This window comes from Pseudomonas ulcerans (assembly GCF_036324125.1).
Taxonomy (GTDB): domain Bacteria; phylum Pseudomonadota; class Gammaproteobacteria; order Pseudomonadales; family Pseudomonadaceae; genus Aquipseudomonas; species Aquipseudomonas ulcerans.
In genome coordinates this window covers 1-57,401 of sequence record NZ_JAZDQN010000012.1, presented here as the reverse complement: position 1 = coordinate 57,401, position 57,401 = coordinate 1, and the positions used below count along the sequence as shown (strand labels likewise).

Here is a 57,401-nt window from a genome sequence, read left to right as displayed (position 1 = left end):
AGCGTACCGCCAGCTGCACCTCATTAGCATCGGGACTCATCCCTCCTCAACACCTCAGAGGCACACCATGAAACTCAGACCCGCTTTCATAATCACCACCCTTGGCTTGCTGCTCAGTGCTGCCAATGCGCTGGCCAGCCCGGGCCACAAGAAAGACAGTATTGGGCAACCGGGAGACGGTCAGGCAGTAGATCGCACCATCGAAGTCCGGATGGGGGACATCTTCTTCGAACCCAAAGCAATGGAGATCAAAGCAGGCGAGACAGTTCGCTTCGTCCTGAAAAATGACGGTGCACTGCTACACGAATTCAATCTTGGCAAAGCGGCATCCCATGCCGCGCACCAGAAAGAGATGGCCGCGATGTTTCAGAACGGCACGCTGTCCCCTACAGGTGCACATGACATGAGCAATATGGGCCATGCCATGGGCGGCATGAAGATGGTCGGTATGGAACACGATGACCCCAACAGTGTTCTTGTCGAACCTGGAGCACGCGAAGAGTTGATCTGGACCTTCTCCGCCGCCACCGAACTGGAGTTCGCCTGCAATATTCCAGGACATTATCAGTCGGGAATGGTCGGTAAGGTGACCGTACGCTGACGTTTATTGATACTCGCCAACTCCGTCCAGTCTGAGACACCTATACTGATCCGGCCGCCATTGAAACGAGGCTATTGTCGTGGACCATACCCATCACACCAGTACCACTGAGCCGCCTTTTTGGAAGAGCAAGATTGGCATTGCGCTGATCATGCTGGCCGTAATCGGCATCTTCTATGTAGCGCGTGAGCATTACGGTCATCTTTCGCAGGCCCTGCCGTACCTCATCCTGCTGCTATGCCCGCTGATGCATCTGTTTGGCCACAATCACGGCGGGCACTCCCACTCCAGCAGCACCGCTGTTTCCAAGGACGAAGAAAGGACATAGATCGCATGCAAAAGACCTCCTGCCATCATGACCAGGATCATTCACATAACTCGCACGCCCACTCCGAGAGCCAGCGCGACCCGGTGTGTGGCATGGAGGTCAAACCTGATGGCCCTTATCGCGAGAGCTTTGAAGGGAAGGCCTATCATTTCTGCAGTGCGAAGTGCCTAGAGAAATTCCAAGCAGATCCTCATCAGTACATGAGCCATCAGTCTCATGGGGAGCATCACCAGCACGCGACTCCAGCACCCACATCGACACCTGTAGGTGCTGAATACACCTGCCCGATGCATCCAGAAATCCGTCAACCGGCTCCCGGAAACTGCCCGATCTGCGGGATGACGCTGGAACCTGTCATCCCGGAGCTGGAAGAGGAGGAAAATCCAGAGCTGAAGGACTTCTCGCTGCGGTTCTGGTGGACCCTACCGTTGACCGTCATCGTGACCGTATTGGCGATGGCCGGCCATTCCTTGCAACTGTTTCATGGCACGACCCAGAACTGGGTCGAGCTGGCTCTGGCGACGCCCGTGACGCTATGGGGTGGCTGGGTATTCTTCACCCGCGGCATTGACTCCATCCGCCACCGCAGCCCCAACATGTGGACCCTGATCGGTTTGGGAACGGCCGCTGCCTACCTCTACAGCGTGGCCGCTACCTTGGTTCCGCAGTGGTTTCCGGCGGCTTTTGCCCAGGACGGACGTATCGGCGTCTATTTTGAAGCAGCCGCGGTGATTATCTCACTCACGCTGTTGGGCCAAATGCTCGAACTCAAGGCCCGCTCGCAGACTTCGGCAGCCATCAAGTCACTGCTGAGGCTGGCACCAAAGACTGCGCGTCGCATCAAGCCCGATGGCCAGGAAGAAGATATTCCGCTGACACATGTCCATCAGGGCGACCACCTACGTGTCCGGCCGGGAGAGAAAGTCCCGGTGGACGGTACGGTTCTAGAGGGGGAGAGCGCCGTCGACGAGTCGATGCTTACCGGAGAACCGTTACCCGTGACCAAGCGGGTAGGGGATGCCCTTATCGGTGCCACCCTGAACACCCACGGCAGCCTGGTGATGGAGGCGCAGAAGGTCGGTGCCGAGACCATGCTGTCGCAGATCGTTCAGATGGTGGCCAGAGCCCAACGTTCCAAGGCCCCCATGCAGCGTATGGCTGATGCGGTGGCAGGGTATTTCGTGGTCGGGGTGATCCTGATCGCGATTCTGACCTTCTTCGGCTGGGGGCTATTAGGGCCGGAATCAGGCTGGGTATTTGGCCTGATCAATGCGGTGGCGGTGCTAATCATTGCGTGTCCCTGCGCTCTGGGTCTGGCAACCCCGATGTCCGTCATGGTTGCGACTGGCAAGGCCGCTAGCAGCGGTGTGTTGTTCCGCGATGCCAGCGCCATCGAAAATCTATGCAAGATCGACACGCTCATCGTCGACAAGACTGGAACCCTGACTGAGGGGCGTCCCGTATTTCATAGTGCGGAAGGGACAGGCGGTTACGACTCCAATGAAGTGCTGCGCCTGGCTGCTAGTCTCGACCAGGGTAGTGAGCACCCGCTGGCTCATGCCATCGTCGATCATGCGCGCGGTCAGTGCATTGCACTGGTCAAACCGGACACTTTCGAATCTGGCTCGGGTATTGGTGTGCGCGGCCAGGTCGATGACCATCAGCTGCAGCTCGGCAACACCGCACTGATGGACGAGGCGGGCGTCGATATTACCCCGCTGCGCAATCGCGCCGAGCAACTGCGTCTGGAAGGCATCAGCATCATCTATTTGGCCGTTGATGGTCGCCTGGCGGGACTCCTGGCCGTTTCCGATCCGATCAAGCCTACTTCTCAACAGGCTGTCTCCAAGCTTCAAAGCGAAGACGTAAAGGTCATCATGGCCACTGGTGATGGCCTCACCACAGCAAGAGCCGTGGCGAAGCAGCTCGGAATCGAGGAAGTGCATGGTGAGGTCAAACCGCAGGATAAGGAGAAACTGGTCGCCGATTTGCAGGGCTATGGCCGTCGTGTCGCCATGGCGGGTGACGGCATCAACGATGCGCCCGCCCTGGCCAGGTCTGACGTAGGTATCGCCATGGGCACCGGTACCGATGTGGCGATGAACAGCGCCCAAGTGACGCTGGTCAAGGGAGATCTGATGGGCATCCTGCGAGCGCGCACCCTGTCAGTGGCAACCGTGAAAAACATGAGGCAGAACCTCGCCTTTGCGTTCCTCTACAACGCGATGGGAATCCCGCTAGCAGCGGGGCTGCTGTACCCGCTGACGGGGCATCTTCTGTCGCCCTTGATTGCTGCGCTGGCGATGAGTGTCAGCTCGGCGTCGGTGGTCTTCAATGCTCTGAGGTTGAAATCAACGGACATCGGATAGGCTTCCATACCACCGACCAGGTGATTATTCAGAAGCGCATCTGACCGGAAAATGCCGTACGGTAGTTTCCGGTCCGACCTATCTGTCGCAACACATAGTGACGAGGTGACGTTCGATGGACTGTTGCCGCTGCGGGTAGGAGACTGGTCGTCGTTAACCCATGAGGACTCTCCGTGGCCCGCATTCGCAGACTGATTATCAGCAACTTCCGATCTATCCAGGCGCTCGACTGGGTGCCGGCCCCAGGAATTAACTGCCTCATAGGTCCTGGCGATAGTGGAAAGTCCAGCATTCTAGATGCGATTGACCTTTGCGTCGGCGCCCGCCGAGGCGGCACGTTCGGCGACATGGACTTCTTCGCATTAAACGTCGATGTACCCATCACCATCAGCGTGGCGCTTGGCGATCTGCCGTTATCGCTGATGGATATTGATGTCTACGGCGAGTTCTTGCGTGGATTCCATCCCGGTACGGGGGAAGTCGAAGACGAACCGCGAGCGGGGCTGGAGACCGTCATCACCTTGCGTCTGCAAGTTGGTGCCGATTTGGAGCCTGTTTGGACACTTTTCTCCGAGCGCGCGGAGCAGCAGCAACTTGAACGCACTCTTCCCTGGAAAGAACGAGCGGCACTAGCGCCCGCCCGTATCGGCAGCTTTGCGAGCTCGAACCTGTCGTGGAGTCGTGGCTCAGTGCTCAATCGACTTACCGATGAGCGCGCCGAGCTTGGTGCTGAACTGGCGCGCGCCGCTAGGCAAGCAAGAGCGAACTTTGGCAATCAAGCAGCCGAACATCTGACCCAGACGCTTGAGGTCGTGCAACGCACAGCACAGCATCTTGGCGTTTCGGTCGGGGCTATGCCTCAGGCGCTCCTTGACGCACATTCTGTGTCGATTGGCGAGGGGGCGATCGCGCTGCACAGTGAAACAGGTATTCCGCTGCGCTCCCTTGGCACGGGCTCGTCACGCTTGCTAGTGGCAGGGCTTCAAAGGGCTGCGGCCAGCGCCGCGCCAATTGCCCTGGTTGATGAGGTGGAATACGGGCTTGAACCTCATCGGCTCATGCGATTCCTGGACTCGCTGGGTGCAAAGGACGCTGCCGCTCCGTTGCAAGTGTTCATGACGACGCACTCGCCGGTCGCGCTGCGCGAGCTGTCCGGCAGCCAGTTATTCGTTGTTCGGTCAGCACCTCAGCGCCACAGTGTTATGCCAGCTGGGGAAGCCAACGAGGTACAAAGTACCCTTCGGAAGGACCCCGAAGCATTCCTCGCCAAATCCATCATCGTTTGCGAGGGGGCCAGCGAGGTTGGCTTCGCGCGTGGCCTTGACCAATGGTGGGTCAGTCTTGGCGCTACCTCATTCCTGGCCCATGGCGGCGCGTATGTGGACGCCGGCGGGGGAAGCCCCGATAACAGTCTTATCCGGGGAACAGCACTTCTGAACTTGGGTTACCGCGTGATGGTTTTTGTAGATGCCGACAAGCCTTCGACCGCGGGGCTCGCTGAAGCATTCTTGGCCGCCGGCGGGCAAATTCTTACATGGCGACCAGGCCTCACGTTGGAGGACGAGATCTTCCGCCATCTCAGTGAGCAAGCACTCGATGCACTTCTGGCGAAAGCCGAAACAATAGTGGGTGCAGAGCTGATGAACGCACACATTCAGACGAAGTCCCAAGGCCGCGTGACGCTGAACGATATCCGAGCCAAGCGACTCGTGGATGGGTACTCACCTGAGAGACGAGAGCTGCTGGGAACCGCATCCCGTATCCGCAACAGCGGCTGGTTCAAGTCGCTGACAACCTATCAGGAGGTTGCAAGGGACATCGTCGGTCCGTCTTTACAGAACGCCGAACCGGGCTTCATGGCAGTCACGAATCAGCTCTGGACGTTTACAAGTGCCCCCTGAGATTGATCTTTTCGCTATCGAGCGTGGCTCCATAACGGCCCCCGCAGGTTGTGGAAAAACGCAATTGATTGCCGAGACGCTCATCGCGCATACGCAGAGCAAACCCATCCTCGTCTTGACACATACGAACGCCGGCGTTGCGGCCTTACGGGCGCGCCTGAGACGAGCCGGTGTTCCTAACTCCGCATATCGAGTCTCCACCATTGACGGATTCTCGATGCGCCTGATCGCTAAGTTCCCAGCGCGAAGCGGCCATAACCCGCAGATCCTACAGCTGCATCAACCCAATACTGACTACCCGGCAATTCGGGAGGCCGCCATGCAGTTGTTGCAGGCCGGTCACCTCGCTCAGCCCCTTCGCGCCACCTATGCACGGTTGCTTGTCGACGAGTACCAAGACTGCAACGTCGTCCAGCACGCCATCGTGTCTGGTTTGGCCCAGGTGCTTCCGACCTGCGTGCTCGGTGACCCGATGCAAGCCATATTCAGCTTCCGTGGCAATCGACTGGTGCATTGGGCGAATGAGGTGCAACCCCTGTTTCCCGCAGCGGGAGAGTTGAGGATACCGTGGCGCTGGCGGCTGGCTGGAGCTGAGAACCTCGGGCAGTGGCTGCTCGCCATAAGGCAACAACTTCAAGCTGGTCAGCCGGTGGATCTGCGCACGGCTCCAGCAGAAGTGCGTTGGGTGCAGCTAAACGCCGGAACCGAAGTTCAGCAGCGACTGGTGGCCGCGAGAACCGAAGCTCCCAACGCTCAGGGTAGCGTCCTCATCATCGGGGACTCCATCAACGTGCAAGGTCGCCATCAGCTCACGAGCCAGACACCCGGTGCCATGGCCGTAGAAGCCGTCGACCTGAGAGATCTCGTCAACTTCGCCAGGAACTTTGACTTGCAGGGTGCCAATGCTCTGGCACAACTTGTGGAGTTTGCTTCCAGCGTAATGACGGGGGTAGGTGCAGCAAACCTGCGAACGCGCGTGGAGTCGCTGCGTGCAGGAAGGGCCCGAACGCCTCCGACCGCGGCCGAGGCTGCGGCGATCGATTTCGTAGCAGCGCCAACATTGGGGCAAGCGCTCCGTGTGATCGATACGCTCGCTGAGCAGCACGGGGCACGTGTATACCGACCGGAGGTTCTGTACTGCTGCCGGTCTGCAATGCAAGCGGTGGTGGGAGGTGCTGCCGACTTTCTGAGTGCAGCCATTCAAGCGCGAGAGCGCAATAGACACCTTGCCCGACCGATCGCAAGACGCTCTGTAGGCAGCACATTACTTCTCAAGGGGCTGGAGGCGGATGTCTCGGTTGTCCTGCATCCTGAGCTTATGACCCCCCAGAATCTATACGTCGCACTGACGAGGGGCGCAAGGCATGTCGTGGTGTGTTCACCAACCCCCATCCTTACGCCCGTGGTAAACGGCTGATCCTTTTGTAGCGCTTACGGGCTTGACCTTGCCATCGTGTCAAGGTCGATGCTGTCCGTGCGGTAACTTGAGCCGCGGACGAAATGAGGTGAAAGACATGTTTAGTCTGAGTGTTGCGGGGATGGGCTGTGGCAGTTGCGTGAGCAAAATCACGAAGGCCATTCAAGCTCTGGATCAGGATGCACGAGTAGAAGTGGATCGAGCGGCCGGCAAGGTCACCGTTGAGAGCACAGAAAGTGCCGAATCGATCCGCGAACTCATCCAGGAGCTTGGCTATTCGGCCCAGGTCAGCGCTTGAGCGCTGACCTGCTATCCCACTAAATCTCCAGTTCTGAGAGCTCTTTTAGCCCTGGGATACTGGTGACCTCGTTGGTCATACCTTCTGAACCATCTCGGCCGCGAAGCCAGTTTGAGTGATCGCCTGGCTCGCGCATTTCCAGCGTGTCATAGGAGTACCGCTTGCGCTTGAACAGGCTTTTCAATGCAGCGAACTCGTGGCTTTTTTCGTCTTCTATGCCGACGACTTCTCCTGCAAGCCGCTCCCAGTGACCAACGCCGTCGGCCAGCATTGCCTGATAGGTCTCCGGGTCAAGCAAGGCTTGCTGTTTGAAATGAATGATGCGGTGAGTCATAGAAGCGCTCGGAGTGGCCAAAGAGAGAGCGCTAGCCTAAAGGTTCAATAGCTGGCCGCGCTTTAGCAAACCGTCGTTGACCCACAACTTCAACCAGGTCGCGGCTTGCAAGGGAGCTTGCTCGCCATGCGTGGCGCTCAACGACTCGCAGAGTTCAGCGAACGATCCGCCCTCGATGAGAAACTGCAATGCCGAAGCCTCCGCTGGCTCCAGGCTCCGGTACTGGCAGACGAGTTCATGACGCCAAACAAGACAGGCTAGGTTCGTTGGCAGGCGGGTAATATCAGGCAGCAAGCTGCCGGACTTGGCGGCTTTCCACAACTCCAGCGTGTTGTACTGCAGCTGCAACCACCGGGCAGATGCAGTCAGGGAAACCCTGAGTGAAATCCAGTCTTCAGCCGAAAAATCACTCATGGTCTCCAGCGAAAGCGCTTCGACATCCTGAGCGTCGAAGGCCAGTGTAAAGGCCCATTCCAGTTCCGCGAGTTCGCGCATCGGCGATAGTTGGGGTTCTTCGACGTAGCTGCTAATGAACTCGGGCAGCTTCTCGCCCAGCCAGCGAATGCTGAAATGTCGTGGTGGCCAGGCGGCCAAGTAGGCCAGTGCGAGCTGCTCGAATGATTCGTTGCCGATCCAGTGAAGCAGGGCAGGGAAGTCTTCTCGCAAGACCGCAAGCAGGCGCGAACGGTAAGCGTTGTGGTAGATCTGCAGGCCTTCGAGAGCACTCAGCGCTGTGCTACCTCGGATCTGCTCCAAAAGCTCGTTGGAGGGCAGGGCACTGTCACCTGTCAGGTAAGTTTCAAATGCAGTCTGTAGGGCGATCAGGCTCAAGGGGTGGCCCCCGATATCACAGATTTGGCGATAGCACGGGCATGTGCTAATTCGGACAACAGCTCTTCCAGCGGCGGAAACTGGTCATCCCGCTCGATCAAGGTCGATGTCGGGCCCAAGTAGCTCAAAGTCTTGCTGTAGAGAGACCAAACCGGATCAGCGATGGGCTGGTCATGGGTGTCGATGAGGTACTGCCCGTAATCGCTGTGCCCGGCCAGGTGAATTTGCCGAATCCGCTCGTGCGGCAATTCCATGATGAACTGCCAAGGGTCGAAACCCTGGTTGCGCGAACTGACGTAGACGTTGTTCACGTCGAGAAGCAGCTCGCACCCGGTCAGGTAACTGAGCTCCGAGAGGAACTGAGACTCGCTCATGCTGGATGTTGTCCACTGCACGTAGGAGGAAACGTTCTCCAGCACGATGGGACGTTCCAAAACATCCTGCACCAAGCGCACCCGGGCCGCGACATGCAGCAGGCTCTCCTGGGTAAACGGCAGCGGTAGCAGATCGTGAAGTTGATGGGCGTTGCCTCGACTCCAGCACAGGTGATCAGACACCCACTGAGGCTGCACCCGATCCGCCAGCTGCTTGAGCTGTCGTAGGTAGTCTATGTCCAAGGCATGTGAGCCGCCAATCGAAAGAGATACTCCGTGCATCACCAGGGGGTAGTGCTCGCCGATCGCATCAAGGAAGTAGAGAGCCTTGCCGCCCTCCACCAGGTAATTCTCGGAAATGATCTCGAACCAGTCGACCGCAGGCCGTTCCTCCAGGATCTGCCGGTAATACTCGTTACGAAGGCCAAGACCGAAACCCAGAGTTTTGCGCTTACTCATTCGAGACTCCAGCAGGGGAGTGGCATGCACTCCCCTGAACCGCCTTATTCGCTGGTTTTGCCACCGGCTTCGTCACATTTGGTCTGGGTCATCAACTTGAACCCTTGGCCTTTGCATTCGCCTTGGCCTTTGCAGTCGTTTTTCGCGGTCATGCAGTCGTTCTGCCCTTTGCAACCATTGATCCCGAAGCACTTCACTTCTGCTGCTTTGGTTTCCTGAGCAGCCTGGACGGGCAGGGTGGAGAACAGGCTGGCGGCCACCAGAGCCAAGGCGGCACCGGTAGCTACGTTGGATTTGTTCGACATAGTGGCTATCTCTCTTGATTGTTTGATGGTCGCGATCCGTCGGTGCGAATGAACGAGTTAGCTCAGGCATTGCTACCGATCAGGCCCATGGAATCCGCAAGGCTGCGCGGGCAGGAAGACAGTACCGAGCCTTCAGGAGGGCCTACAAGAAAGAAATAGCAAACTGACAGAACTGTAATGTTCGGATCAGGTTGCTGACAGGGCGTCGTGGTTAACGTAGCAGCGAGCTTAACGCTCGTCCCCACTAGTTACAGGGGCTTCTAAACTTCTGAGGATTAACGAAATGAAATCGATCAAAACCCTGTTTGTAGTTGCTGCCCTGAGTGTTTCCAGCCTGGCGATGGCCGAAGGCGGTGCTGATCGCACGTTTGCACGCATGGAACAAGCCCGCCAGGTCTCGCTGGAAGCCTATCAGTTGGCCAAGCAGCAGAACGATGAAGCTCCTGTCGCCGGCAGCCAAGCCAAACAGGCGGAACACGCCAGCTGCTGAGCCCCCTCAACCTTACAGAAATGTAATCACCCGGATGGTTGAGATATGGCAGTTTCATACTGCTTGGTGTCAGGGGGAACTTGCGCAGCACGCAAGGCTTGAAGATCAAATCTCCCGACACTGGAGCAGTCAATGAACCCGAGACCGGATGCATATCACCGGCTCATCTGACGGATTGGACATAACGGCATGCAAAGCAAAACCACAAGACGTACTTTCGTCAAAGGCCTCGCCGCCGCCGGTATTCTCGGCGGCATGGGCATGTGGCGCACGCCGGTCTGGGCGGTGAACAGCCCCGGCCAGCCCAACGTACTGACTGGTAACGAATTCGACCTATTCATCGGTGAAACCCCGGTGAACATCACCGGCGCAGCGCGCACGGCCATGACCATCAACGGCTCGCTCCCTGGGCCGATTCTTCGTTGGCGCGAAGGCGATACCGTCACATTGCGCGTGCGCAACCGCCTCAAGGAGGACACCTCCATCCATTGGCACGGCATCATCCTGCCGGCGAACATGGATGGTGTTCCTGGCCTGAGCTTCCATGGCATCGCCCCTGACGGCATGTATGAGTACAAGTTCAAGGTCAACCAGAACGGTACCTACTGGTATCACAGTCACTCGGGGCTGCAGGAGCAGGTCGGCGTATACGGCGCGCTGGTCATCGATGCCAAGGAGCCCGAGCCCTTCAGTTACGACCGTGATTACGTCGTGTTGCTGAGCGACTGGACGGATGAAAATCCAACGCGGGTACTGGCCAAGCTCAAGAAACAGTCGGACTACTACAACCAGCACAAACGCACCGTTGGTGACTTCATCGATGACGTAAGCGAGATGGGTTGGTCCGCCGCCGTAGCCGATCGCAAGATGTGGGCCGAGATGAAGATGAGCCCGACGGATCTCGCTGACGTCAGTGGCTACACCTACACCTACCTGATGAATGGCCAGGCACCTGATGGCAACTGGACCGGCATATTCAAACCAGGCGAAAAGATCCGCCTGCGGTTCATTAATGCCTCGGCTATGACCTATTTCGATGTGCGCATCCCAGGCCTGAAGATGACTGTGGTTGCGGCCGATGGTCTGCACGTCAAACCGGTCAGCGTCGAAGAGTTCCGTATCGCCGTGGCCGAGACCTACGACGTGATCATCGAACCAGACAGCGAACAGGCCTATACCGTGTTTGCCCAATCCATGGACCGCACTGGCTATGCGCGCGGCACCCTTGCTGTACAGGAGGGGTTGAGTGCACCAGTACCCAGCCCCGACCCGCGTCCGCTGATTGCCATGGGCGACATGGGTATGGATCACGGCAGCATGGGCGGTATGGATCACGGGAACATGGCCGGAATGGACCACGGCAGTATGGCGGGCATGGATCATGGGAGCATGCAGGGTGGCATGGCCGGCATGGATCACAGCCAGATGGCTGGAATGGATCATTCGGGCATGGCTGGCATGGCTGGCATGGCTGGCATGGCTGGCAACATGCAGGCACACCCGGCCTCAGAGACCAACAATCCTTTGGTCGACATGCAGACCATGACGCCGACGCACAAGCTGGACGACCCAGGTATCGGCCTGCGTGATAACGGCCGGCGCGTCCTGACTTACTCTGACCTGCGCAGCACCTTCCCTGATCCGGACGGGCGTGAGCCAAGTCGCACCATCGAGCTGCACCTCACCGGGCATATGGAGAAATTCTCCTGGTCCTTCGATGGAATCAAGTTCTCTGACGCCGAGCCTCTGCGCCTCAAGTACGGCGAGCGTGTTCGCATCACGCTGGTCAACGACACCATGATGACTCACCCGATCCATCTTCATGGCATGTGGAGTGATCTGGAGGATGCGAACGGCAATTTCCTGGTGCGTAAACACACCATCGACATGCCGCCAGGTTCCAAGCGCAGCTATCGGGTGACCGCCGATGCGTTGGGACGTTGGGCCTATCACTGCCACCTGTTGCTCCACATGGAAATGGGCATGTTCCGTGAAGTCCGTGTGGATGAGTAAAGGAGATTTCTGATGAGTACTTTTATGAAGCGTAATGCCCTGTTTGGCAGCGCAGCGATGTTCAGTCTTTTGGCTGTTCTGCACGCGCCGACGTCATTGGCAGGTGAGGGGCACAGCGAGCACGAACAACATGCTGCCGAGTCGGCTGCGCCCGACGCCAGTGACAAGCCTGCAGATCAATCGAAAGACAAGGCCGCTGGCCAGCAGATGGATCATGGCGCCATGGATCACGGAGACATGAAGCATGACGGCATGAATCACGAAAACATGATGGATAAGCATGGCGGCACCGAAGCCGAAGCAGGTTCGAACCATGACCACTAGGTTTTCACGTCCATCTCTCTTGGCGCTGGCTGTGTCGCTGAGTGCGTTCAGCGGCGGCGTTACTTTGGCTGCGGAAGAAATGGATCATTCGGCAATGGGGCACGGCACCATGTCGATGGACCATAGCCAGATGAGCCACGGCGCTACCAAAGCGCCGATGGAGGGCATGGATCACAGCAAGATGGACCATGGTGCCATGCAGGGTGCTTCGGGCAGCATGGATCATAGCCAGATGGGCCACGGCCAGAGCCAAGAGAAGGCCCAGGCTATGGATCACAGCAAGATGGGGCATGGCGCCATGCAAGGACAGATGGAGGGCATGGATCATTCAAAGATGAACCATGGCTCCGCTGAAGCCCCGAGAACCACCAGCCGTACGCCGATTCCCGTTCTGACGGATGCTGATCGCCAAGCGGCTTTCCCGCCATTACCTGGCCACAAGGTTCACGACAGCGCCATCAACAGTTTTTTCCTGCTCGATCAGCTCGAATACCAGGACGCAGATGAGGGCAGCACCCTGGCCTGGGATGCGTCGGGCTGGGTAGGCGGTGATATCAACCGGGTCTGGTTCCGCTCCGAAGGCGAGCGTACCAACGGCGTGACCGAGGATGCTGAATTACAGCTGCTGTACGGCCGCTCGATCGGCCCTTGGTGGGATGTCGTCGCGGGCGTTCGCCAGGACTTCAAACCGGAGTCGCCGCAGACTTGGGCCGCCTTCGGTATCCAGGGCATGGCGCTTTACGCCTTTGAGGCCGAAGCCACGGCCTTCGTCGGCGAGAATGGCCAAACTGCTGCCCGACTGGAGGGCGAGTACGACATTCTGCTGACCAACCGGCTGATTCTCCAGCCAACTGCCGAAATGAACTTCTACGGCAAGAACGATCCTGAGCGAGGTGTGGGGTCTGGGTTGGCAAATACCGAGCTCGGCTTGCGTCTGCGTTACGAGATTGTCAGGCAGTTTGCCCCCTATATCGGGGTTTCCTGGAGCCGCTCCTATGGCAACACGGCAGACATGGTGCGCGACGAGGGCGGTGATGTAGACGAGGCGCGTTTTGTCGCCGGTATCCGGATGTGGTTTTGAGAACCTGACATGAAAAGAACAATTAAAACTTTGGTGGCGGCCGGCGTGGTCGGTAGCACAGCTGTCCTGGCCGGCGCCTACTTTGGCGTGGTCAACGTGGGGGCCGACGATCCCCATTTTCCTGCAGTGCATGCGTTTCTCACGATGGCCCGTGACCGCTCTATCGAAGTCCGTTCGCGGGACATCGAGGTTCCCAACCTGGATGATCAAGCTCTTATTCGCGCCGGTGCGGGCAACTACAACTCCATGTGTATCGGCTGTCATTTGGCGCCAGGTGTGGCGGAGACCGAGCTAAGCCAATCGCTTTACCCTGCGCCTCCCAACCTCGCCAAGATCGGTGTCGATGGCAATCCGTCAGCAGCGTTCTGGGTGATCAAGCATGGCATCAAGGCAACGGGTATGCCTGCGTGGGGCAAGAGCATGGGCGATGAGTACATCTGGGGCATGGTTGCCTTCATTGACCAATTGCCGACGATGGATGCCAAGCAATACCAAGCACTCGTCGCATCCAGTGGCGGCCATCAGCATGGTGGTGGGGAAACGCAAATGCACAATCATGAAGGTCAGCACGGCGACAACAAGCCTGGCCATCATGGCAATAGCGGCGGTGGCGAAGACCATCATGGAACAGGTGATGCCGGAGAGCCTGGCCATCACGATGCCGCGGCTACTGATAGCGAGGGTGGCTCCGCACCTGAGGCAGGTCACCATTCGGACATGAGTGGCGATGATCACCATGCCGGGGATGAGGCCGCCCCAAGCGGCGGAGACCATCATTCCGAGCAAACTCCGAATGCCTCGCCCAAGACCCACACCCACGCCGATGGCAAAGAGCACGTGCATGAAAGCTAAATATCTGGCCTTGCTGGCCGCTCTCTCCGTCACAACTGGAGTTCAAGCCGCTGATGCCCTGACGATTGATGTCCATCGTGATGCTAATTGCGGATGTTGCAAGAAGTGGATCTCACACCTCGAAGCGAATGGCTTCAAAGTCGTCGACCATGTCGAAAGCAACATGTCGGCAGTGAAGCAAAGTCTGGGCGTTGCGCCGCGGTTGGCGTCTTGTCACACCGCGGTGATTGACGGCAAGTTCGTCGAAGGTCATGTGCCGGCGGCTCAGGTCATCGAGCTCACCAAGCGCGATGATCTCGTGGGCATCGCTGTTCCCGGGATGCCGGCGGGCTCCCCCGGTATGGAAGTCGATGGCGTACAGCATGCCTACCAGGTCATTGGCTTGACCAAGGCGGGGTCTGATCAGGTCGTTGCAGAATATCCCGCTCAGTAGTACTGCCTGCCAGCACGGCCGCTTGTGTGTAGTGGCCGACTCTTTTTCATACGCCCTTTAACCTAAGTAAAAAAGGCGCCCGAGGGCGCCAAGGGCTGTCTCCAAACCAAAGGAGCACTACGAGGGGACAGCAGGACCAAGGCGCGAGCGGGCAATCAACCCGCCCGCTTGCCAGGGTTAGAGAACTTCCAGCGGGTACTCGACAATCAGGCGGACTTCATCCAGATCCGACTCGTAATCGGTCGCGCGAGTGGTCATTTGGCGAACACGGAAAGACATATCCTTCAGTGATCCAGTCTGCACAACGTACTTGGCCTCGATGTCCCGCTCCCAGCGCTTCTGGTTGGTCAACGGATCGCCGTTGTCATCACGGCGCATATAGACTTCGTTGGCCTTGCTGTAGTCGGCATCCCAGCCCTGGGCATATCGAGTCATGAAGCTCAACCCAGGCACACCGAAAGACTCCATATCCAGGTCGTAGCGCACTTGCCATGACTTCTCCTTCGGCGAGTTGAAGTCGCTGTACTGGATGGAGTTGTCGAGGTAGATGGAGTCCGATTGGCGCAAGTAATCGAAGTCATCATCGCCATTGTTGCGCTGGAGACCCACCAGTACTGTGTGAGCGCCGAATTGGATGCCGACCTTGCCGCTCCAGATGTTGTTATCGAAGCTCCCGAGGAGCTGCTTCCCTTCATCGACCGCCTTGTAGTAGTTCAGCCCGCCGATCAAGGCGACATCGTCCGCAAGCGGGTAGCTCAGCGTGGTGCCCGCGTAATATTGATTCCAGGCATCCTTGAGGCGGCTGGTGTAGAGACTAAAGCCGACGTTGTCATTAAGCGTGTAATCACCACCGAAATAGGCGATCCATGGCGAGTCCACTTCGCCTGCGTAGAAGGTAGCGAAGCCGTCGCGCATGCTGCTGGTATTGGGTTGGCTCATCGAGTGGAGGCGACCGCCTTGAAGCGACAGTCCTTCCACGCTGCTGTTGAGCACGGTGATACCTCGGAAACTCTCCGGTAAAAGCCGCGCATCACCGTATTGGACGACAGGGCTGACAGGAAAGACGTCGCCTACCTTGATCTCGGTATCCATGAACCGAGTTTTCACCGCGCCCCCCAGTTTTGAGTAGTTGTCCTCAGCCTGCCCGAGGCTGTTGTAAGGCATCACGTCGACTGAGCCGCCTGCTCCAGAACGGCCGTCGCCGGTGTCAAGCTTGAGCCCTAGCATGGCAAAGGCATCGACACCAAAGCCTATGGTGCCCTCGGTGAAACCAGACTCGAATCTGCCTATCACGCCATGCGCCCACTCTTCCGAATAGCCATTACCCGAGCTGCTGGACTGGCCTTTACGGAAATCGCGGTTGAAGTAGAGATTTCGATTGAGAATGGTCAGGCTGCTGCCTTCGATAAATCCCTAGCCTTTCTCGCCGGCGGCCATCGCAGCTTGCCCGGTACTGACGCTCAGAGTGAGCAGAGAAAGTCCTAACAGGGTTCTGTTATTCATAAATGCTCCTGATGTTATTGGCAGTTGTCATTGTGTGGTCGCATATATGTGCCAAGCGCGCCGGGCATAGCCAGGCACGCCTTGGTCATATTTCCACATGCCAAATAACGTCAGGGTGACTTGGAAATTACATTTCAGTCAGCGCGATGTCATTTATCTAGTTTTGATTACGGCAACCTGTCCCGGCTGCCCGGTATTCAAGAATATTCAGATCGCCATTGGAGTCCTCGTAGGTCATCTGGGCCGGCATCACACCGCAGCTAGAGTCCGTCGGGGTAGTGGCCACGACCCTGGCGATATCGAGTTTCATGCCGTAGCGGTAATGAATAACTTCAGGCGGATTCTTTCCGTTAGCGGCAGCATACTCTTGCATGGCCTGCTCATTGGCCTGAATCATCCGACCATAAACACGATCAGCGCCGCCTTCTGCCAGAGTGGCAGAGGAAACAACCATAGCGGCAAGGGCTGCAATAACTTTGAGGCTTTTCATGTTTAATCACTCCTTCAAAGTGGTGATTAAAATATATCCGCTCAACCTGTCATAAAAATGAAGTCAAAGTTACATCGCCGTAATGCTTCCTGCCGCGTTACCCGGGCGAGTCAGCTTGGCGCGTGGCTTGCCCGGGTTTGTAAAGCTATAGCTCCTGCGGTGCGCGAACCTTCTGTGTACGCTGCCTTCGCATCAGCCAGTACGCGGCCGGCAAAACCAACATGGACATCAGCGGCGCGGTAATCATGCCGCCGACCATGGGCGCGGCGATGCGCTTCATCACTTCAGATCCGGCACCTCCGCCCCAGAGGATTGGCAACAGGCCGGCGATGATCACGGCCACCGTCATCACCTTGGGCCGCACGCGCAGCACTGCGCCTTCACGAATTGCCTCCAGTAGTGCCGGGTCACCGCTGCGCCCGGCATCCATACGTGCATGCCAGGCATTCTTCAGGTACAGCAGCATGATCACCCCAAATTCCGCCGAGACGCCGGCCAAGGCGATAAAGCCGACCCCAGTGGCAACCGACAGGTTGAAGCCGAACCAGTAGAGCAGCCAGATGCCGCCCGATAGGGCGAAGGGCAGGGTTGCCATGATCAGTAGGGCCTCACCGAAGCGGCTGAAGGTCAGGTAAAGCAGCACGAAGATGATCAACAAGGTCGCCGGTACCACCCAGGCCAGCCGTGCATTGGCGCGCTCCAGGAACTCGAACTGACCGGAGTAGGAGACGGTCATGCCAGCATCGAGTTGTACCTGCTCAGCTACGCGTTGCTGCAACTCGCGCACGGTCGATGCCAGGTCGCGCCCACGGACATCGACATAGACCCAACCGGACAGACGCCCGTTCTCGCTGCGCAGCATTGGCGGCCCTTCGGTCAGACTAACCTGGGCGACGGTGCCCAAGGTGATCTGCTGGCCGGCTTGCGTGAGGATCGGCATACGCCGTAGTGCCTGCGGACTGTCTCGCCACTCCTTGGGATAGCGCAGGTTGATCGGGAAGCGGGCCAGTCCTTCAACCGTCTCACCAATATTGCTGCCGCCGATGGCGCCCGATACCACCGCCTGCACATCGGCGATGCTCAGGCCATAGCGCGCCGCGGCCAGTCGATCGATCTGGATGTCCACGTAACGGCCGCCAGTAAGGCGTTCTGCCAAGGCCGAACTCACCCCAGGCACCTCTTTGGCCACGGCCTCGATATCGCGCGTTATGCGCTCGATGTCGACCAAGGAGGTTCCGGACACTTTCACCCCAATGGGGCTCTTGATCCCCGTCGCCAGCATGTCGATGCGGTTGCGGATGGGCGGCACCCAGATATTGGACAGCCCCGGAACTTTTACCGCGCGATCCAGTTCCTCGATCAGCTTTTCGGGTGTCATCCCCGCGCGCCATTGATCGCGTGGTTTGAACTGCACCGTGGTCTCGAACATTTCCAGCGGTGCTGGATCGGTGGCGGTCTCTGCTCGCCCGGCCTTGCCGAATACCCGTGCCACTTCGGGCACCGTGAGGATCATCCGGTTGGTTTGCTGCAGCAGCTGGGTGGCCTTGCTGGCCGGCAAGCCGGGCAGGGCTGATGGCATGTACAACAGGTCGCCCTCGTCCATCGGCGGTAGAAACTCTCCTCCGAGTCTGCTGAGGGGCCAGAGACTGGACAAAAACACTAGCAAGGCCAGCGCTAGGGTCACCTTAGGCCAAGCCAGCACCCACTCCAGCACCGGCCGGTATGCACCGATCAGCCAACGATTCAAGGGGTTCTGTTGTTCGCTGGGGATATGCCCACGAATCCAATAGCCCATCAGCACCGGTACCAAGGTGATCGAGAGGCCAGCAGCGGCAGCCATGGCATAGGTCTTGGTGAATGCCAGCGGGCCAAACAGGCGACCCTCCTGGGCCTCCAGGGTGAAGACCGGGAGGAAAGACAGGGTGATGATCAAAAGGCTGAAGAACAGCGCCGGCCCGACCTCGGCCGCAGCTTCGCCGATCACCCGCCAGTGCGCCTCGCCCTGAAGCGGTTCACCGGGGTGTCGAGCCTTCCAGGCCTCGATGTGCTTGTGCGCGTTCTCGATCATCACCACGGCGGCATCGACCATGGCGCCGATGGCGATTGCGATCCCGCCGAGCGACATGATGTTGGCATTGACGCCCTGGTAGCGCATGACGATGAAGGCCATCAGGATGCCCAGGGGCAGGGTGATGATCGCGACCAGCGACGAGCGCAGGTGCCAGAGGAAGATCAGGCAAACCAGGGCAACCACCGCGAACTCTTCCAGCAGCTTGTAGCTGAGGTTATCGATGGCGCGGTCGATCAATTGCGAACGGTCATAGGTGGTGACCACCTCGACGCCGGCCGGCAAGCTGCCCTTCAGGCTGTCCAGCTTGGTCTTCACCGCGGCGATGGTATCGCGGGCATTCTTTCCGGAGCGCAAGATGACCACGCCACCTACAACTTCACCCTGGCCATCCAGCTCGGCAATGCCACGACGCATCTCTGGCCCCAACTGAATGGTGGCCACCTGACCCAGCAGCACCGGAACTCCGCTGGCCGAAGCCCGCAGCGGCACATTGCGGAAATCCGCCAGGCTCTCTAGATAGCCTGAAGCCCGGACCATGTACTCGCGCTCTGCCAGCTCCAGGATGGCGCCGCCGGTTTCCTGATTGGCGCTCTTCAGCGCCGCTTCGACCTCCTGCTGAGTTACCCCATAAGCCACCAGCTTCTGGGGATCGAGCAGCACTTGGTATTGCTTGACCATGCCGCCGAGGGTGGCCACTTCGGCTACGTTGGGCAGGCCCTTGAGTTCGTACTTAAGGAACCAGTCCTGCAGTGCCCGCAGCTGGGCAAGATCATGCTGGCCGCTGCGGTCGACCAAGGCGTACTGGTAGATCCAGCCCACGCCGGTGGCATCCGGCCCAAGGGTGGTGGTAACACCCTCGGGCAGGCGTTCCTGCGCCTGGTTGAGGTACTCCAGCACCCGCGAGCGTGCCCAGTAGAGGTCGGTATCGTCCTCGAACAGCACATAAACGAAGGAGTCGCCGAAGAACGAGTAGCCGCGCACTGTCTTCGCCCCCGGCACCGAGAGCATGGTGGTGGCCAGCGGGTAGGTCACCTGGTTCTCGACAATCTGCGGTGCCTGCCCGGGGAAGCTTGTGCGGATGATGACCTGGGTGTCGGACAGATCCGGCAGTGCATCCAACGGCGTGTTGCGCAGCGACCAGATGCCCAGGGCGGTGATGAACAGGGTCGCCAGCAGCACCAGAAAGCGATTGCCGATAGACCAGTGGATCAGGCGTGCGATCATGGCTGGTCTCCTTCCTTGCTGAGCTGCTCGATCATCAGGCCGGAGTTTTTCTGGCGGGCGCCGATACGTACGTGATCTCCTGGCTTAAGTCCCACAGCTACTTCTGAGCTGACCAATGGAAAAGCCATGGTCATACCTGGCATATTCAGGCTCTCGAAGGGCCCGTGCTCCAGGGTGACTGACTCCGCGTCCAGAGCACGAATCACACCATGGGCCTCATGTAGTTCCTTCTTATTGTCCTGCTCGGCATGGCTGGCCATGACACCCTGTAGGCTGGCCTCCGAATCGATGAGGAACTGGCCGGAGGTAACGACCGCCTGACCCTCCTCAAGACCGGACAACACCTCCAGACGCCCATCAGCCTCGCGGCCCAAGGTTATTTCCAGGGGGCGGTAGCGCCCATCGCCTTCTACCAGCATCACCAACGCACGCTTCCCGGTGCGAATCACGGCTTCACTCGGCACAAGAAGCGTGGATTGTTCGACGGCACTGTTCAGGCGTACGGCGGCGAACATGCCGGGGCGCAACTTACCGGCAGGGTTGGGTAGCTCGCTGCGTACCGTGAGCGTGCGTGTTTGCGGATCGGCACTCGGCAGCAAGGCTATGACGCGGCCCAGCAGCGGTCGATCAGGAAAGGCCGTCAGGTTGGCGCGGATCTCGTCCCCGACCTGGATACTTCCGGCCATGGCCTCGGGTATCGCCGCATCGAGCCAGACACTGGATAGCCCGTTAATCAACGCCAGATCCTGCCCGGCTTCGACGGTCATCCCGGCGCGTACCTGCAAGGCTTGGAGCTCGCCGCTGATAGGTGTGGTGAGGGTTTGCACCGCCCGTGGTCTGCCGCTGCGGCGGACCTGCTCGATCAACGTTTGAGGCATGCCAAGCAGGCGCAGGCGCTCTTGGGCCGCACTTATCAAGCGAGTGTCAGCGGTACGCAGTACCGCCAGGAACTCCAACTGCGCGGCGGACCATTCGGGAATCAGCAGGTCGACCAGGGGGGCTCCGGCAGGCAGCACATCGCCCGGGGCGCGACCGTAAACCCGCTCGACGAATCCGCCGGCGCGGGCCTGGAGGTTCGCCACTTCTCGCTGGTTATAGGCCAGGGAACCCACCGCCTCGATATCCGAGGGCAGTACACCTCGGATCACCATCGAGGTTCGCATTCCGAGGTTCTGCACGGCTTGAGCGGGGATGCTCAGGACAGACGGATCCTGCTCGGATCCTGCGTATTTAGGGACAAGTTCCATATCCATGAAAGGTGACTTGCCCGGCTTATCGAAGCGCTGCTCAGGCTGCATCGGGTCGTACCAATAGAGCACCTTGCGCTCGTCCGTCGGTGCGGAGCTAGGCAGGATCTCGTGTTTGGCTTGCCGCTGGGCCAGCCAGTAGCCACCGCCCGCCGCGCCAATGCCCACGGCCAGCAAGGCGACCGCAAAACCAAATGCCGATATCTTCATTTCAGTCCCTCCACATAGGCGTAGTACAGGCTTGCGGAGAGCTGGCTCAGCTTGCGCTGCTGTTCAATCTGCCGTAGCTGAGCCTCGATCAGGTCGCGCTGGGCGGTGAGGACGGATGTCAGCTGGCTGTTGCCGGCCTGGTAAGCGGCAAGTTCGAGATCGGCACGTTTGCTTGCAAGCGGGATCAAGGTTTTTTCGGTGCGTGACAAGGTCCTGCGCAGTTGCTCAAGCTCGGCAATACCGCCTTCCAGCTCAGCCTGATGGGCGCGCAGTAATGCTTCCTGCTCGGCTTCCATCTGCGACACGCTTTGTTGTCTGGCGTTGATCTTGGGCCCCTGACGTGTGCCTACGAACAACGGCAGGTCGAAGGTAAATTGCACCATCACCATATCGCCGAACTGGTTGTCGCGATTGTTGTAGGCAAACTCAACACCCCAGTCGGGGGTCTTCTCGGCGATGGCCTCGTTCAGCTCGGCGCTAGCCTCGCCGACTCGGGCGGAGGCAGCGCGCAACTCAGGGTGTGAGGCAATGCGTTGCTGCAGGTGCGGTGCCACCAGGTTCAGACTGGGAACACCTCCTTGCAAAGGCTGGTCAGCCTCGTTGCCTATCCAGCGGCGCAGCTTGGCACGAGCTACTGCCACATCGCGATTCAGTTCATCTCGCCGATCTTGTAACGCCAAAGCTTCCTGGTCGGCCTGCAACAGCTCGCCAGGCTGAGCACTACCGCCGGCAATCAGCGATTGCACGGTCGAGCGGAGCATCTCGATCTGACGGTCCAGTTGATCGAAGAGGCCAACACTGCGTTCGGCGTAGTACACATCCAGCCAGCTCACTGCCGTCTGGCGCTTGATTTCCAACTGCATGGCACGCTGTTCGGCCTCGGCCCGCGTCATGGAGGCTTCGGCCAGTTGGCGACGGGCCAGACGCTTGTCGCCGTTTGGTACCTCCTGCATGAGTCCAATGCGGCGCATGGTCATGGAGTCACGATTAAGTGTGTAACGGTCAGGGCCTTCGATCGGCAGGTTGTCGATGCCTATAATCAGCTTGGGATCGGGCAAGGCGTCTGCGGGCCCTACAGCCTGCTGTGCCGATGCCACCTGCGCCTGGCGCGCGAGGTTCTCAGGGGCACTCTGTTCGGCCAGAGCTTGGGCTCGTTCGAAGGTTAGGGGCTGTGCCTGCGCGGCAAGCCAGGGAGCTGCCCAGAATGCGGCAGCCAACACGCCGAGATAGCCACGGCGTGGAAAAAGGAAAGCGGACATGCTTTCGCCTCCAATGCGATTGATCGAGGTCGCAGCTACGAAACGTGGTCGCGACGATGCGCCTGACTGTAAGGCGCGGGATGATCACGGCATTAGACGAAACGAGGAGGGCGCCAGAGTCCTGCGGGCTCTCGCTTAATCACCGACTGGGTCAGCAATATCTCGGGGCGTGAGGGGAGAGGGGATATGCTCTTGATCACGGTGGTCTGGAGAAGTCCTCCGGTCTTGCATTCCTGGCCGGATTTGCAGGGGGACTTATTGGCCACCCCATCAGACGTGTCCATTTGCTCGCAGCACGGAGCATCGACCATTGCATGGCCCTGATGATCGGCGCTCTGCATCGGGCAAGGTTGTGCCGGCATGCTGAAAGCCACACCGCCGAAGGTCGGCAGCACGAGGCTAGCAATCATTAGCAGGATCAATCCAATCCGACGCACAGCAATTCACCAGGCGGGGCAATAGGCCGACGATAGCAGATTGCCCCCGAGCCATGAATGCTCCTTTTGACGATAACAGCACTTCGTTGATTTGGATCAAATAGAGTGTCTAGTCTCACAGGGCGAGCTGATTTTGTAGCGGGTGAGATTTCAATCGAGCAAGCGATAGAGTTCAGGCCAAAGAGGATTCTATAATCACTCTATAATTAGCTATAAAGCTCATTAGTGCACAAAATGCAGCGGGATGTGGAACCCTGAGGTGCCGCTGAATGAACGCAACGCAGGGTATCGGCTGGCATGGCAGAGCCTGGATTTCACCCGGGCTGGGCATTTTTCTGGGGCAGGCGGGTAGCCAAGATTGGCATAGCCACATGGCGCATCAAATTACCGTCAGCTTGAACGGCAGCTTGACTGTGAAGTGTACATCCTCGTCGGTGACGGCAAGGGCCATCTGCATCAGGGCAGGGGTGGCCCATCAGATCGAAGCTGACGAAGTGTTGTCGATCTACCTCGACGCGCTGTCCGATGAGGCGCGAGCACTTCCCGATAACATCGGGGAGGGCATCACTCCGATTCAGATGGGCGATACAGCATCGCTGCGAAAATTGCTGAGCAGCTCCGATCCGTCAGCCCAGCAAATTCGGGAAATGGTGCGCCTTGTTCTCAACCTTACGACTCCGCCGGCCTCCGATCCGCGACTGCAGTCGGTCCTCGCTGCGTTAAAAGAGCCGATTAATGGCAGGCAGGCGTTGGCCAAGCGCGTTCATCTGTCGCCTACCCGATTCTCACATTGGTTCGTCGAACAGACCGGTCTGCCGCTGCGCAGCTACCGGAAATGGAATCGCCTGGTCATAGCGCTCCAGCATATCGCCAGCGGCGCCAACCTGACTGCGGCCGCCCACGCTGCCGGCTTCGCTGACGCTGCCCACTTTTCCCGCACCTTCCGCGACCTGTTTGGCCTCGACCCCTCATCTGCCTTGGGTCATGTCAGTCTGAAAGGCTGAATTCAGCTTTTCTGTTCAAGCGCCATCACAGGTGATTGGCACAAAGTGGAGTCATCTCAGGGAGGGCTTCACGATGGGCAATTCACTCAGGTTCATGATCCGCTGGCTCAGCTACCCAACAATCTTTGGCGGGGCCGCAGCTTGGATGATCTGGTTGCTCTACACGGGTATTCCGTATTGGCCCAGCACGCCGATCATTGCCGCCCTAGGGATTCTGCTGGTGGCGCTGCTGGAACGCGTGCAGCCGTTCCGTGACGACTGGTTGGAGGACCACCAGGATACCCTTACTGATATCATCCATATGGTCGTGAACCTGTCCGTGATCCAGATTACGGCGACCGTGCTGGCCCGGCTGGGCGATTGGGTGCCCGCAGAGTTCCGTGTCTTCCCAACAGAGTTACCGCTGTGGGCTCAGCTAGTCATTGTCGCCGCCGTGCTGGACCTTAGCTTGTACGCCATGCACCGCTTCAGCCATCAGGTTCCATGGCTGTGGCGCTTGCATGAGCCACATCATAGCGCTGAGCGGCTCTACTGGATGAACGGCGAGCGCCGGCACCCGTTGCATGCCGCCATCATGGCAGGGCCTGGGCTGCTCGTGCTCTTTGCGATGGGCACTCCTTCTGCACTCGTGGCCACCTGGTTCGGCATCCTGACGGTACATTTGGCCTTTCAACACTCAAATCTGGACTACTCGTTGGGCTGGCTACGGCGCGTCATCGGTGTTGCAGAAACACACCGCTGGCATCACAAACGCGACTTCGAGGATGCTCAGGTCAATTTCGGTGAGTTCTTGCTGGTGTGGGATCAGTTGCTTGGAACCTTCTATGACAGCGCAAGCAAGCCCGGCAGCGCCGAAGTAGGACTGCGTGACCGGAACTATCCGACAGGCTATGTGGGTCAACTTGTTGAGCCGTTCAGAAGCCAGTAGCTTGCTCGGTGTTGCTGGCGACTAGTTGGTTAATGAGGATCGGCCGGCATGAGTTCAATCAAAGGCCTCAGTTGAGCTCTGACGCTGGCCAGCCAATTGCCCAGTTCCACCAGATCCTCATCAAGCGACTCGGCTTCCTCCCAGATACTGCCGCCTTCCGTCACAGACACCGATAGTGCCGCACCATCGAGCACCGTTTTCGCCATGGCATGTACCCGCAGGAGGCCATCCCTGAGGCCGCCGATGTTGTTCATATCCTTAAGCAGCAGATCCAGCCCATCGACTAGACACAGCAACTGGGTGGTGTCGTAGACGTCATGCAAACGCTCCAGCGCCTCGGCATCTACCTCGCCGTAGGGCGTGACGCGAAATGACGCAGGAGGAATGTTCATCAGGTCATCTCCTCGGTTTCCGCAGTACCGAGCTTGCCAGTGCGGATGGACCCGGCTGCCTGCTGGAACACCGAGTCTTTGATCCAGGGCTCCGGCGGCCGGTTGAGCTTGAGGTTGAACTCGCCGAAACGCTTGACGTTGCTGGTCAGGTAGGGGCTGAGGAAGGACACATCCTCATCGGAGAACTGCCAGCCCTCGCGAGCCAATTTCTGCAGGATCCGCATCATGTCCACAGTGTTCTGCAGGATCACCGACGAGGCCACCATGTCGTTGTAGCGCAGTCGCTTCTGTTGCTCGTCCGGATCGTTCTCGGCGATCACGTCGCCGCCGAAGGACAACCACTTGGAGAATCCGTTGTAGGACTCGATCTTGTTGGTGTTCGCGGTAACCTCCTGGCGCAACTCGCGACTGCCGATCCAGGTGAGCAGGAAGATCGTACGGATCACGCTGCCCAGTGCCTGTGCCGCGTGGTAGAGCTTGTTACGCCGGCTGTAGGAACCGAGTTTTCGCAGCAACATAGGCGAGGAGATTTTGCCCGCCTGGATCGATAGCGCGACCTGCATCAAATCCTGCCAATGGGTTTCAATCAGGTGCCAGTCGGCGGTGTCGGTGAACAGGCGGTTGATATGCTTATACGCAGCGCCGCGATCCGGCCGGCACATCACCAGGTCGCGCCAATTGCGGATGCGTGGCATCAGGTTGATACCAAGCAGATGAGTGAAGGCGAACACCGTGGCCGACTGGCCCTGGGTATCGGAATACACCGTATCAGCTTCGACGCTGAGATCGGCCTTGAGCAGCCCCTCGATTACATAAATTGCCTCCCAGATGCCCGGGGGGATGAAGTGCTGGAATACAGCGATGTAGTTGTTGGCCACATGCCGATAGGCAACGGCTCCCATCTTGCGGTAGCGGAAGTGGTAGCCGGCCAGCAGGTTGTCGTCATAGAAGTCGAACTGGGTGCCGTCCGCAGCCACCGCCTTGCCATCGCCCCAGAGTTTGGGCAGATCGAGCTGCAGGTAGAGCTCCACCAGCTCGCGGTTAGCCTTGTCCAGTTTCTCCAGCGAGAGGTGACGGCGATTGGTATAGGAAAGCATGTGGGGGGTGACATTACCGGCCAGATGCCGCGCGGCCTGGCTGGGGCCGAGGTTGCAACCCATGGCGAAGATCGTCATCAGGTAGCGCTCGGCAGGTTCTTTGAGCTTTGGCTCGTTGCCGGACATCGGCCCGAAATGTCGAGTGAACTGAATCCAGTGCTCGATGTTGGCCATGATGTCGAGTACGTGCCTGGCCGGCATGCGTTGCATGAGGGCCGTCTGTAGCGAGATGGCCGATGGCGGGATGTCGCGCGCCGTCACTCGGCGCAATACCGGTTCGCCGGCTTCGTTGATCGATACGTCCCCTCGGCAAGAGGGGAATTTGTCATCCAGTTGCTGCGCGGTTTCCTCCAACTGGGTCTTGAGGGAGGTAACAAATTCCTTCGCCGTGCCAGGCAGTTCCATCTTTTCGCAGTAGGCTGGTAGTCGCTGGAGACATTCGTCCCAGGGTAGCAACTGCTTGCGATAGTCGGCGAAGGATTCCGACCCTTGTACGCACATGTCACCGGATCGCAGTTCGTTGGCCAGGTAGGAGAATACGCAAACTTCCAGATAGCGCCGGTTGGTCGGTGGCCCCTCACTGGCAGGACGACGAACGACCTTGACCCAGCGCTCCGACGCAAACGACAAGTCGACGTGCTCGTCGATCCACTCGCGGTGCAAATTCTCGCTGTCCTGTATCAGTTGAAGTGCCTGAACCAGCGACCGATCCTGAGTCGTGGGCTCCAGTTGGAGAAGGTGGCTGAGACGGAACAACAGCGAGCGATGGGACCTGAAATGCTTCCAGATCAACGGCAGGTAGTTATTACCGCCGGTAGCCTGGACTTCGGCACAGGTTTCGCGTAACCGTTCCAGGTTGCCGTCGGGGGAGAGGTATTCCCGAATCAGGCTACCTGCCTCTTGGTCATCCGGTTCCTGAACCAAAATCTGCACCACACCGTCCAGGGTGGCCGCCAGCTGCTCCAGCTTCTGACGTTGCCGTGCTTGGATTTGCTCTAGTTCTTCCTTGGCACGTTTGTGAATCGTAGAGATTCGCCGGATGAACATCTCGGCTAGGTGATCCCGAGTCCGCACGCGCATCCGATAGATCAAGGCAAGCATCAGCGTGTAACGCTTCGGCAGCGAACAGTCCTTAAGCTCGGCGACGTCCGACGCCGCAGCTTGGGCAGCGAAGTGGCGGATTTTGGTATCGACGATTCCATCAAAAATGGCATCTAGATTCCCAAAGCTCTCGAGCCAAGCCATGTGATCTATCAGCACTTCCAAGTGTTTGCGGGATGGCTTCTTGGGTGCCTGCTTGAGGGCGTTGAAGTCACTTTGGCGTCGCCCGAAATCCGTTTCGAGCAGTTCTTTCAGTTTGTAGACCACCTCAATTGGCGCCCTGGTCACAACGAGATTGAATAGCCGCTCCTGCATTGCAACTAAGGCATCCTCAGCAGCGTCATTGAGGGTGGAATAGGCTGGGAGTTCGTAGCTGCGCTGCAGCAACTCGCCGATCAGCACATTGATGATATCCGCCCGCTGGTCGAGTACCTCGGCAGATTCGTGCGCAAGGTGGAGAGCTATGGTGAGCGCTTCACTACCATAGAAAGCCTTGATCTGGAGGTACTCACGAATGGCCGCCTGATGCCTATAAAAAGTACGCGAGTTGGTATAGCGGGAAGTGATACGAGGGCCAAAACCGAGTGTATTCCTGATGTGGTCAGTGATTTCTGGAGGTATCTCGTCTAGGGGAGGAAAGTAATGGAGCTCTTGGAATACCTTGAGCTGGACTGCCAGCCCAAGGGAAAGGGCTGGGCTACGAGCTGTCCTGGAAATCCAGTCAAGCTCTCCTGAGGAAAGCGAATAGTTGCGGTGTAAGTCCTTCGCACTGAGGGTAGTTGCTAGTCGTGGATATGCCGTTCTCTCCAAAGCCGCCATCGCTCAGCCCCTATGCATGCAAATAGATCAGCATAGACGCTTCCGGGCATGAGGCAGGCGGGACAAACAGGCCAAGTGAAATTCTATTTATATCAATAGGATAGAACCACTATGTCCTAATTTTCCTTTATCTCGGCATGACCCCCACACTGCGCGGGCGGCGTGCCTCGATGGCGGCGAGCATGGCGCGGTCGGTGACCAGGCGACGACTCTCGATCCTTGCCTCGCGTACGGCAGCGATCCAGGGCTCGGCATTGGTCTGCCAGCTGGACAGGATCAGCTTTTCGCAATCGTCGTCGGTCATCGCAGGCACTCCCTGGATCAGGCCAGCAGGTCTTCGTAGAACGCCCCGTACGGCTTGCTCGGGTGGGCGATCTGGATTTCCAGGATCCACAGGCCCTTGCCCGGCTGCTCGGCGAAATCACCGAGGTCGCCGGCGCGGTAGATGGCGTGGGGGAAGTCGCTGACGCGGTGGCCCTTGATGTCCAGGTTGAGCTTCCAGCCCATGGCCTGGGCCTGTTCATTGGCGAAGTCATACAGCTCGACGCCGCTGCAGCCGGTTTCCCGCCAATGGCTTTCGACGCTCTGGTACAGGGTTTTCGCGGCGGCGGCGCAGGCGATCATCTCCGCGTCGTCGCCGACCGCGAAGGTGGCGCCGGCATCGCCTTCATGGCCTTTCCAGACGATGCCCATGTCGATGAAGAAGATGTCGTTCTCGCCCAGCACCGGGTCGCCGTCGGAGCGCTGGTTGAAGCCCTTGAGGGTGTTGGCGCCGAAGCGCACCAGCAGCGGGTGCCAGATGCGTTCCATGCCCAGTTCGGCAAGGATCTGCTTGCCGAGTTTGGTGGCTTCGGTCTCGGTCATGCCGGGACGGATCACCGCGGCGATGGCGTCCACTGCATCCCAGGTACGGGCCTGGGCGTATTTCATCAGGTCCAGCGCGTAGTTCGCGCCAGTGGCTTCCTTGGGGGACACGGCGGTGGTCATGGGGCTCTCTTCTGTGAGGGGCTCTTTTGAATGGATCGCTGTGCAGAATTCTATATAACGGTATTGAATTGCAATAAATAGTTACGTTGCGCCGCGCACCCTGTAGGAGCGGGTTCACCCGCGATTGCTAAAGTGAATTCACCGACGCCATCGCGGGTAAACCCGCTCCCACAGTGACCGCAGCGCCCCTTAGTGCCCATACAGCCCGACAATGCTCATCCCGCCCAGCGCATGCCCCTGCAACGCCTTCAGCAACCCCTCCCGGTCCAGCCCCTCGGGCAGGCTGCCGGGTGCCAGGTCGGTGGCGATCAGCGTCAGGGCATAGTGGTGGGGATTGTCTCCGGCCGGCGGGCAGGGGCCACGGTAGGCGGCATCCCCGCGCACGTTCTTGCCGAGACTGAAGCCTTCGCTAGCCCCTTCGACCAGTTGCCCCTTGGCCGGATCGATGTTGTACGCCACCCAGTGGGAAACCCCGAGCCCCTTGGCGCCGTCCGGGTCGAACATCAGCAAGGCCACCGAGCGCGTGCCCTCTGGCAGGTTCGACCAACTCACCTGTGGCGACATCTGCTTGCCCTTGCCGCAATTGGCATCGGCACCGATCTGCGAGAGCGGAATGCGTCCACCGTCGTTGAACGAGGTGGACTGGATCGACAGCGGCGCCGCATGCACGACGCCACTTAGTGCCAGCAGCGCGGTCGCGCCCGCCAGCGAACGGAATCTGTTCTTCACTGCGGTTCTCCTTCGAACGTTCTCCGGGAACCGCAGTGTAGACGCCTTATTCGACGCCGGCCCGCGGCGTCGGCGGGTTGACCGCGTGTTCGCCCATGTCCACCGGCGGGTGCTCCTGGGCGGCATGGCGCAGGTCATCGGTCACCCGCAGTTCGGCACCGGTCGGCGAGAAGGTCGCCGAGGGCACGAACGGCGCCGGGTTGGCCGGCACCGGACGCTTGCCGCGACGCCACAGGAAGAAGCCGACCATGCTCAGGTTGATCAGGGCGAACGACCAGAACAGGCCATCCTGGCCGTAGCTGTTCATCGCTGGCGAAATGGCCAGCGGGCTCAGCGCCGAGCCCAGCGAGTTGATCAGCAGCATGCCCTGGATCATCGGTACCAGGGCTTCCACCGGCGCGCGGTCGGCAGCGTGGCTGACCGACACCGGGTAGACGGCGAACACGCCGCCACCGAGGAGGAACAGCATCGCCGGCAGCAGCACCGAGGTGGGCGGCAGCAGCAGGATGATCACCGACAGCACCACGCACAGCAGGCCGAGGGCGATCAGCACGTCCTGGCGGTCCTTGCGGTCCGACCAGCGGCCCACCGGGTATTGCAGGAGCATGGCGCCCAGAATCACCCAGGCCATCATGTTGCCGACTTCGCCGACATCCAGGCCTATGCGCTGCAGGTACAGCGGCAGCAGGGTATAGACCGCGGCGATGGCCACGCCGGAGCCGAAGCAGCCCACCAGGCCGGTGGGGGTGACGCTGAGCAACTGCCGCGGTCGCAACGGCTCGACATGTTCCAGCAGCGGCGAAACCCGCGGCAGGATCACGATCGGCAGCACCGACAGCGCCGCCAGCATGCCGGCCACCATGAAGGGTGCGTTGCCGCCCCAGCCGGCGATTTCGCCGAGGGCCGCCTGGCTGAGCACGCCGGCGCCGTAGAAGGAAATCATGTACAGCGCCAGCAGGCGTCCGCGGGCCTTGGTATCGCCGGCCATCAGCAGCCAGCTTTCGATCACCAGGAACACGCCGACGGTGGCCCAGCCGTTGATCAGGCGCAGCACCATCCAGCCCCAGGTATCGACGAACAGGCCCTGGGCGAGGATGGTCACCGCGATCAGCGAGGCGAAGCTGCTGTAGGCGCGGATATGGCCGATGCGCAGGATCAGGCGGTCATTGAACACGGCGCCGAGGGTCAGGCCGATGAAATAGGCCGAGGAGACGAAGCCGATCATGGTGGCGGATTCCCCGGCCTCGTCCAGGCGCAGGGTGGTCAGGGAAGACAGGAAGCCGTTGCCCAGGGCCATGATGAACAGCCCGAGCAGGGGTGCCAGCGCCATCGCCAGCAAACGCGGAGACATACGTACCTCAATAGAGTGGGGTTGAATACCGGTCAGACACCCTAGGTACGCGCGCGCAATCAGCCGGACCGTTGCGGGCCGGTGCTGTTCATTGTTGGGGTTGTCGCTGCTCGATGCGGTGAGGCGAAAAAGGGCGCGAAATTCTACTGGTTTTCCGGGGTGCGCCAACAGATGGCTGGGGGTGCGGCGAAGCGTCGCAGGGGCGGGGTTGCGCGGGAGCGGCCAGCGCCCCCGCACGGGTACGAAAGGTCAGGCGTTGGCAGCGACGCTGCGGCCCTGGCGGGAAACCCGCAGCGCCACCAGGCTGCCGACCACGATCAGGCCCGCCAGCGAGTACAGCGCCGCATCGGTGGAGCCGGTCTGGTCCTTGATCCAGCCCACCAGGTACGGGCTGAGGAAGCCGGCCATCTGTCCGACCGAGTTGATGATCGCCAGGCCAGCCACGGCAGTGCCGGCGCTGAGCAGGGCAGTGGGCATCGGCCAGAACATCGGCAGGCCGGTGAGGGCGCCCATGGTGGCGATGCTCAGGCCGAGGATGGCGATTACCGGGCTATGGGCGAAGTTGACCGCGATCAGCAGGCCGATGGCGCCCATCAGCATCGGCACTACAAGATGCCAGCGGCGCTCGTTGTGCAGGTCTGCCGAGCGGCCCACCAGCAGCATGAACACACCGGCCAGCAGGTACGGGATCGCGCTCAGCCAGCCGATCAGCAGGGCGTCGCTGAAGCCGAGGTTCTTGATGATCGATGGCAGCCAGAAGTTGATCGCGTAGACGCCGCTCTGGATGCAGAAGTAGACGAAGCCGAAGGTCCAGATCAGCGGATGGGTCAGCACCGAAAGCACGCTGTCGCTCACCGTCTGCGGCTTGCTCGCCGCATCCGCGCGCAGGTCGGCTTCCACTGCGGCACGTTGCGCCGGGGTCAGCCAGGCGGCCTTGGCGAAGCCGTCGCTGAGCAGGAACACCGCCATGCAGCCCAGCACCACGGTGGGCAGGCCCTGGATCAGGAACATCCACTGCCAGCCGGCGAGGCCGCCTTGACCGGCCGCGAAGTGGTTGAGGATCCAGCCGGAGAACGGCCCGCCGAGCAGGCCGGAGACCGGGATCGCCGACATGAACAGAGCCATGATGCGTCCGCGGCGCTGGGCCGGGAACCACTGCGAGAGGTACAGCACGATGCCGGGGAAGAAGCCGGCTTCGGCGGCGCCGGTGAACAGGCGCAGCACGTAGAACTGGGTCGGCGTGGTGACGAACAGCAGGCAGGTCGACAGCGTGCCCCAGGTGATCATCATCACCGCGATCCAGCGCCGTGGCCCGAAGCGGTTCAGCGCCAGGTTGCTGGGCAGGCCGCAGAGCACGTAGCCGATGAAGAAGATCCCGGCGCCGAGACCGTAGATGGTTTCGCTGAACTTCAGGGCGTCGAGCATCTGCAGCTTGGCGAAGCCGACGTTGACCCGGTCGAGGTAGTTGAACAGGTAGCAGACGAAGATGAACGGGATGAGCCGCAGGGTGATGCGCCGGTACAGCGCATCGCGGTCGATGGCATGGCCTTGGTCAGGGGCAGGGCTGGATGACATGATTCTCTCTCTGTTGTTATGGTTGTGCGGCATCCCGCGTCGAGGCGGGCGCTGCTGAAAAGTCTCGACCAGCGCGCGGTGCCTGTCTTTGTGCTTTTGCACGGCATTTACGCCGCACTGTTGTGCTGCGGACCAACCTGTGGACCCTCAAGGAACCCCCAATGTTCGAACTGGACCATGACCTGGCGCAGGATATCGTCGACCGGGCGATGGCCATTTTGCCCTATAACGTCAACGTCATGGACAGCCAGGGCCTGATCCTCGGCAGTGGCGAGCCCCAGCGCATCAACACCCGCCACGAGGGCGCGCAACTGGTGCTGGCCAACGAGCGCATCGTCGAGATCGACGACGACGCGGCGAAGTGCCTGAAGGGCGTGCAACCCGGGGTCAACCTGCCGCTGATGCTGGATGGCCGGCTGATCGGCGTGCTCGGTATCACCGGCGATCCCGGGCAACTGCGCACCTATGCGGAGTTGGTGCGCATGACGGCGGAGATGCTCCTGGCCCAGCGCCATTTGCAGGTCGAGCAGCAATGGCGGCGCCAGCGTTGCGATGACCTGCTGGCCCTGCTGCTGGGCGGCAGCGGCGATGCCCCGCGACTGGTGGACGAAGCCCGGCAACTGGGCCTGAAGCCGCAATTGCCGCGGGTGCCGTGCCTGTTCGAGCTGGGCGAGGGGCCGGCGGCGGAAGCCTTGTCGGTGTGGCTGATGCAGCGTTATCCGGATAGCTGGTGCGTGAGTCCGGCACGGCAGTCGCTGCTCTGGTGTCGCCCGGCCGCGCTGGCCGTGGATGAAGGCAAGCTGCTGGACAAGGTCGAGGCCCAGGGCTGGCGTGTGCAGCGCCTGGCGGTGGGCGGTGTGGCCGATGGCGTGGAGAGCCTGCGCCGGGGCTATCGGCGGGTACGCGACTTGCTGGCCTACGGGCGCGAGGTGCTGCCGGGCGAGCGCCAGTTGACGCTGGCACGCTATCGCCTGCCGGCGCTGCTGTGGCGCCATCGCCAGGACGATGCACTGGACGAACTGCTGGAGCCGCTGCAGCGGATCCGCGCCAAGGATGTCAGCGGCCAGTTGCTGGCGACCCTGCGCGCCTGGTGCAGGCATGACGGGCAGAGCCAGGCCTGTGCCGAGGCCCTGGGGATCCACCGCAACAGCCTGCGCTACCGGCTGGAACGGATCGGCGAGCTGAGCGGGGTGGATCCGTTGCGGCTGGAGGGGATGCTGAGCCTGTACCTGGGCTTGCAGTTGCTGCCGGCCGAATAGCCGATCTCCCATTGTCCAACTGACCAAACAACCGCCGCCGATCTTGTGCACTGGCCAGAAGCCCGCCCTGCCGACAACTGGCAGCATGCAGGCATCTGCAACAGGAGCCCCACATGAAAATCGTCATCGCCCCCGACTCGTTCAAGGACAGCCTCAGCGCCGAGGGGGTGGCCGCGGCCATTGCCGGCGGGATCGCCGCCGTCCTGCCCCAGGCCGAGGTGCTGTGCTGCCCGATGGCCGACGGCGGCGAAGGCACCATGGACGCCATCGTCGCTGCCTGTCATGGCGAACGCCGCAGCCTCACCGTCCGTGGCCCGCTGGGGCGCGAGGTGCTGGCCCACTGGGGCTGGCTCGGCGGCTCCCGTACCGCGATCATCGAGATGGCCCAGGCCAGCGGCCTGCAACTGCTTGAGCTGGACCAGCGCGATGCCTGCCGCACCAGCAGCTTCGGTACCGGCCAGCTGATCGGCGCGGCGCTGGACGCCGGCGCCGAACGGATCATCCTTGCCATCGGCGGCAGCGCCACCAACGATGCCGGCAGCGGCATGCTGCGCGCCCTTGGCCTGCGCACCTTCGACGCCCAGGGCGCCGAGCTGGAGGAGGGTGGCCTGGCTCTGTGCAATGTCGCCCGCGTCGATGCCAGCGGCCTCGATCCGCGCCTGGCCAGCGTGCGCCTGGAAGTGGCGGCGGATGTCGACAACCCGCTGTGCGGCGCCAATGGTGCCTCGGCGATTTTCGGCCCGCAGAAAGGTGCCAGCCCCGCGCAGGTCGAATTGCTCGACCATGCCCTGGGCCATTTCGCCGATCATTGCGCGCAGGTGCTGGGCCGTGATGTCCGCGATTTTCCGGGTTGCGGCGCTGCCGGGGGCATGGGCTTTGCCGCCAGGGCGTTTCTCGACGCGCAGTTCCGTCCGGGTATCGAGGTGGTGGCCGAACTGGTGGGGTTGGACGCGGCGGTGCAGGGCGCCGACCTGGTGATCACCGGCGAAGGCCGTTTCGATGCGCAGACCCTGCGGGGCAAGACGCCCTTTGGCGTGGCGCGGATCGCCAAGCGCCATGGCGTTGCGGTGGTGGTGCTGGCGGGGACGCTGGGCGATGGCTACCAGGCGCTGTATGACCACGGCATCGATGCTGCGTTCGCCATCGCCGACGGGCCGATGACGTTGCAGCAGGCCTGTGCCAACGCCGCCGAGCTGCTGGCGGCCCGTGCCGGCGACATCCTGCGCCTGTGGCAGATCGCCAACAAAGGTTGAGTTTTACGCGTCCCTTGTAGGAGCGGGTTTACCCGCGATGACGATGGTGGCATCACCGACGCAATCGCGGGTGAACCCGCTCCTACAGGGGACGCGTCGCTTCGACGTCACTCGATCCGTCTTTCCTCATGTACGAGCGCCGGCAGTTCCAGCTCGCCAAACGAGGCGCTGGCATCCACATAGCGCAGCGCCGACTTCACATCGCGCCAGCCCACATGGCTCATCAGCGTCTTGGTATCCCAGCCATTGCCGGCCGCCCAGGTAGCGAAGCCGCGACGCAGCGAGTGGGCACTGTAGCTTTCCGCCGGCAGCCCTGCCGCGGCGAAGATGCGCCGCAGCAGGGCGATCAGGCTGCCGCTGTTCAGCGCCTCCTCGCCGAGATTGCCCCAGCGGTCGAGCTTGCGGAACACCGGGCCGCGGGCAATCCCGGCCACGTTGATCCAGTCCACGTAGGCCTGCACCGGGCACAGGCTCTTCAACGCCGGCATGCGATGGGTCACCCCGCGCCCGTGGCGGTCACCCTTGCTTTGCGCCAGGTACAGCTGCATGCCACCCCCGGCCTGGGCCTGGATATGCTCGACCCGCAGCCGCGCCAGTTCATCGCCACGAAAGCCCCGCCAGAAGCCGATCAGCAGCAATGCCGCATCCCGTCGTGCCCGCAGCAGGTCGGGCAGGCGCTGTTCGTTCCGGGCCAGTTCGGCCTGCTGTTCGAGGTGGCCGATGGTGCGTTGCAGGTGCTCAAGGGTCAGCGCCGCTGCCTGGCGTTCCTGCACCGGGTGCACGGCGCGGATGCCCTTGAGCATCTGCCGCACCAGTGGCGCCTTGGTCGGGTCGGGAAAACCCTGGCTGACATGCCACTGCCCAAGCGCGGCGAGGCGCTGGCGCAGGGTATTGATGGAGTGCTCGCCGGCGAAGTCCGCCAGGTAACGGGCGATGCTGTCGGCGGTGGCGGGGAGGAAGCCGCCCCAGGCCACCTCGAAATGCTCGATGGCGGCGCGGTAGCTGCGCCGCGTGTTGTCGCGGACGGCGGCCTGGAGGTACTGGTCGATCTTGCTCATGACGATGACGGTGCGTTACTGCTCTGTGCCCGCGAGTCTAGCGCCCCGACGTCCACGGTGCATATTCCAGGGCTACCATCCCGATGTCCTGCTTCTGCGGGTTTGCGCCGATCCCCGGCACCTTGCTCAGGTCCAGCCGGCTGCAGGCCTCGTTGAGTCGGCCTTGCAGCGCGCCATCCAGCTTGAAATCCGCCGGGCGCGTGCTGTTCGGGCGCAGGTCCACCAGGCAGCCGGTGCCGTTGGCCTGGAAGTGGATGACCGCAATCCCCACGCTGTCCACTGGCTGGGCGTCGAGCAGATGCTCGCGGAAGAAGCGCCGCTGGGCATTGCCGGTCTTCCAGCGATCAGAGCCCAGTTCGCTGAACACCACGTTCACCGGCGCGATCACCTCCAACTGGCCGTCCTTGTCGTACATGCCGTCGGGCGCCGTCGGGAAGACGGTGCGCAGGCAGCGCTCCTCGATGTAGCGGGCGAAGGCCTTGGGGGCGGTGCGGGTCAGCTCGATGGGCAACTGCTTGTCGAGGTCGGGCCGGGCCCGCTGGGCCTTGCAGCTGGCCGCACGGCCCAGGCGGTTGACGCTGATGCGCAGGGAGGCCACGCCTATCGTTTCCTCCTGGATGTCGCTGGCGATGCTCCGGGTCAGCGCGGCCTGGAACTTGTCCTGGAACTGCACCACGGCCTTCGCATCGACGTCCGGCGGGGAGTACTTCAGCGCGCAGCCTGCCAGCACGGCGAGGCTCAGCAAAGCGAGGGGGAATTTCGACACGACACATCCTTGTTAACGCATTGGACAGGGCGTGCAGGATATCAGGGCCAACAATACAAATGCATCCCATTCCCGCGCGCCCTGCGGCGCACTCAGTACTTCCAGTCCAGCGCCACCTCCAGGCTGCGTGGCTCACCCACGTAGTACTGGGTATTGCTCTGGTGGATGAACCGCGCATACACCTCGTCGGTCAGGTTGCGCAGGCGTGCGCTGACCCTGGTGTGCTTGTCCAGGTCATGGCTCATGGACACGCCATAGAGGGTGTACGACGGCACCCACATGCTGTTCGCGGTATCGGCATACACCGACGCCACGTAGCGCGCATCGGCCCCCACCTGCCAGCCCGGGGCGATGTCGTAGGTCAGCCACAGGTTGGCAGTGCGCTCGGGAATGTTCACCGGGGTCTTGCCGGCGCGGGAATACACCGTGCCGCCGATGTTCTCGTTGAACGCGTCGTACTCGGCACGGACCCAGGCGAAGTTGCCGGAGGCCAGCAGTTGCGGGGTGATCTTCAACGACGCCGCCAGCTCGATGCCGGTGGAGGTCTGCTGGCCCGCCTGTTCGGTGACGTTGGGCTGGGTCGAGGAGGGCACCGAGACGTTCTTGCGCACGATGCGGTAGGCCGCTGCCGTGGCAGTGCCGCGCCCGTCGAGGAAGTCCAGCTTGCTGCCCACCTCGACCTGGCGGCCACGGCTCAGGTCCAGGTCGCCGACCTGGCCGATCGACGCGCTGGTCAGGGGCCCGCCCGGCGGTTCGGCCGAGGTGCTGTATTGGCTGTAGAGGCTGATGTTCGAAGTCAGGTCGTAGACCAGGCCCAGGCGTCCGGTGAGCGCGTCCCAGCGCCGGTCCAGGCCAGTGCGCGCGACATGGTCGACCACCTCGAAGTCGATATGGTCGTAGCGCAGGGCGCTGACTAGTGCCAGCCGGTCGGTCAGGCGGGTGCGGTTCTCGACGAAGGCCGAGGTGGTATCGGTGGTGGTGCTGCGGCCCTTGGCCCGGGGCGCGTCCATCCCCGGGATATCGAGGAAATGTCCCGGCTCGAAACTGCCTGGAAGCACCGTGTCGAAGGCACCCTTGGACAGCGGATAGTTGGTTTGCTGGTTGCGGTTGTAGTCCAGACCGAAGGCCCAGTCGCTGGCCAGGCCGAAGACCTCGCCCAGGTGGGTCAATTCGAGGCGGTTGCCGTCGACCTCCTGGTCATGCCGCTGGCGATAGCCGCCGGAGCGCAGTACCGCGCTGTTGTCGGCGTTGTAGCGGTAGACCTCGAGGTTGCGGTAATCGCGCTGGCCGTCGTAGTGGTAGAAGGTGTTGCGCAACTGCGTGTCGTCGTTGAAGCGGTAGTCGGTGATCGAGCGCAGCCAGCGGGTGCGCTGCTCGTAGCGGCCGTCTTCGACGTTGTAGTTGTCGAAGCGCGTGTGCTTGTCGATATGCAGGGTGCCGGACAGCGGCCGCAGTACCGGGGTGCCCCAGTAGGGGCTGTCTTCCTTCTCCTCCAGGTATTCGATGGCCAGGGTGTGGGACAGCTGGTCGTTGATGTCGCTGAGCAGGGAGAAGGCCAGGTTGCCGGCAGTGTTCTCCTGGCGATCGATGTAGCCGTTGCTGCCGGTGCGGCTGTAGTCCAGGCGCGCGTAGTGACGTGGGCCGGGGCCGTCGTTCAGCGCCTGGTTCACGCCGATGGCGGTTTCCATGGTGTCGTAGCGGCCATAGCTGACGCGGCCTTCGAGGCTGTCGGCGTCGCGGCTGGCGAGCTTGGTCACCATGTTCAGGCTGCCGCCCACCGCGCCACTGCCATTGAGGAAGGATGACGGGCCGCCGAGCAATTCGACCCGGTCGTAGATCCAGGCGCCCACCGGACGCCCGGCGGCGCCGTACTGGACGTTGATACCGTTGAACAGCTGGGCGATCTGCGCGCCGTTGAAGCCGCGGTAGGCGACGTAGCCGCCCCAGCCCGGAGGTGCCGAAGCATTCACGCCGGGCAGGGCGTTGGCGGCGTCCTGGAAGTTGCGCGCGCCGATGCGCTCCAGGGTCGCGCGGTCGGCGACGCTGACCGAGGCGGGGTTTTCCCGTGGGCTCAGGTGCAGGCGCGAACCGCTGTCGATCGGCTTGTCGAGGTCGAGGCGGGTGCCTTCGACGGTGGTGTCGCGGGTGGCGTTCACGTTGCTTACGGGCAGGGTGAGGCTGTTGTCCTGCGCCCAGGCGCAGGTGCTCGCGCTGCTGATCAGCAGCGCCAGGGTGGTGAGGCGAAACATGCAAGTGCTTCCTCGCTAGGACTCGATAGGCTCGCGGCGGCTTGCCTCGGTCGAGGCAGCACGGACGCGGCGATGTCAGATCACGGCAAGGACAGCGGGGGAGGCACGGGGATTGAGGCGCGGCCATTGCTCGCGGGGCAAGGGCAGCAGATGGCTGTGGCCGAGCAGCAGGGTCTCGGGCCAGTAGCGCGGGAACAGGTGCCTGAAGTAGTCGCCGGGCAAGGCGGCATGACCGGCATGGCCGCAGCAGCAGTCGCCACTCTGCACCTTGCTGCTGGTCTGGCCATCGAGGTCGGGCAGTTGGGCCTTCAACTGGGCCAGCAGCGACTTGGGCAGGCTCTGCAGGCCGTGGAGGGTACAGAAGCTGCCAAGGATCAGCGACTGGTTGTCGACGGTGGGCGGACGCAAGGCACGGTCGAGCGGCATGGCCAGCAGGTTGAACAACACTGCGAAGCTTGCGAGCAGGATGATGTGGGTGCGCAGGCGTGCCAGCATGGTTGCCCCTTGGTCAAGGTGCGCATTCAGCCGGATTTTGTCTTGATTTTCAAGGGCCTCAAGGTCACCGAGGCAGTACCAGGCTCACCACCAGGCCACCGCCCTCGCGAGAGGCCAGTTGCAGCGTGCCACCATGGGCCGCGGCGATGCTCGCTGCAATGCTCAAGCCCAACCCATGCCCGCCACCACTGCGCGACGGATCGCACTGGTAGAAATGCTCGAACACCCGCTGCCGGTGCTCCTGTGCGATCCCCGGCCCGCGATCGGCAACCCGGATCGTCACCTGCGCGGCCTCGTCGACCACCTCGATGTCGACCGGCCCGGGGGCATGGCGCCGAGCGTTGTCCAGCAGGTTCTGCAGGCAGCGGCGCAAGCCGCCGGGATGGGCCGGCAACGGCCGGGCACTGCCGTGGATCCTCAGGCTGTCGCCCAGGTCTTCGAAATCCGCCTGCAAGCCCTGCAACAAGGCATCGATCGCCACCGGCTCGCGGGCCTGCTCCAGCTCACCGTTGCGCAGGAAGTCCAGGCTGGCGCGGACCATGTCCTCCATATGCCCCAGGTCATCGCGAAAACGCTGGCGCTGGCCCTCGTCCGGCAGCAGCTCGGCGCGCAGGCGCAGGCGCGTGATCGGCGTGCGCAGGTCGTGGGAGACCGCAGCGAAGAAGCGCGTGCGCTCGGCGATGCTCTCGATCAGCCGATGCTGCATGGCATTGAAGGCCTGCGCCGCCTGGCGCACCTCCTGCGGTCCCTCCAGGCTCAGCGGCGGGCGATGGATATCGCGGCCCAGGGCTTGCGCCGCAGCGGCCATCTGCTTCAGCGGGCGCAGGGCCAGGCGCACCGCCAGCAAGGCCACCAGCACCACCGCGAGAATCCGCAACAGATAGATGCGCAGGATGTAGTCGAACACCAGCGAACTGATGGAGCCGCTGCTCCAGCCCTGGTTCTCCGTGGCCTGGAGGAACAGCGTGTTGCCATCCGGCAGGTTGACCCCGACGCGGATGCGCACGCTGGCCTGGTCGCCGTCGAACAGGGTGGTGGGGCCGGCGGGCTGCTCGCCGCCGCCCAGCAGTTCCAGGCAATACAGGTGCAGGTTGGCCGGCTCGCCGCTGCGTTCGCTGACCAGCTGGCGCAGCAGGGTTTCGTACATCGGGTCGCTGTCGGCCTGTTCCGGCGCCTGCTCCAGCCGATGCCAGCGCGGCGATTCCAGGCTTTGCAGCAGGGTATCGAGGTGCCCGGGATCCTGCTTCGCCACCTGCACCAGGTCGGCGATGCGCGCAGCCATCAGCCGCAGCGGGATCTCCAGCACCTGGGTCTGGCGTACCTCGTGCCAGATGCTGCTGGTGAGCAACTGCGAGGCGAGCATGCCACCCACCAGGATCAATACCAGGCGCCCATGCAGCGAGCGTGGCCAGAAACGCCTCATTCGCTGTGCACCGCGTCGACGGTGAGCATGTAGCCCTCGTTGCGCACGGTGCGGATCAGAGCCGCGGCCTTTGGTGCATCGTCGAGGTGCTGGCGCAGGCGACTGATGCACACGTCGATGCTGCGGTCATAGGGCATGCGCTCGCGTTCGAAGACCTGGCCCAGTAGGAAATCCCGGCTCAGCGGGCGGTTCGGGTGCTGCAACAGCAGGCGCAGCACGCGGTAGTCGGAGTTGCCCAGGCTGATCACCAGCCCGGCGGGGGAGCGCAACTGGCGGGTGGTGGTTTCCAGTTGCCAGCCAGCGAAGTGCAGGTGGCGTGCCTCGTCCATCCGGGCGCGCTCGGGAAAGCTGTGGGTGCGGCGCAGCACCACCTTGATCCGCGCCAGCAGCTCGCGCGGGTCGAAGGGCTTGCCGAGGTAATCGTCGGCGCCCATCTCCAGGCCGACGATACGGTCCACCAGGGTGCCGCGGGCGGTGAGCATGATCACCGGGATATTGCTGTGCACCCGCAGGTCGCGGCACAGGGTCAGGCCATCCTCGCCGGGCAGCATGAGGTCGAGCACTACCAGGTCGATCAGCTGTTCGTCGAGGCGCCGGCGCATCTCCCGGCCATCCGCTGCCACCGAGGTACGCAAGCCGGCTTCTTCCAGGTAGGTGGAGAGCAGCTGGCGGATCTCGGGGTCGTCGTCGACGATCAGGATATGGTCGGGCTGGGACATGGAAATGCTTCTCAAGTGGAATTGGCGCACTTTACACCCGTCTGGGCGGGGCAAATGTAATGGAATGTGTTGGGCGCCGATGGACGGCCTGGCCATTACATTTCCGGCGAAAGTGCTATCAGACGGCTGGATAGAATCCGGGGATACAAATGCGACTGATTCACTTTAAGGAAACCCCATGTCCAACCTCTCCACCCAGCGCCTGCCGTCGACGCTGGCCCCGGCTTTCGGCCTGCTGGTCGGCGCCTGTGTCACCCCGGCCCATGCCGATGCCCTTGACCTGCCGGCGACCCAGGTCAACGGCAAGCAGTCGGCCTACAAGGTCGATGAAGTCACCTCGGCGAAGATCACCACGCCGCTGCTCGATGCGCCGCAATCCATCACCGTGGTGCCCAAGGCAGTGCTGGAAGAGCAGAACGCCCAGAGCCTGCAGGAGGTGCTGCGCAATGTCCCCGGCATCACCTTCATGTCCGGCGAGGGCAACCTGGGTTGGGGCGACCTGTTCTCCATTCGTGGTTTCGCCGCCGAGCAGAGCCTGACCGTCGATGGCGTGCGCGACGCCGGCATGTCCAGCCGCAACGACACCTTCAACCTGGAACAGGCCGAGGTGTTCAAGGGCACGGGCTCGGTGGAGTCCGGGGTCTCGGCGGTGGGCGGCAGCGTCAACCTGGTGAGCAAGCGCGCCCACCTCGGCGATGCCGGGCAGCTGTCCGCCGGTATCGGCACCGACAACTACAAGCGCCTGACCGCCGACATCAACCGCCAGCTCAACGAGACCACGGCGGTGCGGGTCAACCTGATGAAGCACTACAACGCGGTGTCCGAGCGCGACGAAGTGGACTACGACCGCTGGGGCATCGCCACGTCCGTGGGCTTTGGCCTGGGCACCGACACCCGCCTGTGGCTGGATGCTTTCTACCAGAAGGACAAGAACACCCCGGACGGCGGCGTGCCGATCCAGCGGGGTACCGATGGCCACCGCATGCCGGGAGTGTCCCGCGACGCCTGGTACGGCGATTCCAGCCTGTACACCCAGCGCAGCGAGACCCGTTCCCTGACCGGCCTGTTCGAGCACGACTTCAGCGACGACCTGACCCTGCGCAACCAGTTGCGCTGGCAGCAGACCGACAACTGGGCGGTACTGTCGCCGGCCCGTTTCGTTGCGGCCAACGCCGACGGCAGCAGGACCTGCACCGGCACCCGTTGCGCCAGCCTCGGCTATGTCGGCCTCGGCCCGCTGAGCTCGATCAACGGCATCAACGCCTACACCCAGTACGCCAACAGCGACGGCAGCGGTTACGGCTACCTGCGCGGCAGCGACTTCGGCCTGTCCAAGCGCTACGAGATCATCGACAACCAGACCGACCTGCGCTTCAACCTCGACACCGGCGGCATCCACCACGAGGCGGTGACCGGCGTCGAGTTCTACCGCGAAAGCTACGGCGGCCTGCACAAGACCCTGGACGTGCCGGACGGCTCGATGTTCTTCGACCTGTCCGACCCGGCCCATCACTTCGCCTCGGTCTCCACCGACAAGGGCTATGGCGACCCGCGCAGCGTGGTGAAGAACGCGGCGATCTATGCCTCCGACACCCTGACCCTCGACCCGCAATGGCAGCTCTTGCTGGCCCTGCGTTATGACCGCTGGCAGGCCGACAGCGAGCGCTCCACCGGCAACAGCAGCAGCCGTGACGACGCCATCGGTGGCCGCGCCGGGATCGTCTACAAGCCGTTGCCCAACGGCAGCGTCTACCTGTCCTACAGCGAGGCGGCGCAGCCGTCGGCGATCGGTGCGACCACCAACAACCAGATCTACGGCGCAGCCAGCACCGAGGACTACAAGCCGGCCAAGTCCAAGACCTATGAACTGGGCACCAAGTGGGAATTGCTGGACGAGCGCCTGAACCTGAATGCCGCGCTGTTCCGCACCGAGCTGGAAGACAGCTGGGAATACACCGAGGGCGAGTCGGCGCCGGTGCGGGCACTGCCGGCCAAGCGGGTCGACGGTATCGAACTTGGCCTACAGGGCAACATCACCGAGCGCTGGTCGGCCTATGCCGGCATGGCGGCGATGAAGAGCCGCCAGACCAAGGGCGCCAACAAGGGCGAGGAAGCCAAGAACGTTCCCGACCTGACCGCCAACCTGTGGACCAGCTACCAGCTCACCGACAACCTGGGCCTGAGCTACGGCGCCGACTACGTGGGGCGTCGCCGTTACAGCGACAACAAGTACGTCGGCGGGCTGAACAACAACAGTGCCTACGCTTCCGGGCCGTCGGGCGTGTACACCATCTACACCCGCGACCACGAGAAGGCACCGTCCTACTGGCTGCACAGCATTGCTGCACGCTACAAGGTGGACAGCCAGACCACGGTCAACCTCAACGTCAGCAACCTGTTCAACAAGTTCTACTACAGCCGTGTCGGCGCCTCCCTCGACGGCTTCCAGCTGTACGGCGTGCCGGGTGCCGGCCGGACCCTCACCGCCAGCGTGGACTACCGCTTCTGATGCTGATCGAAATCGACCGCCTGTTCAGCGCCGCGGAGCTGGACGACCTGCGCCGGCAACTGCTGGCGCAACCCTGGATCGATGGCAAGGCCACGGCGGGCATGCAGTCCGCCCTGGCCAAGCGCAATCGCCAACTGGACGAGGACAACCCGCTGGCCCGGCAACTGGGCGAGCTGATCCTGCGCCGGCTTTCCGACCACCCGTTGTTCATGTCGGCGGCGCTGCCCAAGCGCATCTATCCGCCGTTGTTCAACCGCTACGGCGTCGGCGAGGGCTTCGGCTTTCACGTTGACAACGCCATCCGCGGCATCAAGGGTGTGCGCGAGCGGGTGCGTACCGACCTCTCGGCGACCCTGTTCCTGGCCGATCCGGACAGCTACGACGGTGGCGAACTGGTGATCCGCGACACCTTCGGCGAGCGCAGCGTCAAGCTGCCGGCCGGGCACCTGGTGCTGTACCCGGGCAGCAGCCTGCACCGGGTCGAGCCGGTGACCCGGGGCGAGCGGCTGGCGGCGTTCTTCTGGATCGAGAGCCTGGTGCGCGAGGACAGCCAGCGTTCGCTGCTGCTGGACATGGATGTGGCGATCCAGCGCCTGACCGGGCAGGGCGCCGACCAGGGTTCGCTGCTGGAGCTGACCGGCGTGTACCACAACCTGCTGCGTCGTTGGGGCGACAGCTGAAATCTGTGTCGTGGCTGAGGGCCTCATCGCTGGCAGGCCAGCGCTTGTAGGACGCCACATAACTTATTGATTAGTTGGGACTTGTGGGAGCGGGTTTACCCGCGATGGCGTAGGCGAATTCACTATCGCAATCGCGGGTAAACCCGCTCCCACAAGGTCCGCGTCGCTCGTGGATCTGTTCTCTGCGCGACAGCGCAGCCTGAAAGGCTGGGCGGACTCCCACAGGGTTTGCGGTGTGCGCCGGACCTGTGGGAGCTGGCTTGCCAGCGAAGAGGCCGGTACTGACAAAGTTGTTCTCTGATCCGAAAGGAGAGTCCTGATGTTTCGACGTTTTTCCTGGCAACTGCTGTTGCCCTTGCTGCTGCTCCTCGGCCTGTGCCAGAGCGCCCACGCCATCGAAGTCACCGACGTCCTCGGGCGCAAGGTGCAGATGGACCACGCCCCGCAACGTATCGTCCTGGGCGAAGGCCGGCTGTTCTTCGCCCTGGCCTTGCTCGACCGCGACAACCCGTTCCAGCGGGTGGTCGGCTGGCAGAACGATATGCGCCTGCTCGACCCGCATACCTACGAGGTCTACGCGCAGAAATACCCGGAAATCACCAGGCTGCCCCTGATCGGCCAGGCCTCGGAGCAGAGCGTCAGCGCCGAGCAGATCCTTGCCCTGAAACCTGACCTTGCGGTATTCAGCATCGCCGGCGAAGGCCCGACCCAGCACAGCCCGGTCGCCGACCTGCTGGCCAAGGCCGGGGTCCCGGTGCTGTTCATCGACTTCCGCGTCCAGCCGATCCGCAATACCCGGGTCAGCCTGGAAGCCCTCGGCCAGTTGCTCGGTCGCGAGCAGCAGGCGCAGGAATACCTGGGCTTCTACGATCATCACCTGAAGGCGGTGACCGACCGCGTCGCCAACCTCGACGACAGCCAGCGACCCAAGGTCTTCCTCGAACTGCTGGCGGGTGTCTGGCAGGCGCCGGGGCACACCACCGGCAAGAGCGGCCTGGGCAGCCTGGTGAAGGCGGTCGGCGGCCACAATATCGCCGCCGACGTGGTGCCCGGCGCGCTGGGCGATGTCAGTGTCGAGTACGTGTTGAAGGCTGACCCGGACGTGTATATCGCCACCGGCAACCGTGCCCCGGGCGTGCTGCTGGGCGCCGGCGTGCCGCTGGACACTGCGCGCCAGAGCCTGGAAAAGATCACCGCGCGGCCTGAGTTCGTGCCGCTGCGGCCGATCCAGGCCGGTCAGGCCCACGGTCTGTGGCATGACTTCTACAACTCGCCGTTCAACATCCTCGCGGTGGAAGCCATGGCCCGCTGGATTCACCCGGAGTTGTTCGCCGACCTCGACCCGGCGCGAACCATGGGCGAAATCAACGGCATGCTCAAGATCGGCCTGGACGGCCACTACTGGATCGACGCCAAGTGACGGTATTGATGGAGCAGGGCGCCACGCTGGCGGCGTGGCGCTACAAACGGCTGCTGTGGCGACGCAGCCTGCTGGTCCTCGGCCTGGCAGGGTTGCTCGGCCTGTCGATACTCGGCGACCTGGCCAGTGGCGCTTCGGGGATGAGCCTGGGGCGCCTGCTTTCCGGCCTGTTCGATCCGTCGCTGCTGAGCGCCACCGAGCGGGTGATCATCTGGAACGTGCGCCTGCCGTACGCGCTGATGGCGGTACTGGTGGGTGCCGCCCTGGCCCTGGCGGGCGCCGAGATGCAGGCGATCCTCGACAACCCGCTGGCCAGTCCCTTCACCCTCGGCGTGTCCTCGGCGGCGGCCCTGGGCGCGTCGCTGGCCATTGCCTACCCGCTGGGCGTTGCCTGGCTGGAGCCGGGGGTGCAGATACCCTTGATGGCGTTCGTCTTCGCCTGCCTCTCGGTGCTGCTCCTGCAAGCCATGGCCCGGCTGCGCGGGGCCGGGGTGGAAAGCCTGGTGCTGTTCGGCATCGCCCTGGTGTTCAGCTGCAACGCCCTGGTGTCGCTGCTGCAATTGCTGGCCAGCGAGGATGTGCTGCAGCAACTGGTGTTCTGGACCCTGGGCAGCCTGGCCCGGGCCAACTGGCAGAAGCTGGGCATGCTGGCCCTGGTGGTGGCCGTGGTCCTGCCGTTTTCCCTGCGTGCGGCGCCGGCCCTGACCCTGCTGCGCATGGGCGAGGAACGCGCCCGCAGCTTTGGCGTGGATACCCGGCGCCTGCGGGTGGCCTCGCTGCTGCGCATCAGCCTGCTCTCGGCCACGGCGGTGGCCTTCGTCGGCACCATCGGTTTCATCGGCCTGGTCGGTCCGCATATCGCCCGCCTGGTAGTGGGCGAGGACCAGCGTTTCCTGCTGCCGGCCAGCGCCCTGGTGGGGGCCTTGCTGCTGTCGCTGTCGTCCATTGCCAGCAAGCTGATCCTGCCGGGCGTGATCGTGCCGGTGGGCATCGTCACCGCACTGGTGGGCGTGCCGATTTTCGTGGTGCTGGTGTTCCGGCGGGGGAGAAGGTCATGAGTCTGCTGATCAACGAGGTGTCGGTGAGCTATGGCGCTCGGTGCATCCTTCAGGGCGTGAGCCTGCCGGCCTTGCCGGCGGGCAGCCTGGTGGCGCTGGTCGGGCCGAACGGTGCTGGCAAGTCCACCTTGCTCCGCGCCCTGGCCGGGCTTGAGCGCATGAGCGGCGCGCTGGGGCTGGATGGCGTTGACGTGACCCGTCTGGGCTTCGTCGAGCGCTCGCGACGCCTGGCCTACATGCCGCAGCAACTGCCGCCGGGGATTGCCCTCGGGGTGCTGGAAAGCATCGTCGCGGCGCTGCGCATCAGCGCGGTCGACGATCTGCTCGGCACCGCGTTCATGGCGCTGCGCCGGTTGGGTATCGAACACCTGGCCGAGCAATCGCTGGACAGCCTGTCCGGCGGCCAGCGGCAACTGGTGGCACTGGCCCAGTTGCTGGCGCGTGATCCGCAGGTGCTGTTGCTCGACGAGCCCACCAGCGCGCTGGACCTGCACTATCAACTGCGGGTGATGGATGCGGTGCGCGAGCGGGTGGTGTCGCGCCGGTTGCTGGCGGTGGCGGTGCTGCACGATATCAACCTGGCGGCGAGTCATGCCGACTGGCTGGTGGTGCTTCACCAGGGCCGGGTGATGGCCAGCGGAGCGCCGGAGACAGTGCTGACGCCGGGGTTGCTGGCCGAGGTGTACGGAGTCCAGGCGCGGGTCGAGCGCTGTTCGCAGGGCAGGTTGCAGGTGCTGGTGGATCGGGCGATTTGATGAAGGGGCTTGGGTGGGCGGTGGCGTGAAAGTTGCTGCTGCCCATAAGGTTCCAGGCCCGGTGCATGTAGGATGCTTCCTATATCCTTGTAAGTATTAGTTACTTGCCCCGCAAGATATATTGAATGAATTACCTTCTAATAATTTATTGCGAAATGATAAGAGGTGCTGCCGCAATAAAATAAATCGGCTGGTCGCATAAGAATTTTCCGAACAACTCAAAGAATATTCCTGCCGTTGTTTTAGGGGTCGAAATCCACAAGTCGGATGTTTTACTGTGCGCTCCTGAAAACGGACCTGCGCGCGAAGGAAGTTGCCAGCGACTTTCTTTAAAATACTTCAAATAATTCAAGGCTTTTCAGCGTCGCTTGCAGGCCGTTGTTTATTAATGGATTCCGCAATGAACTTCGAACTTTCGGGTTTGAAGTTCATTGCCGGATATTTCATCGAGACAACGCATGGACACGATCGTCAGCCGCTACCCATCGCCCACCACCCGCAATCCCTACCAACTCAACGTCCAGAACCTCGACGTGCCGCTCGACATCTTCGCCTTCGAAGGCGAGGAATACCTCAGCCAGCCATTCCGCTACACCATCCGCTTCAGTTGCGCCCTGCCGCGGCCCGGGCGCAGCTACTACGCGGAGGACGACGACCCAGACCGCCCCAAGCCCCTCGACCTGGACAAGGCCCTGTTCCTCAACCGCACCGCCCGTTTCGCCCTGTACGGCGAGCCGCCGGTCACCTACCCCTGGGAAGAAAAGAAGAAAAAGCACAACCCGGTCCGCGAGCTGTTCGGCGTCATCACCTCGTTCAAACGCATCCGCGCCACGGTGGACGAAGGCCAGTACGAGATCGTTCTCGAACCGCGTTTCGGCCTGCTGGCGCGCAGCAAGCAGACCCGCCTGTACCTGCGCAAATCGGTGCCGCAGATCGTCAAGCACATCCTCAAGGAACGGCACAAGCTGTTCAGCCACGAGTATTTCCTCGACCTGGACCGCGACTACCCGGTGCGTGACCACGTGCTGCAGTACGAGGAAACCGACCTGGCCTTCGTCCAGCGCCTACTGGCCGAGGTAGGCATCTGGTACCGCTTCGACATCAACTCCGAGCACCGCGTCGAGGTGGTGCATTTCCGTGATCTGCCGCTGCACGACCACAGGGTCGAGCTGCCCTACCTGCCACGCGCCGGCATGAACAGCAACGGCGCCGACTGCGTCTGGGACATCGGCACCCGCCACCAGGTGGTGGAAAAGGACCTGGTCTTCCGCACCTACGACCCGCGCCAGGCCAACAAGCACCTGCAAGGCGAAACCGAGCAATGGCGCCTGGGATATTCCGTCTACGGTGAAACCTACGAGTACGGCTGGGCCTACACCGAACTCGGCGAGATCTACTCCGACCGCCCGACCTCCGAGACCGGACGCTTCTTCGCCCGCCTGAACTACGAGCGCAACATGAACCTGCGCAGCCAGGTGAAGGGGTTCAGCAGCAGCCCGCAGGTGGAGCCGGCTCGCATGCTCAGGCTCAGCGGCGAGGTGCCCGAGGACTGCGCCAAGAGCGTGATCGTGCACACCACCCGGATCAGCGGTGCGCGCAACAAGAACTACCTGGTCGAATTCGAAGGCTTGCCCTACGCCGGGCTGGTGGGTTTCCGCCCGCCGTTGCAGCCCAAACCGGTGATTGCCGGGACCATCCCGGCGCGGATCACCAGCCGGCAGAAAAACGACCCCTACAGCCATATCGACCTGGAAGGCCGCTACCGGGTCAACTTCCTGTTCGACCGCGACTCGCGCGAGCCCGGCCATGAAAGCCTCGCCATGCGCCTGGCGCGGCCGTACGCCGGCGACCTGTACGGCCTGCACCTCCCGCTGCTGGCCGGCACCGAAGTGGCGATCGCCTTCGAGCAGGGCGACCCGGACCGCCCGTACATCTCCCATGCCCTGCACGACGACCGCCACCCCGACCACGTCGCCCGTGACAACAACACGCGCAACGTGCTGCGCACGCCGAGCAACAACAAGCTGCGGATGGAGGACAAGAAGGGGCAGGAGCACGTCAAGGTCAGTACCGAATTTGGCGGCAAGAGCCAGCTGAATCTGGGACATCTGGTCGGCAAGGATCGCAAGAAGCGCGGTGAAGGCTTCGAGCTGCGCAGCGACCACTGGGGCGTGCTCAGGGCGGGGAAGGGCGTGTTTATCAGTGCCGATGCCCAGCCCAAGGCGCAGGGCGACGTGCTCGCCATGGACCCGGCCATCGAGCAACTCGACAAGGCCGAACGGCAGGTCGAGGACTGGCGCAAGGTCAGCGCCGAGCACCACAGCCTGCAAGCGGACCTCGCCGACCTGCAGCAACTCAAGGCCAGCACCAGCGCCCTGCAGGACCCGGCCATCCTCCTCAGTGCGCCCAAGGGCGTGGCCGCAGTCACCCCGGCCAGCTTGCTGCTGCAAAGCGGTGAGTCCACCTACCTGCAAAGCCAGGGCGAACTCAACCTCGGCACCGCCCGGCGCCTGTTCGCCCATGCCGAACAGAACATCTCCCTGCTTGCCCGCCAGCACGGCATGCGCCTGGTTTCGGGCAAGGGCCCGCTGGAAATCGAATCCCACGGCGACCTGCTCAAGCTCATCGCCCGGCAGGACATCGACGTGCAGTCGGTGCAGGGCCATGTGCAGATCATCGCCAAGAACGGCATCACCCTCGGTTGCGGTGGGGCAAGCATTTGCCTGACGCCGGAGGGCGAAGTGCTGATCCAGTCGCCGGGGCTGGTTGAGCTCAAGGGGCAGCACCGTTTCAAGCCGCCGGCGGGGGAGAGTTTCGAGTTGCCGATTCTGCCGACGTCGGAGTTGCCGGGGGCGGTGTGCCGGGAATGTCTGGAAAAGGCCAGGGCGAAAGGCCTGGGCTACACCACGAGGGAGAAGCAGATATGACGGAAATCATTGCGCAAACCTGGCTGCAACGGCTCGACAGCGCGGGTAGCAAACTGCAATGCAACCAGGTGCACGTGATCATCGATCAGGTCGGTCTCGATCCGTTGGTGGCCAGCGGTATCCAGCAGATGGTGCCGGCGATGCCCTGGCGTGCGCTGTTCGAAGGCTGGCCCGAAGCCGCCCATGGCGACCTTTCGCCTTTGCTGGTGCGTATCGATCTGGACCAGCCGCTGCAACGGTTCTGGCTGGAAGAACTGATCAGCGCCTTCGGCCATGAATCGCGGCTGCTGGTGCTGATCTCACGCTGGCCGTTCCGGCGTCTGGGCGAATACCTCGGCCAATGCCTGCAAGCCCGCAACGGCGGCGGCAGCGGCGTGCTGCGCTACTACGACCCGCGCCTGTTCCCGCTGCTGTTCAGCCACGTGCTGAGCGCCGAACAGCAACAGCCGTTGCTGGCACCGGCACTGCTCTGGAGCTGGCTGGACCGCGACGGCATCCCCCGGCACCTGGCCGGCACGGCGGACACCGACTGCGTCGACGACCCGCTGCCTTGCGAGCTGAGTGACCGGCAGATCGATGTGCTGTGTTGCGCTGCCGATGCGATGAAAGTCCAAGACGAGCTCCGCGCGTCGCTACCGCAGGGCTGGGGGGCCGAGCAGCGGTTTCAGGCGTGTTACCGGGCCGTGCTCGATGCGAGTGAGGCCGGCGTGTTTGCCAAGGCCCGGTATGACGCCTTCATCCTCGAACACTTGCAGGCTGCCCAGGCTGGTCCGGGCACGGGAGGCAAGGCATGAAGCGTCATGTCCCGTGCTTTGGCGCAAGGTCCCTGGTGCTGTTGTTCGCCGGCCTTATGGGGATGGTTGGGAGTGGCGACGCCCACGCCAGGATCATCGGTATCAACCATACCCATTGGGCGATCAACCATTTTGCTGTGGATGGGCATTCGGGGTTGGACGCAATCGGGGCTTGGCAAGGAGGGGGAGGTGGGCATATCAGCCTGCCGGCCGAATGGGTGCCGGGGATGATGGTGCAGATCGATTGGGAAACGGGATCCGATAGCACAGATGGATTTCCCGGTTTTGCAGATCGTGCCAAGTACAGAGTGTGGGTTGAGTCGATAGAGGCTCAGAAGCGGCGACATTCCAGGGTTGTGCCAGTCCCCGACTACACCAACCAGAAAGTCTGTGGCGTTACCGTGCATTTCCTCCCTTGCGACGAAATCCAGGTGACGACCTCCTGCAAAGGCCACGGCCATCCCGACTACCCGATCAATATCCCGCTGAAACTGCCGGAGCCACAGTCATGTCCGAAATGAAACTCTCTGCTGTCTGCTATCCACCCCAGTTCCCCGTGCAGGGGCGGCTGCCCTCGCGGGTGGAGCAGGTCGAAGCCAACCTGCGTATCCAGCGCGAGCCGGAGGATGATTACCGCGAGGCCCTGAGCCTGGCAGCCGGGCGCCGGGTGATGCCGCCGTGCTGCAAGACCCTGCATATCAGCCTGTTCTTCGATGGCACGGGCAATAACCTCAACCATGACCTGTATATCGCCAGGCCGGCGTCTCCAACCAATATCGGCCGGCTGTTCCGTGCGTCCATCGGTGATGGTTATGCCGGCGGTACCTTCCACAGCAGCGGTTCCGGTGCCCTCACCGACCTGCCCGGTGAAGGGCATCGACAGTTCTTCAAGTACTACATGCCGGGGGTGGGCACGCCGTTTCCCGAGGTAGGCGATCTTGACTACAACAATAATGGCCTGATCTACGCCACCCGCGGCGAGGAAAGGATCAACTGGGGCTTGCTGATGCTGCTGGATGCTCTGGGGCGCTCCCTTGGCCGGAACTGGCTGGGCCATCAGTCCCTGCGCGAGTCGATCGAGGCGATGTCCACCCAGTGGTACAACGGCCATGAAGCCAGGCGAGGGCGGCTCAACCGCAAGCGCGAATTCTTCCGGCAACTGGCAGCCCTTGAAAAACCGTTGCTCACGGCCATGAGCGAGCGCGGCGGTCAATCGCGGCTATTGGGAGTGCGCCTGTATGTCTATGGCTTTTCCCGCGGTGCAGCCAGCGCCCGGGCCTTCGTGCACTGGCTGAACGAGCTGCTGGAGGATGTCGACACGCAACCGGTGCTGAAACATGGCGAGCTGGTGCTGCCCCTGCAGATCCAGTACCTGGGGCTTCTGGATACCGTGGCCTCCGTGGGCCTCGCCGACTCGTTTCCCATTGCCGACGGCCATATGAGCTGGGCTGACGAGACCCAGCAACTGCCCGACGGCAAGCTGGTCAAGCGTTGCCTGCATATCGTGGCCAGTCATGAACAGCGCCAGAGTTTTCCGCTGGACTCGATTCGACGGGCCGATGGCAGCTATCCGGAAAACAGTACGGAGGTGGTTCATCCAGGTGTGCATTCCGATCAGGGAGGTGGCTATCCGCCGGGGGATCAGGGGAAGGGTATTGGTGGCAATGATGGCCTGCTGCTTTCTCAGATCGCTTTGCATGAGATGTATTCGGATGCGTTTGCTCACGGCGCTCCTTTGAAAGTACCTGGTGCAGTGCTACCGCAAGCTGAACAAAATGATCCTTGGCGACGCATGATTCCTGAGGTCTTGCAGTCGTTTGACGTCACCCCTGAATTGGCCGACCGGTTCAACGCCTGGCGCCAAGCAACCCTCGGCCTTGCCCCAGCCCCACAACCCCTACCCATCGAGCAGGTCGAGCACTACCAGCCCATCCCCGCCGAAAAATCGGTCGAAGACGTCCTGCGCGATCAACTGGGCTGGATCACTGCCTGGCGTATCGACCGCTATGCCTTCAAGACCCTGAAGCGCGAGCGGTTCTGGGTCGAAGCAACCGATACCGAAGCTGCGCCCGCGGACTATGAACGTGCCGAAACGGCGCAGAAGGAGCGCCAGAAAGCCGTCGAGGCCCGGCGTCGCGAGCAGCAAAGCCACGAGCGTTTGCAGCGTCTGACGGGCAGACCGCTGGAACCCGGCCCCAAGTACTTCGACGCCGATATGGCCAAGACCCAGTTGTCTGATGCCGCGGATGAGTTCGAAGTTACCTACAAGCGGCGCCAGCCAGAAGCGGTCGTCTATCACATGGGCATGCCGGTCACCTTGCCGGACAGTCTCAAGACCGATTTCGTTCGCGAGCAGGATCACCTGAAGGCTCTGGGGCGTGAGCGCGTCAGCCTGCTGTTTCCGCCGCCTTCGGGTGAGCTGAACCATAAAAGCGTGACTAATCGCGGCAATGTCCGGGAGGACTTCAATGTCGACGAGCCCCTGGGAATGCTGCGCGCCCTGTTCGACAACCAGATCCACGACTCCAGGGCCTGGTTCATGTACCAGCACGGACGCGAGCCCTTAGCCAATTACCTCTGCGAACGCATGGTGTTCTTCGGCGCGACCCACCGCCGGGCCCTGGCGCGGATTCTTGAGCGTAACCAAGCCGTGACCGCCAGCGGAGTCGTCTGGCCTGTAGCGCCTGCATCTCACCCAGGTCCACTGGATGGCGAGCAACTGGCCCAGGCGCAGCAGGCAGTCGATGACGAATGGCAAGCGTTCTACGCCGGCCTTGGGGAGGTGGACGATGCATCGGCGTAATGGACGTGGAATCACCTTGTTCGGAGTCCTGCCGGCTGCGGTTTGTGCCTTGTTGGTACTCCTGCCGACTGCGACTGCCCACGCCAGGATCATCGGTATCAACCACACCCATTGGGCTATTAACCATTTTGCTGTGGATGGACATTCCGGGCTGGACATCATTGGGGCTTGGCAAGGAGGGGGCGGTGGGCATATCAGTCTGCCTTCCAAATGGGTGCCTGGTATGACTGTACGAATTGACTGGGAGACAGGGGTCAGCGGTATGAGCGACCTCGCCAGTGAATTCCCAGGGTTCTCTGATGAGGCCAAATACGACGCATGGCTCGAAAAGATTGATGCGCAAAAGCGCCAACACAGCAAACTCGCCCTCGTCCCCGACTACACCAACCAGAAAGTCTGCGGCATCACCGTGCATTTCCTCCCTTGCGACGAAATCCAGGTAACGACCTCCTGCAAAGGCCATGGCAGTCCTGACTACCCCATCAACATCCCGCTGAAACTGCCGGAACCGCAATCCTGCCCCTCCACCCCCAACCGTGCCCCGGCACAAGGAGCCCCCCTATGAAACCCCTGATCCGCCTCGGCGATACCCTGCACCCCTACGGCGGCGAAGTCCTCCAGGGCCGCTATGACTGCGACGGCAAGCCCGTTGCCTGCGAGGGCGACCGGGTGCGCTGCAACCTGCATGGCCTGACCGCCATCGCCGAAGGCAGCTCACTGATGACCATGGACGACCTGCCGGTGGCGCTGCATGGCCACCGCTGCAACTGCGGTTGTTCCCTGGTCAGTTCCATGCCCGACACCCTGGTGGACCTATGAAGCCGGCGCCGCATTTTGCTGCCTGGCCTTTGCGTCCGCCGCCGCAGTACCTGCGCTGGATGGTCGGCGGGCTGGTGGTGCTGGCCCTGGTCGGTTGTGCCGGCGTGCTGCTGCGCCCCTGGCTGGAAGACTGGCTGCCAGCGCTCGGCGCCCTGGCCCTGGTGGCGTGGCTGCTGGCGTTGCTGCTGCGGCTGCTGGCGTTCCGCTTCAACCGGCATAACGCCGCTTGCTACGGCGCCGCCGTGGAGCAGGTTGAACAGCGCTGGTGGAGCCACCATCGGCAACAGGCCGCGCTGGTGGATCTGGTGCTGATCGGCCCGGCCTGCAGCGTGCCGGACGACCGCGCCGGGCTGTTCGAGGCCGAGCGCAAGCCGCCCCAGGCCAAGGCCGAGGAGGGCGGCCAGGTGTTGCGCTCGACCCAGGTGCTGGGCAAGGGCCAGGCCCGCCGCGAACTGCAGTTGGCGCGCTTGCTGGCGATGCAGTTGCAGGCGCAGCGCAGCGAGCCCTTCAGCGCGCCCTTGCTGCACTGCTATTGGCAGGGCTCGGCCGAGGCCTGGCAGGTGTTTGCCGAGGAGACGGGGCGGCGCTTCAACGTCGTGCTGCCCGACCAGCCCCGGCCCTGGACGGGGCTGGACAGTTTGGACCAGGCGATCGACGCCCTGCACCAGGCCGACGCCGAGGCCCTGGTGCTCTGCGCCGGCTGCGAATCACTGCCGGGGCGCCAGGACAGCAAACTGCCCGGCGGCGAGGCGGCGCTGCTCTGGTTGCTGGGCAAAAGCGGTGGCGTGCGCATTGCCCGTGGCGAAGCCTTTGTCGCCGATCGCGACGCCTTGCCCGAGGTCGCCGAGCGGGCCTTGCGCCAGTGCCATCTGCAGGGCCCGACACAGGCCTGCGCGAGCTTTTCCCCGGCCCTGGCCGAACTCGGCTGGAACCCGCTGCCAGCCGCGCCGCTGCTCAACTTCGGCGAACTGCAACAGCTGGAGGCGCCGGTGGCCCTGAGCCTGGCCGCCGCCCATGCCCAACTCAACGCAATGCCCAGCGCCTGGCTGGCCAGCGACCCTTCTTGCACCCTGGCCCTGGGAGTGGTGACACCTGATGACCCAACCTGCTGAAACCCCAAGATTCTCGCCGCTGCACACCGTGCTGCTGCTGGCCGCCGCCCTGGCGGTGATTGTCGCCGTGGTCGCGGCGGGCTGGCACTTTTCGGACCCGCAGCGCACACCCTGGCAAGAACTGCTGCTGGTGGCCGGACTGGCCTGGACCCTGCTGTTCATCATGGTGCTGCTGATCTGGCAGACCCTGCATGACGGCGTGCGCCGGCTGGTCGACCACGACCCTGTGGCACCACCTCCGCCACCGCCGAAAAAGCCGGTCGACCCCAGGATCAAGCTGGTGGAAACCCTGCGCAGCCTCTACGGCCCCCTCTGGCGCCGCAAGACCCGCCTGCTCCTGGTCGCCGGCGAACCCGAGCAAATCGAAGCCATCGCCCCTGGCCTCAGCGAACAACGCTGGCTGGTGGGAGAACGCACCGTCCTGCTCTGGGCCGGCAGCCTGCGCAAGGATCCCGATCCCGCCGACCT

At 62.2% G+C, this 57,401-nt stretch carries 49 protein-coding genes and 2 pseudogenes; 29 read left to right on the top strand and 22 right to left on the bottom strand.

What is annotated here, in order from left to right:
- Positions 1-67: 67 nt before the first annotated feature.
- The 6 genes from V0R59_RS13475 to V0R59_RS13450 all read left to right on the top strand — a co-directional run bounded on the left by V0R59_RS13475 (position 68) and on the right by V0R59_RS13450 (position 6,914).
- A complete protein-coding gene (locus tag V0R59_RS13475; protein ID WP_003246762.1) occupies positions 68-601 on the top strand; it encodes a cupredoxin domain-containing protein in 534 nt (177 codons plus the stop codon).
- A gap of 79 nt (positions 602-680) precedes the next feature.
- A complete protein-coding gene (locus tag V0R59_RS13470; protein ID WP_003246761.1) occupies positions 681-929 on the top strand; it encodes a DUF2933 domain-containing protein in 249 nt (82 codons plus the stop codon).
- A 5-nt stretch (positions 930-934) separates the two neighbouring features.
- Entirely contained in the window at positions 935-3,298 is a 2,364-nt protein-coding gene (locus V0R59_RS13465; protein WP_192815978.1) for a heavy metal translocating P-type ATPase, read from the top strand.
- A gap of 173 nt (positions 3,299-3,471) precedes the next feature.
- Positions 3,472-5,199, top strand: a complete 1,728-nt coding sequence (locus V0R59_RS13460) for an ATP-dependent nuclease (protein ID WP_004374677.1) — start codon at positions 3,472-3,474, stop codon at positions 5,197-5,199.
- The gene (locus tag V0R59_RS13455) at positions 5,189-6,616 is read left to right on the top strand and encodes a UvrD-helicase domain-containing protein (protein ID WP_033725463.1); all 1,428 of its coding nucleotides are present in this window, start codon (positions 5,189-5,191) and stop codon (positions 6,614-6,616) included. Before V0R59_RS13460 ends, V0R59_RS13455 begins: the two co-directional genes overlap by 11 nt.
- 97 nt (positions 6,617-6,713) lie before the next feature.
- Positions 6,714-6,914, top strand: a complete 201-nt coding sequence (locus V0R59_RS13450) for a heavy-metal-associated domain-containing protein (protein ID WP_003246756.1) — start codon at positions 6,714-6,716, stop codon at positions 6,912-6,914.
- A gap of 19 nt (positions 6,915-6,933) precedes the next feature.
- Here the strand turns inward: V0R59_RS13450 and V0R59_RS13445 are convergent, their stop codons facing one another.
- The 4 genes from V0R59_RS13445 to bufA2 are packed head-to-tail and all read right to left on the bottom strand — an operon-like array spanning position 6,934 to position 9,217.
- Entirely contained in the window at positions 6,934-7,248 is a 315-nt protein-coding gene (locus V0R59_RS13445; protein WP_004374672.1) for a hypothetical protein, read from the bottom strand.
- A gap of 36 nt (positions 7,249-7,284) precedes the next feature.
- Positions 7,285-8,079: an HvfC/BufC N-terminal domain-containing protein gene (locus V0R59_RS13440; RefSeq protein ID WP_004374666.1), complete on the bottom strand. Its 795-nt coding sequence runs from the start codon at positions 8,077-8,079 to the stop codon at positions 7,285-7,287.
- Positions 8,076-8,912 (bottom strand): MNIO family bufferin maturase, encoded by an 837-nt coding sequence (gene bufB, locus V0R59_RS13435; RefSeq protein ID WP_004374664.1) that lies wholly within the window; start codon positions 8,910-8,912, stop codon positions 8,076-8,078. The genes V0R59_RS13440 and bufB overlap by 4 nt, the downstream gene beginning before the upstream one ends.
- A gap of 44 nt (positions 8,913-8,956) precedes the next feature.
- Positions 8,957-9,217 carry a BufA2 family periplasmic bufferin-type metallophore gene (bufA2, locus tag V0R59_RS13430; protein ID WP_003460126.1) on the bottom strand — a complete coding sequence of 87 codons (261 nt, stop codon included), beginning with the start codon at positions 9,215-9,217 and terminating at the stop codon, positions 8,957-8,959.
- A 283-nt stretch (positions 9,218-9,500) separates the two neighbouring features.
- On the opposite strand from bufA2, the gene V0R59_RS13425 reads away from it, so the two are divergent.
- The 6 genes from V0R59_RS13425 to V0R59_RS13400 all read left to right on the top strand — a co-directional run bounded on the left by V0R59_RS13425 (position 9,501) and on the right by V0R59_RS13400 (position 14,410).
- Positions 9,501-9,707 (top strand): co-regulatory protein PtrA N-terminal domain-containing protein, encoded by a 207-nt coding sequence (locus tag V0R59_RS13425; RefSeq protein ID WP_004374659.1) that lies wholly within the window; start codon positions 9,501-9,503, stop codon positions 9,705-9,707.
- A gap of 189 nt (positions 9,708-9,896) precedes the next feature.
- Entirely contained in the window at positions 9,897-11,720 is a 1,824-nt protein-coding gene (locus V0R59_RS13420; RefSeq protein ID WP_330074753.1) for a copper resistance system multicopper oxidase, read from the top strand.
- A 12-nt stretch (positions 11,721-11,732) separates the two neighbouring features.
- The gene (locus tag V0R59_RS13415) at positions 11,733-12,044 is read left to right on the top strand and encodes a hypothetical protein (RefSeq protein WP_004374653.1); all 312 of its coding nucleotides are present in this window, start codon (positions 11,733-11,735) and stop codon (positions 12,042-12,044) included.
- On the top strand, positions 12,034-13,125 hold the full coding sequence (locus tag V0R59_RS13410) for a copper resistance protein B (RefSeq protein WP_004374649.1): 1,092 nt from the start codon (positions 12,034-12,036) through the stop codon (positions 13,123-13,125). Before V0R59_RS13415 ends, V0R59_RS13410 begins: the two co-directional genes overlap by 11 nt.
- 9 nt (positions 13,126-13,134) lie before the next feature.
- A complete protein-coding gene (locus V0R59_RS13405) occupies positions 13,135-13,977 on the top strand; it encodes a c-type cytochrome (RefSeq protein WP_330074752.1) in 843 nt (280 codons plus the stop codon).
- A complete protein-coding gene (locus V0R59_RS13400; protein ID WP_004574337.1) occupies positions 13,967-14,410 on the top strand; it encodes a DUF411 domain-containing protein in 444 nt (147 codons plus the stop codon). Before V0R59_RS13405 ends, V0R59_RS13400 begins: the two co-directional genes overlap by 11 nt.
- Before the next feature lie 177 nt (positions 14,411-14,587).
- Here V0R59_RS13400 and V0R59_RS13395 read toward each other — a convergent pair.
- The 5 genes and pseudogenes from V0R59_RS13395 to V0R59_RS13375 form a co-directional block, all read right to left on the bottom strand.
- A pseudogene (locus V0R59_RS13395) lies at positions 14,588-15,913 on the bottom strand (OprD family porin).
- 157 nt (positions 15,914-16,070) lie between these two features.
- Positions 16,071-16,403 (bottom strand): DUF2790 domain-containing protein, encoded by a 333-nt coding sequence (locus V0R59_RS13390; RefSeq protein WP_004574339.1) that lies wholly within the window; start codon positions 16,401-16,403, stop codon positions 16,071-16,073.
- Positions 16,404-16,548: 145 nt separating this feature from the next.
- Complete coding sequence (locus tag V0R59_RS13385) at positions 16,549-19,698, bottom strand: efflux RND transporter permease subunit (RefSeq protein WP_004374632.1); 3,150 nt, start codon at positions 19,696-19,698, stop codon at positions 16,549-16,551.
- Positions 19,695-21,155, bottom strand: a complete 1,461-nt coding sequence (locus V0R59_RS13380) for an efflux RND transporter periplasmic adaptor subunit (RefSeq protein WP_004374629.1) — start codon at positions 21,153-21,155, stop codon at positions 19,695-19,697. The genes V0R59_RS13385 and V0R59_RS13380 overlap by 4 nt, the downstream gene beginning before the upstream one ends.
- Positions 21,152-22,414, bottom strand: coding sequence for a TolC family protein (locus V0R59_RS13375; protein ID WP_004374627.1), 1,263 nt, complete (start codon positions 22,412-22,414; stop codon positions 21,152-21,154). Before V0R59_RS13375 ends, V0R59_RS13380 begins: the two co-directional genes overlap by 4 nt.
- A 706-nt stretch (positions 22,415-23,120) precedes the next feature.
- Here V0R59_RS13375 and V0R59_RS13370 point away from each other — a divergent pair.
- Positions 23,121-23,855 carry a helix-turn-helix domain-containing protein gene (locus V0R59_RS13370; RefSeq protein ID WP_003117280.1) on the top strand — a complete coding sequence of 245 codons (735 nt, stop codon included), beginning with the start codon at positions 23,121-23,123 and terminating at the stop codon, positions 23,853-23,855.
- A 73-nt stretch (positions 23,856-23,928) separates the two neighbouring features.
- Entirely contained in the window at positions 23,929-24,783 is an 855-nt protein-coding gene (locus V0R59_RS13365) for a sterol desaturase family protein (RefSeq protein WP_004374624.1), read from the top strand.
- A gap of 29 nt (positions 24,784-24,812) precedes the next feature.
- On the opposite strand, the gene tnpC is transcribed toward V0R59_RS13365, so the two are convergent.
- The 7 genes from tnpC to V0R59_RS13330 form a co-directional block, all read right to left on the bottom strand.
- Positions 24,813-25,175, bottom strand: a complete 363-nt coding sequence (gene tnpC / locus V0R59_RS13360; RefSeq protein ID WP_004374622.1) for a Tn3 family transposase post-transcriptional regulator TnpC — start codon at positions 25,173-25,175, stop codon at positions 24,813-24,815.
- Entirely contained in the window at positions 25,175-28,192 is a 3,018-nt protein-coding gene (locus tag V0R59_RS13355) for a Tn3-like element ISPa42 family transposase (RefSeq protein WP_033725452.1), read from the bottom strand. The genes tnpC and V0R59_RS13355 overlap by 1 nt, the downstream gene beginning before the upstream one ends.
- Positions 28,193-28,319: 127 nt before the next feature.
- Positions 28,320-28,496 (bottom strand): hypothetical protein, encoded by a 177-nt coding sequence (locus tag V0R59_RS13350; protein WP_330074751.1) that lies wholly within the window; start codon positions 28,494-28,496, stop codon positions 28,320-28,322.
- Positions 28,497-28,513: 17 nt separating this feature from the next.
- A complete protein-coding gene (locus V0R59_RS13345; RefSeq protein WP_330074750.1) occupies positions 28,514-29,179 on the bottom strand; it encodes a M24 family metallopeptidase in 666 nt (221 codons plus the stop codon).
- A gap of 189 nt (positions 29,180-29,368) precedes the next feature.
- Positions 29,369-29,908, bottom strand: coding sequence for a YbhB/YbcL family Raf kinase inhibitor-like protein (locus V0R59_RS13340; protein WP_375547372.1), 540 nt, complete (start codon positions 29,906-29,908; stop codon positions 29,369-29,371).
- 46 nt (positions 29,909-29,954) lie between these two features.
- On the bottom strand, positions 29,955-31,259 hold the full coding sequence (locus tag V0R59_RS13335) for an MFS transporter (protein ID WP_330074749.1): 1,305 nt from the start codon (positions 31,257-31,259) through the stop codon (positions 29,955-29,957).
- A 249-nt stretch (positions 31,260-31,508) separates the two neighbouring features.
- Positions 31,509-32,834, bottom strand: coding sequence for an MFS transporter (locus tag V0R59_RS13330; RefSeq protein ID WP_330074748.1), 1,326 nt, complete (start codon positions 32,832-32,834; stop codon positions 31,509-31,511).
- Between the two features lie 161 nt (positions 32,835-32,995).
- On the opposite strand from V0R59_RS13330, the gene V0R59_RS13325 reads away from it, so the two are divergent.
- Both V0R59_RS13325 and V0R59_RS13320 read left to right on the top strand, forming a co-directional pair.
- The gene (locus V0R59_RS13325) at positions 32,996-34,093 is read left to right on the top strand and encodes a sugar diacid recognition domain-containing protein (RefSeq protein ID WP_330074747.1); all 1,098 of its coding nucleotides are present in this window, start codon (positions 32,996-32,998) and stop codon (positions 34,091-34,093) included.
- Positions 34,094-34,206: 113 nt separating this feature from the next.
- Positions 34,207-35,346 (top strand): glycerate kinase, encoded by a 1,140-nt coding sequence (locus tag V0R59_RS13320; protein ID WP_330074746.1) that lies wholly within the window; start codon positions 34,207-34,209, stop codon positions 35,344-35,346.
- Positions 35,347-35,453: 107 nt separating this feature from the next.
- Here the strand turns inward: V0R59_RS13320 and V0R59_RS13315 are convergent, their stop codons facing one another.
- The 6 genes from V0R59_RS13315 to V0R59_RS13290 all read right to left on the bottom strand — a co-directional run bounded on the left by V0R59_RS13315 (position 35,454) and on the right by V0R59_RS13290 (position 42,056).
- Positions 35,454-36,404, bottom strand: coding sequence for a site-specific integrase (locus V0R59_RS13315; RefSeq protein WP_330074745.1), 951 nt, complete (start codon positions 36,402-36,404; stop codon positions 35,454-35,456).
- A 37-nt stretch (positions 36,405-36,441) separates the two neighbouring features.
- Positions 36,442-37,170 carry a hypothetical protein gene (locus V0R59_RS13310; RefSeq protein ID WP_330074744.1) on the bottom strand — a complete coding sequence of 243 codons (729 nt, stop codon included), beginning with the start codon at positions 37,168-37,170 and terminating at the stop codon, positions 36,442-36,444.
- A 92-nt stretch (positions 37,171-37,262) separates the two neighbouring features.
- Complete coding sequence (locus V0R59_RS13305; protein WP_330074743.1) at positions 37,263-39,419, bottom strand: TonB-dependent receptor; 2,157 nt, start codon at positions 39,417-39,419, stop codon at positions 37,263-37,265.
- A gap of 75 nt (positions 39,420-39,494) precedes the next feature.
- A complete protein-coding gene (locus V0R59_RS13300) occupies positions 39,495-39,914 on the bottom strand; it encodes a DUF2946 family protein (RefSeq protein ID WP_330074742.1) in 420 nt (139 codons plus the stop codon).
- A gap of 64 nt (positions 39,915-39,978) precedes the next feature.
- On the bottom strand, positions 39,979-41,337 hold the full coding sequence (locus tag V0R59_RS13295; RefSeq protein ID WP_330074741.1) for a sensor histidine kinase: 1,359 nt from the start codon (positions 41,335-41,337) through the stop codon (positions 39,979-39,981).
- On the bottom strand, positions 41,334-42,056 hold the full coding sequence (locus V0R59_RS13290; protein ID WP_330074740.1) for a response regulator: 723 nt from the start codon (positions 42,054-42,056) through the stop codon (positions 41,334-41,336). The genes V0R59_RS13295 and V0R59_RS13290 overlap by 4 nt, the downstream gene beginning before the upstream one ends.
- 178 nt (positions 42,057-42,234) lie before the next feature.
- Here V0R59_RS13290 and V0R59_RS13285 point away from each other — a divergent pair, with 178 nt between their 5' ends.
- The 13 genes and pseudogenes from V0R59_RS13285 to V0R59_RS13225 form a co-directional block, all read left to right on the top strand.
- The gene (locus V0R59_RS13285; protein ID WP_330074739.1) at positions 42,235-44,565 is read left to right on the top strand and encodes a TonB-dependent receptor; all 2,331 of its coding nucleotides are present in this window, start codon (positions 42,235-42,237) and stop codon (positions 44,563-44,565) included.
- Complete coding sequence (locus V0R59_RS13280) at positions 44,565-45,245, top strand: Fe2+-dependent dioxygenase (RefSeq protein WP_330074738.1); 681 nt, start codon at positions 44,565-44,567, stop codon at positions 45,243-45,245. The genes V0R59_RS13285 and V0R59_RS13280 overlap by 1 nt, the downstream gene beginning before the upstream one ends.
- Positions 45,246-45,564: 319 nt before the next feature.
- The gene (locus V0R59_RS13275; protein WP_330074737.1) at positions 45,565-46,665 is read left to right on the top strand and encodes an ABC transporter substrate-binding protein; all 1,101 of its coding nucleotides are present in this window, start codon (positions 45,565-45,567) and stop codon (positions 46,663-46,665) included.
- An 8-nt stretch (positions 46,666-46,673) separates the two neighbouring features.
- A complete protein-coding gene (locus V0R59_RS13270; RefSeq protein ID WP_330074838.1) occupies positions 46,674-47,723 on the top strand; it encodes a FecCD family ABC transporter permease in 1,050 nt (349 codons plus the stop codon).
- Positions 47,720-48,478: an ABC transporter ATP-binding protein gene (locus V0R59_RS13265; RefSeq protein WP_330074736.1), complete on the top strand. Its 759-nt coding sequence runs from the start codon at positions 47,720-47,722 to the stop codon at positions 48,476-48,478. The genes V0R59_RS13270 and V0R59_RS13265 overlap by 4 nt, the downstream gene beginning before the upstream one ends.
- Before the next feature lie 458 nt (positions 48,479-48,936).
- A complete protein-coding gene (locus tag V0R59_RS13260) occupies positions 48,937-51,405 on the top strand; it encodes a type VI secretion system Vgr family protein (RefSeq protein ID WP_330105840.1) in 2,469 nt (822 codons plus the stop codon).
- Positions 51,402-52,199 carry a DUF4123 domain-containing protein gene (locus V0R59_RS13255; RefSeq protein ID WP_330074734.1) on the top strand — a complete coding sequence of 266 codons (798 nt, stop codon included), beginning with the start codon at positions 51,402-51,404 and terminating at the stop codon, positions 52,197-52,199. The genes V0R59_RS13260 and V0R59_RS13255 overlap by 4 nt, the downstream gene beginning before the upstream one ends.
- Positions 52,200-52,255: 56 nt before the next feature.
- Positions 52,256-52,720 (top strand): DUF3304 domain-containing protein, encoded by a 465-nt coding sequence (locus tag V0R59_RS13250; protein WP_330074837.1) that lies wholly within the window; start codon positions 52,256-52,258, stop codon positions 52,718-52,720.
- Between the two features lie 59 nt (positions 52,721-52,779).
- Positions 52,780-55,002: a T6SS phospholipase effector Tle1-like catalytic domain-containing protein gene (locus V0R59_RS13245; RefSeq protein WP_330074733.1), complete on the top strand. Its 2,223-nt coding sequence runs from the start codon at positions 52,780-52,782 to the stop codon at positions 55,000-55,002.
- Entirely contained in the window at positions 54,989-55,567 is a 579-nt protein-coding gene (locus V0R59_RS13240; RefSeq protein ID WP_375547371.1) for a DUF3304 domain-containing protein, read from the top strand. Before V0R59_RS13245 ends, V0R59_RS13240 begins: the two co-directional genes overlap by 14 nt.
- Complete coding sequence (locus V0R59_RS13235) at positions 55,564-55,821, top strand: PAAR domain-containing protein (protein WP_330074732.1); 258 nt, start codon at positions 55,564-55,566, stop codon at positions 55,819-55,821. Before V0R59_RS13240 ends, V0R59_RS13235 begins: the two co-directional genes overlap by 4 nt.
- Positions 55,818-56,933: a hypothetical protein gene (locus tag V0R59_RS13230; protein ID WP_330074731.1), complete on the top strand. Its 1,116-nt coding sequence runs from the start codon at positions 55,818-55,820 to the stop codon at positions 56,931-56,933. Before V0R59_RS13235 ends, V0R59_RS13230 begins: the two co-directional genes overlap by 4 nt.
- A pseudogene (locus tag V0R59_RS13225) lies at positions 56,917-57,401 on the top strand (hypothetical protein); the annotation flags it as partial. The gene V0R59_RS13230 and the pseudogene V0R59_RS13225, both read left to right, overlap by 17 nt.

What these genes read in the sequence shown, in the direction of transcription:
- V0R59_RS13475 (WP_003246762.1), top strand. Translation starts at nt 68, where the DNA reads ATGAAACTCAGACCCGCTTTCATAATCACCACCCTTGGCTTGCTGCTC.
- V0R59_RS13465 (WP_192815978.1), top strand. Translation starts at nt 935, where the DNA reads ATGCAAAAGACCTCCTGCCATCATGACCAGGATCATTCACATAACTCG.
- V0R59_RS13450 (WP_003246756.1), top strand. Translation starts at nt 6,714, where the DNA reads ATGTTTAGTCTGAGTGTTGCGGGGATGGGCTGTGGCAGTTGCGTGAGC.
- V0R59_RS13445 (WP_004374672.1), bottom strand. Translation starts at nt 7,248, where the DNA reads ATGACTCACCGCATCATTCATTTCAAACAGCAAGCCTTGCTTGACCCG.
- bufB (WP_004374664.1), bottom strand. Translation starts at nt 8,912, where the DNA reads ATGAGTAAGCGCAAAACTCTGGGTTTCGGTCTTGGCCTTCGTAACGAG.
- bufA2 (WP_003460126.1), bottom strand. Translation starts at nt 9,217, where the DNA reads ATGTCGAACAAATCCAACGTAGCTACCGGTGCCGCCTTGGCTCTGGTG.
- V0R59_RS13425 (WP_004374659.1), top strand. Translation starts at nt 9,501, where the DNA reads ATGAAATCGATCAAAACCCTGTTTGTAGTTGCTGCCCTGAGTGTTTCC.
- V0R59_RS13420 (WP_330074753.1), top strand. Translation starts at nt 9,897, where the DNA reads ATGCAAAGCAAAACCACAAGACGTACTTTCGTCAAAGGCCTCGCCGCC.
- V0R59_RS13415 (WP_004374653.1), top strand. Translation starts at nt 11,733, where the DNA reads ATGAGTACTTTTATGAAGCGTAATGCCCTGTTTGGCAGCGCAGCGATG.
- V0R59_RS13410 (WP_004374649.1), top strand. Translation starts at nt 12,034, where the DNA reads ATGACCACTAGGTTTTCACGTCCATCTCTCTTGGCGCTGGCTGTGTCG.
- V0R59_RS13405 (WP_330074752.1), top strand. Translation starts at nt 13,135, where the DNA reads ATGAAAAGAACAATTAAAACTTTGGTGGCGGCCGGCGTGGTCGGTAGC.
- V0R59_RS13400 (WP_004574337.1), top strand. Translation starts at nt 13,967, where the DNA reads ATGAAAGCTAAATATCTGGCCTTGCTGGCCGCTCTCTCCGTCACAACT.
- V0R59_RS13390 (WP_004574339.1), bottom strand. Translation starts at nt 16,403, where the DNA reads ATGAAAAGCCTCAAAGTTATTGCAGCCCTTGCCGCTATGGTTGTTTCC.
- V0R59_RS13385 (WP_004374632.1), bottom strand. Translation starts at nt 19,698, where the DNA reads ATGATCGCACGCCTGATCCACTGGTCTATCGGCAATCGCTTTCTGGTG.
- V0R59_RS13380 (WP_004374629.1), bottom strand. Translation starts at nt 21,155, where the DNA reads ATGAAGATATCGGCATTTGGTTTTGCGGTCGCCTTGCTGGCCGTGGGC.
- V0R59_RS13375 (WP_004374627.1), bottom strand. Translation starts at nt 22,414, where the DNA reads ATGTCCGCTTTCCTTTTTCCACGCCGTGGCTATCTCGGCGTGTTGGCT.
- V0R59_RS13370 (WP_003117280.1), top strand. Translation starts at nt 23,121, where the DNA reads ATGAACGCAACGCAGGGTATCGGCTGGCATGGCAGAGCCTGGATTTCA.
- V0R59_RS13365 (WP_004374624.1), top strand. Translation starts at nt 23,929, where the DNA reads ATGGGCAATTCACTCAGGTTCATGATCCGCTGGCTCAGCTACCCAACA.
- tnpC (WP_004374622.1), bottom strand. Translation starts at nt 25,175, where the DNA reads ATGAACATTCCTCCTGCGTCATTTCGCGTCACGCCCTACGGCGAGGTA.
- V0R59_RS13355 (WP_033725452.1), bottom strand. Translation starts at nt 28,192, where the DNA reads ATGGCGGCTTTGGAGAGAACGGCATATCCACGACTAGCAACTACCCTC.
- V0R59_RS13350 (WP_330074751.1), bottom strand. Translation starts at nt 28,496, where the DNA reads ATGACCGACGACGATTGCGAAAAGCTGATCCTGTCCAGCTGGCAGACC.
- V0R59_RS13345 (WP_330074750.1), bottom strand. Translation starts at nt 29,179, where the DNA reads ATGACCACCGCCGTGTCCCCCAAGGAAGCCACTGGCGCGAACTACGCG.
- V0R59_RS13335 (WP_330074749.1), bottom strand. Translation starts at nt 31,259, where the DNA reads ATGTCTCCGCGTTTGCTGGCGATGGCGCTGGCACCCCTGCTCGGGCTG.
- V0R59_RS13330 (WP_330074748.1), bottom strand. Translation starts at nt 32,834, where the DNA reads ATGTCATCCAGCCCTGCCCCTGACCAAGGCCATGCCATCGACCGCGAT.
- V0R59_RS13325 (WP_330074747.1), top strand. Translation starts at nt 32,996, where the DNA reads ATGTTCGAACTGGACCATGACCTGGCGCAGGATATCGTCGACCGGGCG.
- V0R59_RS13320 (WP_330074746.1), top strand. Translation starts at nt 34,207, where the DNA reads ATGAAAATCGTCATCGCCCCCGACTCGTTCAAGGACAGCCTCAGCGCC.
- V0R59_RS13315 (WP_330074745.1), bottom strand. Translation starts at nt 36,404, where the DNA reads ATGAGCAAGATCGACCAGTACCTCCAGGCCGCCGTCCGCGACAACACG.
- V0R59_RS13305 (WP_330074743.1), bottom strand. Translation starts at nt 39,419, where the DNA reads ATGTTTCGCCTCACCACCCTGGCGCTGCTGATCAGCAGCGCGAGCACC.
- V0R59_RS13300 (WP_330074742.1), bottom strand. Translation starts at nt 39,914, where the DNA reads ATGCTGGCACGCCTGCGCACCCACATCATCCTGCTCGCAAGCTTCGCA.
- V0R59_RS13295 (WP_330074741.1), bottom strand. Translation starts at nt 41,337, where the DNA reads ATGAGGCGTTTCTGGCCACGCTCGCTGCATGGGCGCCTGGTATTGATC.
- V0R59_RS13290 (WP_330074740.1), bottom strand. Translation starts at nt 42,056, where the DNA reads ATGTCCCAGCCCGACCATATCCTGATCGTCGACGACGACCCCGAGATC.
- V0R59_RS13285 (WP_330074739.1), top strand. Translation starts at nt 42,235, where the DNA reads ATGTCCAACCTCTCCACCCAGCGCCTGCCGTCGACGCTGGCCCCGGCT.
- V0R59_RS13280 (WP_330074738.1), top strand. Translation starts at nt 44,565, where the DNA reads ATGCTGATCGAAATCGACCGCCTGTTCAGCGCCGCGGAGCTGGACGAC.
- V0R59_RS13275 (WP_330074737.1), top strand. Translation starts at nt 45,565, where the DNA reads ATGTTTCGACGTTTTTCCTGGCAACTGCTGTTGCCCTTGCTGCTGCTC.
- V0R59_RS13270 (WP_330074838.1), top strand. Translation starts at nt 46,674, where the DNA reads ATGGAGCAGGGCGCCACGCTGGCGGCGTGGCGCTACAAACGGCTGCTG.
- V0R59_RS13265 (WP_330074736.1), top strand. Translation starts at nt 47,720, where the DNA reads ATGAGTCTGCTGATCAACGAGGTGTCGGTGAGCTATGGCGCTCGGTGC.
- V0R59_RS13260 (WP_330105840.1), top strand. Translation starts at nt 48,937, where the DNA reads ATGGACACGATCGTCAGCCGCTACCCATCGCCCACCACCCGCAATCCC.
- V0R59_RS13255 (WP_330074734.1), top strand. Translation starts at nt 51,402, where the DNA reads ATGACGGAAATCATTGCGCAAACCTGGCTGCAACGGCTCGACAGCGCG.
- V0R59_RS13250 (WP_330074837.1), top strand. Translation starts at nt 52,256, where the DNA reads ATGGGGATGGTTGGGAGTGGCGACGCCCACGCCAGGATCATCGGTATC.
- V0R59_RS13240 (WP_375547371.1), top strand. Translation starts at nt 54,989, where the DNA reads ATGCATCGGCGTAATGGACGTGGAATCACCTTGTTCGGAGTCCTGCCG.
- V0R59_RS13235 (WP_330074732.1), top strand. Translation starts at nt 55,564, where the DNA reads ATGAAACCCCTGATCCGCCTCGGCGATACCCTGCACCCCTACGGCGGC.
- V0R59_RS13230 (WP_330074731.1), top strand. Translation starts at nt 55,818, where the DNA reads ATGAAGCCGGCGCCGCATTTTGCTGCCTGGCCTTTGCGTCCGCCGCCG.